General features: G+C 65.1%; 54 protein-coding genes and 1 pseudogene (1 of these 55 cut by a window edge). 33 read left to right on the top strand and 22 right to left on the bottom strand.

Annotated features, from left to right (window positions below):
* The 6 genes from dnaE to GO606_RS01240 all read right to left on the bottom strand — a co-directional run.
* On the bottom strand, window positions 1-226 hold the start of the coding sequence (dnaE, locus tag GO606_RS01265) for a DNA polymerase III subunit alpha (RefSeq protein ID WP_169119105.1). The gene continues 3,269 nt to the left of window position 1, outside the view; only the first 226 of its 3,495 coding nucleotides appear in the window; the start codon lies at window positions 224-226; its stop codon lies beyond the left edge, outside the window.
* Between the two features lie 42 nt (window positions 227-268).
* Window positions 269-670, bottom strand: coding sequence for a hypothetical protein (locus GO606_RS01260; RefSeq protein WP_169119104.1), 402 nt, complete (start codon window positions 668-670; stop codon window positions 269-271).
* On the bottom strand, window positions 667-1,641 hold the full coding sequence (locus GO606_RS01255; protein ID WP_169119103.1) for a quinone oxidoreductase family protein: 975 nt from the start codon (window positions 1,639-1,641) through the stop codon (window positions 667-669). The genes GO606_RS01260 and GO606_RS01255 overlap by 4 nt, the downstream gene beginning before the upstream one ends.
* Before the next feature lie 76 nt (window positions 1,642-1,717).
* Window positions 1,718-2,854 (bottom strand): phospholipase A, encoded by a 1,137-nt coding sequence (locus GO606_RS01250; RefSeq protein WP_169119102.1) that lies wholly within the window; start codon window positions 2,852-2,854, stop codon window positions 1,718-1,720.
* A 35-nt stretch (window positions 2,855-2,889) separates the two neighbouring features.
* Window positions 2,890-3,090 carry a DUF2905 domain-containing protein gene (locus GO606_RS01245; protein WP_169119101.1) on the bottom strand — a complete coding sequence of 67 codons (201 nt, stop codon included), beginning with the start codon at window positions 3,088-3,090 and terminating at the stop codon, window positions 2,890-2,892.
* A 68-nt stretch (window positions 3,091-3,158) separates the two neighbouring features.
* Window positions 3,159-5,462 carry an NADP-dependent malic enzyme gene (locus tag GO606_RS01240; RefSeq protein WP_169119100.1) on the bottom strand — a complete coding sequence of 768 codons (2,304 nt, stop codon included), beginning with the start codon at window positions 5,460-5,462 and terminating at the stop codon, window positions 3,159-3,161.
* Between the two features lie 385 nt (window positions 5,463-5,847).
* Here GO606_RS01240 and GO606_RS01235 point away from each other — a divergent pair, with 385 nt between their 5' ends.
* Window positions 5,848-6,627: a ParA family protein gene (locus GO606_RS01235; RefSeq protein ID WP_169119099.1), complete on the top strand. Its 780-nt coding sequence runs from the start codon at window positions 5,848-5,850 to the stop codon at window positions 6,625-6,627.
* 39 nt (window positions 6,628-6,666) lie between these two features.
* Here GO606_RS01235 and GO606_RS01230 read toward each other — a convergent pair whose 3' ends face one another.
* Window positions 6,667-8,889: a UvrD-helicase domain-containing protein gene (locus tag GO606_RS01230; RefSeq protein WP_169119098.1), complete on the bottom strand. Its 2,223-nt coding sequence runs from the start codon at window positions 8,887-8,889 to the stop codon at window positions 6,667-6,669.
* A 330-nt stretch (window positions 8,890-9,219) separates the two neighbouring features.
* Here GO606_RS01230 and GO606_RS01225 point away from each other — a divergent pair, with 330 nt between their 5' ends.
* The 8 genes from GO606_RS01225 to GO606_RS01190 all read left to right on the top strand — a co-directional run bounded on the left by GO606_RS01225 (window position 9,220) and on the right by GO606_RS01190 (window position 16,829).
* Window positions 9,220-9,546 (top strand): hypothetical protein, encoded by a 327-nt coding sequence (locus tag GO606_RS01225; RefSeq protein WP_169119097.1) that lies wholly within the window; start codon window positions 9,220-9,222, stop codon window positions 9,544-9,546.
* 189 nt (window positions 9,547-9,735) lie between these two features.
* Window positions 9,736-12,357 carry a leucine--tRNA ligase gene (gene leuS / locus GO606_RS01220; protein ID WP_169119096.1) on the top strand — a complete coding sequence of 874 codons (2,622 nt, stop codon included), beginning with the start codon at window positions 9,736-9,738 and terminating at the stop codon, window positions 12,355-12,357.
* A gap of 9 nt (window positions 12,358-12,366) precedes the next feature.
* Window positions 12,367-12,876: an LPS-assembly lipoprotein LptE gene (locus tag GO606_RS01215; RefSeq protein ID WP_169119095.1), complete on the top strand. Its 510-nt coding sequence runs from the start codon at window positions 12,367-12,369 to the stop codon at window positions 12,874-12,876.
* Window positions 12,873-13,880, top strand: coding sequence for a DNA polymerase III subunit delta (holA, locus tag GO606_RS01210; RefSeq protein WP_169119094.1), 1,008 nt, complete (start codon window positions 12,873-12,875; stop codon window positions 13,878-13,880). Before GO606_RS01215 ends, holA begins: the two co-directional genes overlap by 4 nt.
* A gap of 93 nt (window positions 13,881-13,973) precedes the next feature.
* Window positions 13,974-15,251 carry a glutamate-5-semialdehyde dehydrogenase gene (locus GO606_RS01205; RefSeq protein WP_169119093.1) on the top strand — a complete coding sequence of 426 codons (1,278 nt, stop codon included), beginning with the start codon at window positions 13,974-13,976 and terminating at the stop codon, window positions 15,249-15,251.
* 92 nt (window positions 15,252-15,343) lie between these two features.
* Window positions 15,344-15,838, top strand: coding sequence for a methylated-DNA--[protein]-cysteine S-methyltransferase (locus tag GO606_RS01200; protein ID WP_169119092.1), 495 nt, complete (start codon window positions 15,344-15,346; stop codon window positions 15,836-15,838).
* The gene (ybaK, locus tag GO606_RS01195; RefSeq protein WP_169119091.1) at window positions 15,835-16,323 is read left to right on the top strand and encodes a Cys-tRNA(Pro) deacylase; all 489 of its coding nucleotides are present in this window, start codon (window positions 15,835-15,837) and stop codon (window positions 16,321-16,323) included. The genes GO606_RS01200 and ybaK overlap by 4 nt, the downstream gene beginning before the upstream one ends.
* Before the next feature lie 137 nt (window positions 16,324-16,460).
* Window positions 16,461-16,829, top strand: coding sequence for an H-NS histone family protein (locus GO606_RS01190; RefSeq protein ID WP_169119090.1), 369 nt, complete (start codon window positions 16,461-16,463; stop codon window positions 16,827-16,829).
* 42 nt (window positions 16,830-16,871) lie between these two features.
* On the opposite strand, the gene GO606_RS01185 is transcribed toward GO606_RS01190, so the two are convergent.
* Window positions 16,872-17,249: a dihydroneopterin aldolase gene (locus GO606_RS01185; protein WP_011238291.1), complete on the bottom strand. Its 378-nt coding sequence runs from the start codon at window positions 17,247-17,249 to the stop codon at window positions 16,872-16,874.
* Window positions 17,250-17,290: 41 nt separating this feature from the next.
* On the opposite strand from GO606_RS01185, the gene plsY reads away from it, so the two are divergent.
* The gene (gene plsY / locus GO606_RS01180; protein WP_169119089.1) at window positions 17,291-17,884 is read left to right on the top strand and encodes a glycerol-3-phosphate 1-O-acyltransferase PlsY; all 594 of its coding nucleotides are present in this window, start codon (window positions 17,291-17,293) and stop codon (window positions 17,882-17,884) included.
* Window positions 17,885-17,939: 55 nt separating this feature from the next.
* Here the strand turns inward: plsY and tsaD are convergent.
* Window positions 17,940-18,967, bottom strand: a pseudogene (gene tsaD / locus GO606_RS01175) (tRNA (adenosine(37)-N6)-threonylcarbamoyltransferase complex transferase subunit TsaD).
* 146 nt (window positions 18,968-19,113) lie between these two features.
* On the opposite strand from tsaD, the gene rpmB reads away from it, so the two are divergent.
* Both rpmB and rpmG read left to right on the top strand, forming a co-directional pair.
* Window positions 19,114-19,350 (top strand): 50S ribosomal protein L28, encoded by a 237-nt coding sequence (gene rpmB / locus GO606_RS01170; RefSeq protein ID WP_011238351.1) that lies wholly within the window; start codon window positions 19,114-19,116, stop codon window positions 19,348-19,350.
* A 40-nt stretch (window positions 19,351-19,390) separates the two neighbouring features.
* Entirely contained in the window at window positions 19,391-19,558 is a 168-nt protein-coding gene (gene rpmG, locus GO606_RS01165; protein WP_053422469.1) for a 50S ribosomal protein L33, read from the top strand.
* Between the two features lie 137 nt (window positions 19,559-19,695).
* Here the strand turns inward: rpmG and GO606_RS01160 are convergent, their stop codons facing one another.
* Window positions 19,696-19,899 (bottom strand): cold-shock protein, encoded by a 204-nt coding sequence (locus tag GO606_RS01160; RefSeq protein WP_011238349.1) that lies wholly within the window; start codon window positions 19,897-19,899, stop codon window positions 19,696-19,698.
* Between the two features lie 403 nt (window positions 19,900-20,302).
* Between GO606_RS01160 and clpS the strand changes: the two genes are divergently transcribed.
* From clpS to aceA, 4 genes are all read left to right on the top strand, one after another.
* Entirely contained in the window at window positions 20,303-20,611 is a 309-nt protein-coding gene (gene clpS / locus GO606_RS01155; RefSeq protein WP_053422617.1) for an ATP-dependent Clp protease adapter ClpS, read from the top strand.
* A gap of 2 nt (window positions 20,612-20,613) precedes the next feature.
* Entirely contained in the window at window positions 20,614-22,887 is a 2,274-nt protein-coding gene (clpA, locus tag GO606_RS01150) for an ATP-dependent Clp protease ATP-binding subunit ClpA (protein WP_169118997.1), read from the top strand.
* Between the two features lie 126 nt (window positions 22,888-23,013).
* Window positions 23,014-23,493, top strand: a complete 480-nt coding sequence (gene rraA / locus GO606_RS01145; RefSeq protein WP_169118996.1) for a ribonuclease E activity regulator RraA — start codon at window positions 23,014-23,016, stop codon at window positions 23,491-23,493.
* Window positions 23,494-23,862: 369 nt separating this feature from the next.
* The gene (gene aceA, locus GO606_RS01140) at window positions 23,863-25,164 is read left to right on the top strand and encodes an isocitrate lyase (protein ID WP_169118995.1); all 1,302 of its coding nucleotides are present in this window, start codon (window positions 23,863-23,865) and stop codon (window positions 25,162-25,164) included.
* A 186-nt stretch (window positions 25,165-25,350) separates the two neighbouring features.
* Here the strand turns inward: aceA and GO606_RS01135 are convergent, their stop codons facing one another.
* Window positions 25,351-25,887 carry a Spy/CpxP family protein refolding chaperone gene (locus GO606_RS01135; RefSeq protein ID WP_169118994.1) on the bottom strand — a complete coding sequence of 179 codons (537 nt, stop codon included), beginning with the start codon at window positions 25,885-25,887 and terminating at the stop codon, window positions 25,351-25,353.
* 224 nt (window positions 25,888-26,111) lie between these two features.
* On the opposite strand from GO606_RS01135, the gene GO606_RS01130 reads away from it, so the two are divergent.
* Both GO606_RS01130 and GO606_RS01125 read left to right on the top strand, forming a co-directional pair.
* Window positions 26,112-26,870 (top strand): response regulator, encoded by a 759-nt coding sequence (locus GO606_RS01130; RefSeq protein ID WP_169118993.1) that lies wholly within the window; start codon window positions 26,112-26,114, stop codon window positions 26,868-26,870.
* Window positions 26,867-28,213, top strand: coding sequence for a sensor histidine kinase (locus GO606_RS01125; RefSeq protein ID WP_169118992.1), 1,347 nt, complete (start codon window positions 26,867-26,869; stop codon window positions 28,211-28,213). The genes GO606_RS01130 and GO606_RS01125 overlap by 4 nt, the downstream gene beginning before the upstream one ends.
* Window positions 28,214-28,259: 46 nt before the next feature.
* Here GO606_RS01125 and GO606_RS01120 read toward each other — a convergent pair whose 3' ends face one another.
* The 3 genes from GO606_RS01120 to glpK are packed head-to-tail and all read right to left on the bottom strand — an operon-like array spanning window position 28,260 to window position 32,217.
* On the bottom strand, window positions 28,260-29,099 hold the full coding sequence (locus GO606_RS01120; RefSeq protein ID WP_169118991.1) for an EamA family transporter: 840 nt from the start codon (window positions 29,097-29,099) through the stop codon (window positions 28,260-28,262).
* Complete coding sequence (locus GO606_RS01115) at window positions 29,090-30,730, bottom strand: glycerol-3-phosphate dehydrogenase/oxidase (protein WP_169118990.1); 1,641 nt, start codon at window positions 30,728-30,730, stop codon at window positions 29,090-29,092. Before GO606_RS01115 ends, GO606_RS01120 begins: the two co-directional genes overlap by 10 nt.
* On the bottom strand, window positions 30,727-32,217 hold the full coding sequence (glpK, locus tag GO606_RS01110; protein WP_169118989.1) for a glycerol kinase GlpK: 1,491 nt from the start codon (window positions 32,215-32,217) through the stop codon (window positions 30,727-30,729). The genes GO606_RS01115 and glpK overlap by 4 nt, the downstream gene beginning before the upstream one ends.
* Before the next feature lie 159 nt (window positions 32,218-32,376).
* Between glpK and GO606_RS01105 the strand changes: the two genes are divergently transcribed.
* Window positions 32,377-32,739 carry a SpoIIAA family protein gene (locus GO606_RS01105; protein ID WP_169118988.1) on the top strand — a complete coding sequence of 121 codons (363 nt, stop codon included), beginning with the start codon at window positions 32,377-32,379 and terminating at the stop codon, window positions 32,737-32,739.
* On the top strand, window positions 32,736-33,593 hold the full coding sequence (locus GO606_RS01100) for a sulfurtransferase (protein WP_169118987.1): 858 nt from the start codon (window positions 32,736-32,738) through the stop codon (window positions 33,591-33,593). Before GO606_RS01105 ends, GO606_RS01100 begins: the two co-directional genes overlap by 4 nt.
* Window positions 33,594-33,674: 81 nt before the next feature.
* Here GO606_RS01100 and GO606_RS01095 read toward each other — a convergent pair whose 3' ends face one another.
* From GO606_RS01095 to queG, 3 genes are all read right to left on the bottom strand, one after another.
* Window positions 33,675-34,406 carry an SDR family NAD(P)-dependent oxidoreductase gene (locus GO606_RS01095; protein WP_169118986.1) on the bottom strand — a complete coding sequence of 244 codons (732 nt, stop codon included), beginning with the start codon at window positions 34,404-34,406 and terminating at the stop codon, window positions 33,675-33,677.
* Between the two features lie 111 nt (window positions 34,407-34,517).
* Window positions 34,518-35,324, bottom strand: coding sequence for a glutamate racemase (gene murI / locus GO606_RS01090; RefSeq protein ID WP_169118999.1), 807 nt, complete (start codon window positions 35,322-35,324; stop codon window positions 34,518-34,520).
* 95 nt (window positions 35,325-35,419) lie between these two features.
* On the bottom strand, window positions 35,420-36,457 hold the full coding sequence (queG, locus tag GO606_RS01085) for a tRNA epoxyqueuosine(34) reductase QueG (protein WP_211166681.1): 1,038 nt from the start codon (window positions 36,455-36,457) through the stop codon (window positions 35,420-35,422).
* Between the two features lie 36 nt (window positions 36,458-36,493).
* Here queG and tsaE point away from each other — a divergent pair, with 36 nt between their 5' ends.
* Genes tsaE through GO606_RS01040 form a run of 9 tightly spaced genes read left to right on the top strand, consistent with a single transcriptional unit; the run spans window position 36,494 to window position 48,579 of the window.
* Window positions 36,494-37,009 (top strand): tRNA (adenosine(37)-N6)-threonylcarbamoyltransferase complex ATPase subunit type 1 TsaE, encoded by a 516-nt coding sequence (gene tsaE / locus GO606_RS01080; RefSeq protein WP_169118984.1) that lies wholly within the window; start codon window positions 36,494-36,496, stop codon window positions 37,007-37,009.
* Window positions 36,964-38,313 carry an N-acetylmuramoyl-L-alanine amidase gene (locus GO606_RS01075; RefSeq protein ID WP_169118983.1) on the top strand — a complete coding sequence of 450 codons (1,350 nt, stop codon included), beginning with the start codon at window positions 36,964-36,966 and terminating at the stop codon, window positions 38,311-38,313. The genes tsaE and GO606_RS01075 overlap by 46 nt, the downstream gene beginning before the upstream one ends.
* Window positions 38,314-38,373: 60 nt before the next feature.
* Window positions 38,374-39,312 (top strand): bifunctional riboflavin kinase/FAD synthetase, encoded by a 939-nt coding sequence (locus GO606_RS01070; RefSeq protein WP_169118982.1) that lies wholly within the window; start codon window positions 38,374-38,376, stop codon window positions 39,310-39,312.
* A gap of 16 nt (window positions 39,313-39,328) precedes the next feature.
* Window positions 39,329-42,148 (top strand): isoleucine--tRNA ligase, encoded by a 2,820-nt coding sequence (ileS, locus tag GO606_RS01065; RefSeq protein WP_169118981.1) that lies wholly within the window; start codon window positions 39,329-39,331, stop codon window positions 42,146-42,148.
* Window positions 42,141-42,692 (top strand): signal peptidase II, encoded by a 552-nt coding sequence (lspA, locus tag GO606_RS01060; protein WP_169118980.1) that lies wholly within the window; start codon window positions 42,141-42,143, stop codon window positions 42,690-42,692. Before ileS ends, lspA begins: the two co-directional genes overlap by 8 nt.
* Window positions 42,689-43,117, top strand: a complete 429-nt coding sequence (locus tag GO606_RS01055; RefSeq protein WP_169118979.1) for an FKBP-type peptidyl-prolyl cis-trans isomerase — start codon at window positions 42,689-42,691, stop codon at window positions 43,115-43,117. Before lspA ends, GO606_RS01055 begins: the two co-directional genes overlap by 4 nt.
* 49 nt (window positions 43,118-43,166) lie before the next feature.
* The gene (gene ispH, locus GO606_RS01050; RefSeq protein ID WP_169118978.1) at window positions 43,167-44,105 is read left to right on the top strand and encodes a 4-hydroxy-3-methylbut-2-enyl diphosphate reductase; all 939 of its coding nucleotides are present in this window, start codon (window positions 43,167-43,169) and stop codon (window positions 44,103-44,105) included.
* A 57-nt stretch (window positions 44,106-44,162) separates the two neighbouring features.
* A complete protein-coding gene (locus tag GO606_RS01045) occupies window positions 44,163-45,464 on the top strand; it encodes an efflux RND transporter periplasmic adaptor subunit (protein ID WP_246979265.1) in 1,302 nt (433 codons plus the stop codon).
* 10 nt (window positions 45,465-45,474) lie between these two features.
* The gene (locus GO606_RS01040) at window positions 45,475-48,579 is read left to right on the top strand and encodes an efflux RND transporter permease subunit (RefSeq protein ID WP_169118977.1); all 3,105 of its coding nucleotides are present in this window, start codon (window positions 45,475-45,477) and stop codon (window positions 48,577-48,579) included.
* Window positions 48,580-48,661: 82 nt separating this feature from the next.
* On the opposite strand, the gene GO606_RS01035 is transcribed toward GO606_RS01040, so the two are convergent.
* Window positions 48,662-49,762, bottom strand: a complete 1,101-nt coding sequence (locus tag GO606_RS01035; RefSeq protein WP_169118976.1) for an aromatic ring-hydroxylating oxygenase subunit alpha — start codon at window positions 49,760-49,762, stop codon at window positions 48,662-48,664.
* Window positions 49,763-49,892: 130 nt separating this feature from the next.
* On the opposite strand from GO606_RS01035, the gene GO606_RS01030 reads away from it, so the two are divergent.
* Genes GO606_RS01030 through folE2 form a run of 4 tightly spaced genes read left to right on the top strand, consistent with a single transcriptional unit; the run spans window position 49,893 to window position 53,791 of the window.
* On the top strand, window positions 49,893-50,138 hold the full coding sequence (locus tag GO606_RS01030) for an exodeoxyribonuclease VII small subunit (RefSeq protein ID WP_169118975.1): 246 nt from the start codon (window positions 49,893-49,895) through the stop codon (window positions 50,136-50,138).
* On the top strand, window positions 50,135-51,031 hold the full coding sequence (locus tag GO606_RS01025) for a polyprenyl synthetase family protein (RefSeq protein WP_169118974.1): 897 nt from the start codon (window positions 50,135-50,137) through the stop codon (window positions 51,029-51,031). Before GO606_RS01030 ends, GO606_RS01025 begins: the two co-directional genes overlap by 4 nt.
* Window positions 51,032-51,055: 24 nt before the next feature.
* A complete protein-coding gene (gene dxs / locus GO606_RS01020) occupies window positions 51,056-52,918 on the top strand; it encodes a 1-deoxy-D-xylulose-5-phosphate synthase (protein ID WP_169118973.1) in 1,863 nt (620 codons plus the stop codon).
* Between the two features lie 54 nt (window positions 52,919-52,972).
* Window positions 52,973-53,791 carry a GTP cyclohydrolase FolE2 gene (gene folE2 / locus GO606_RS01015; protein WP_169118972.1) on the top strand — a complete coding sequence of 273 codons (819 nt, stop codon included), beginning with the start codon at window positions 52,973-52,975 and terminating at the stop codon, window positions 53,789-53,791.
* A gap of 83 nt (window positions 53,792-53,874) precedes the next feature.
* On the opposite strand, the gene GO606_RS01010 is transcribed toward folE2, so the two are convergent.
* The 4 genes from GO606_RS01010 to GO606_RS00995 all read right to left on the bottom strand — a co-directional run.
* Window positions 53,875-54,324 carry a MaoC family dehydratase gene (locus GO606_RS01010; protein ID WP_169118971.1) on the bottom strand — a complete coding sequence of 150 codons (450 nt, stop codon included), beginning with the start codon at window positions 54,322-54,324 and terminating at the stop codon, window positions 53,875-53,877.
* A gap of 196 nt (window positions 54,325-54,520) precedes the next feature.
* Entirely contained in the window at window positions 54,521-55,099 is a 579-nt protein-coding gene (locus GO606_RS01005) for an IS630 family transposase (protein WP_169118970.1), read from the bottom strand.
* Window positions 55,041-55,745: a winged helix-turn-helix domain-containing protein gene (locus GO606_RS01000; RefSeq protein WP_169118969.1), complete on the bottom strand. Its 705-nt coding sequence runs from the start codon at window positions 55,743-55,745 to the stop codon at window positions 55,041-55,043. The genes GO606_RS01005 and GO606_RS01000 overlap by 59 nt, the downstream gene beginning before the upstream one ends.
* A gap of 234 nt (window positions 55,746-55,979) precedes the next feature.
* The coding region (locus tag GO606_RS00995; RefSeq protein ID WP_246979263.1) for an ATP-binding protein at window positions 55,980-56,170 on the bottom strand (191 nt) is incomplete at its 5' end.

Raw genomic sequence — 56,170 nt, 5'->3', positions numbered from 1 at the left:
TGATCCAGGCGTCGACGCCGACGATCGGCTTCATGCCCTTGCCGCGGGCGCCCTTGTAGAACTTGACCATGCCGAAAAGGTTGGCCAGATCGGAAATGCCGAGGGCCGGCATGGCATCGGCGGCGGCGCGCGCGATCGCCTGGTCGATCTGGACGATGCCGTCGGAGATCGAATATTCGGAGTGCAGCCGCAGATGAATGAAACGGGGGTCGTGTGGAGCAGTCATGGGCGGAATTTTACCCGATGCCCCGCCACCTCACGTGATCGCTCAACGCTGCCGGGCGGCCTCGCGGGCCTGTGCCAGAGACTGCTTGCGCGCGTGGTCGGCCTCGAGAATCGCCTGCTGCTGCCCGGGCGGCAACGGCGCGCCGAGTTCCGCTTCGAGCGCGGAGATGAGTCGCGAAGCCGTCGACGTGATGCGGCGTTCGTCGGGCATCGCCCTGCGCACCTGTGCCGGGGTGGCGCCGGTGATGCGCACGACCTCGCTGACGAAGTGGTCCTCGATGCGCCGGCTGCTCGCCGCCAGGAACGCCGTCGCGGCCGGGCTCATCGCGCTCTGGCCCGCCGGTTGCGCCAGCGCCTGCGGCACGAGCGGCGCGGCCGGAAAGACCAGGATCAGGAACAGCGCCAGCAGGCCTCCCGGCGATGCACCTTCGCGGCGCGCACTCACGGCAGCAGGATCGACGAACCGGTGGTGCGGCGGGCCTCGAGCTCAAGGTGCGCCTGCGAAGCGTCCTTCAGCGCGAAACGCTGGTTGACCTCGATCCGCACCTTGCCCGAGATGACGACATCAAAGAGATCGGCCGCCATCGCGAGCAGATCCGGCCGCCTGGCCGAGTAGGTAAACAGCGTCGGGCGCGTGATAAACAGCGACCCCATCTTCGCGAGCAGGCCGAGATCGAACGGCGGCACCGGCCCCGAAGCGGCACCGAACAGCACCATCATGCCGAGCGGCCGCAGGCAGCCCAGCGACTCCATGAAAGTATCCTTGCCGATCGAGTCATAGACCACCGGCAACCCTTCGCCGCCGGTGATCTCCCTGACCCGCTCGGCGAAGTTCTCGCGCGTGTAGACGATCGGATGGTCACAGCCGTGGGCACGGGCGAGTTCAGCCTTCTCATCCGAACCCACGGTTCCGATGACGGTTGCGCCGAGCGCCTTCGCCCACTGGCACACGATCAGGCCGACCCCGCCCGCGGCGGCGTGGATGAGGATCGTGTCACCCGGTTGCACGCGGTAGGTGCGACGCAGCAGATACTGCGCAGTCAGCCCCTGCAGCAGCATCGCCGCGCCCTGCTCGAACGAGACCGGGTCGGGAAGCTTCACGAGCCGGTCGGCCGGCATGTTGCGCAGGTCCGCATAGGCGCCGAGCGGGCCTCCGGCATAGGCGACACGGTCGTCCGGCGCGAGATCGTCCACCCCCTCGCCGACCGCCTCCACGACCCCGGCCGCCTCGAGACCGATGCCGGACGGCAACGGCGCCGGATACAGCCCGGTGCGATGGTATGTGTCGATGTAGTTGAGCCCGACGGCATGCTGCCGCACGCGCGCCTCGCCCTGCGCGGGCGACGGAACATCGATGGCCTCCCATTGCAGGACCTCGGGGCCGCCGGTTCGATGGAAGCGAATCGCATGGGGCATGCTGGTCTCCTTGTGGGTTCGATGCGGCCCGCGCGGCGCAGGCAAGCGCAGGAGGGCAACCGCCGTCGCCCGCGGTTCAGCGCTGGATCGAGAAGCCGATTCTAAACTGCGTTCCGCGCGACCGGTTGTAATCGAGCAATGTTTCGCCATATCCGTCGAACACCTGGAAATGCAGGTAGGACGCGGTGTCCGACAGGATCGCGCGCGACAGCGGATATGACAGATCGAGCTGCGAACTGCCACCGCGCGTCGAGTGGCGCAGGCGCAGCTGAGCGAGAAAGCCGTCGTCCCGGCCGAAACGCACCCCGAGTTCGCCATAACCGCGATAGCGGTGGATGTCCGGGTTTTCGTCGCGATCGAGGTAACCCCAGATCTTCGGCGTGATGCCGACATAGGATTGCCGCTCGCCGAGGCGATGACGCCAGTCCAGCGACGCGAACAGCGTGTCGAGGCTGCGCGAGTTCTCCCGGTCCCGCCCGTTCGATTCGTGCTCGTAGCCCGTGCGTACGGTAATGCCGTGCTGGCGGTCGGAATCGGACGCGAGTCGCCACTCGTAGAACAGCGACGGCCGGTAGCTCGTGTCGCGGAACGGCTTCGAGTCCGAGCGCAGATCCCACACCGAGGTTTGCGTGTAACCGAAATGCAGGCCGCGCAACGGCGGCAGCAGTTCGGCAACGGGGCCTTCGGGCTCGAAGATGCGGTACTTGAAACTGAGCTGGACACGCGCCGAGCGACCGGCCCCGCCGCCGACGAGGAAATACATCGGCTCGTTGACCGACAGCGCCGGGGCCGGCGGAAGTGTCGCCGCAGGCAGGACCGGCTCCTGCGCAGCCTTGGCCACGTCGGCGCCGGGCGGCGCGGCAGCTTCCTGCGCGATCAGCAGCAGGCGCGACGAACCGCGGTCGGCGAGTTCCACGACCGCGGCTCCCGTGAGCTGCTCCGGCCAGTTCAGCACGTAATCGCGCCGGAACGCGGCGCCCTCGCCGCCGCCTGCGGCCAGCAGTTCCACGGCGACACGCTGTTCGCCGACTTCGATGACGGCTTCGAGACGATCCGGCAGCGGCAACTCGTCGGAAGCGTCGCGGGCGATCGAAATATTCAGCGGTTGCCCGGCGACCACGCGCGTAGCGAAAGCGGCCAGCAGCCATTCGGCCCGGGCCGCGGGTGCGCCAAGAAGCATCGCGGCCACGGCCGCGAGCACGGGAATTCGCATCCGGGGTCTCCTGTAGGGCTGGCCGACGCCAGGCCTCAGCGGCGCAAGATCCAGAGGATAAGGCTGATCACGATCGAGACGATCAGGCCTGTCGTCAGCGGAAAATAGAAGCCGAAGCCTTCCCGTTCGATGTGGAAGTCGCCAGGAAGCCGGCCGAACGGCAGGCGTGCCAACCACGGCCATAACAGGCCCGCGGCAACCAGGATCAAGCCGAGGACGATCAGCAGGCGTTGCATGAAAACCGGGATGACGTTCGTCGCAGCCGCCGGCTCCTCGACGGAACCGGCGGCCGGACAGCCTTACCTTACTCCTGCGCGGCGGCAAACTGCCGCTGCTCGAAAGCGTCGACCACCGACACGGCGGTGATGTTCACAAGCCGGCGCACGGTCGCCGACGGCGTCAGGATATGCACCGGCAGCGCCGCGCCAAGCAGCATCGGACCGACCGACACACCGTCGCCGTTCGCGATCTTCATCAAGTTGAACGAAATGTTCGCCGCGTCGAGGTTCGGCATCACGACGAGGTTGGCTTCGCCGGTGAGCATGGAGTCCGGGTTCGACTTCTTGCGGATATCCGGCGACAGCGCCGAATCGCCGTGCATCTCGCCGTCGCATTCGAGGCCCGGGGCGATGCGGCGGAGGATCTCGGACGCCTCGCGCATCTTGCGCGCGGAAGTCGAACGCGAGCTGCCGAAGTTCGAATGAGACAACAGCGCGACGCGCGGCTCGATGCCGAAACGGCGCAGCTCTTCGGCGGCCATCCGGGCGATTTCAGCGACTTCCTCGGCGCTCGGATTCTCGTTCACGTACGGATCGGTGATCGCGAGCATGCGCTTGGGCAGCAGCAGCAGGCTCATCGCCGCGAACAGCTTCGAGCCCTTCTTCAACCCGATGACGTCCTCGACGGTCTTGAAGTGGTAGTCGTAAGAGCCGAAGGTGCCGCACACCAGCGCGTCGGCGTCGCCGCGACGCAGCACCATGCAGCCGATCAGCGTCGTGTCGCGGCGCATCTTCGCCTTCGCCAGCTCGGGCGTCACGCCGTCGCGGCACATCATGTGGTGGTATTCCTGCCACAGCTCGCGGTAGCGCGGGTCGGACTCGGGATTGATGATGTCGAAGTCGCGCCCGGGCACCAGGTTCAGGCCGATCTTCTGGATACGCATCTCGATCACGCTCGGCCTGCCGATCAGGATCGGCCGCGCGAGTTCCTCGTCGATGACGACGCGGGCGGCATGCAGCACGCGTTCGTCCTCGCCTTCGGCGTACAGCACGCGCTTGAATTCGGCCGGGATCCGCTTCGCCGCGGAGAACACCGGCTTCATGACAATGCCCGACTGATAGACGAAATCCGACAGGCTCGCCGCGTAGGCTGCGAGATCCTCGATCGGCCTCGTCGCGACGCCGGATTCCATCGCCGCCTTGGCGACCGCAGGCGCGATCTTGACGATCAGGCGCGGGTCGAACGGGCTGGGAATGATGTAGTCCGGGCCGAAATGCAGGTCGGCGTTGCCGTAGGCCGCGGCGACGATGTCGCTTTGCTCGGCGCGGGCGAGTTCCGCGATCGCCTTCACGCACGCGAGCTTCATCTCCTCAGTGATCTTCGTCGCGCCGGCATCGAGCGCGCCGCGGAAGATGAACGGGAAGCACAGCACGTTGTTGACCTGGTTCGGATAATCGGACCGCCCGGTGGCGATGATGCAGTCCGGACGCGCTTCCTTCGCCACTTCGGGCAGGATTTCCGGATTCGGGTTCGCGAGCGCGAAGATCAGCGGCTTGTCCGCCATCCGTTTGACCATCTCGGGCTTCAGCACGCCCGCGGTCGACAGGCCGAGGAACACGTCGGCGCCGTCGATGACCTCGCCAAGCGTCGTCGCGTCGGTACTCTGCGCGTAGCGGGCCTTGTTCGGTTCCATGTTCTCGTCACGGCCGACGCGGATCACGCCTTTGGAGTCGCAGACGAACACGTTCTCGCGCTTCACCCCGAGCCCGACCATCAGGTCGAGGCACGCGATCGCCGCGGCGCCCGCGCCCGAGCACACCAGCTTCACTTCGCCGATGTCCTTGCCGACGATCTTGAGACCGTTGATCAGCCCTGCCGACGAAATGATCGCGGTGCCGTGCTGGTCGTCATGAAAGACCGGAATGTTCATCCGCTCGCGCAGTTTCTGCTCGATGTAGAAACACTCGGGCGCCTTGATGTCCTCGAGGTTGACGCCGCCGAGCGTCGGCTCGAGCGACGCGATGATCTCGATGAGCTTGTCCGGGTCCCGTTCGGCGAGTTCGATGTCGAACACGTCGATGTTCGCGAACTTCTTGAACAGGCAGCCCTTGCCTTCCATGACCGGTTTCGACGCGAGCGGACCGATGTTGCCCAGCCCGAGCACCGCGGTGCCATTCGTGACGACGGCGACGAGATTGCCGCGCGATGTCAGTTCGCGCGCCTGTCCCGGGTCCGCGACGATCGCGTCGCACGCCGCGGCCACGCCCGGCGAGTAGGCGAGCGCGAGATCGCGCTGGTTCGTCAGGCTCTTGGTGGGAACAACCGAAATTTTCCCGTGGGTCGGCGAACGATGATAATCCAGTGCCGCGGTGATGAAATCCTGATCCATTGCGCTCCCTCTCGTGCTAAGTGGGTTGTCTTTGTTCATGAATGTGCGGAAAAACTCTGCGCTCGCACCGGCGCCTCGCCAACCAATGAGGAATGTCCGCAGCGATGTGGCTTGTTCTGATCGAATGGCCGGCATTGAACCGGGCATCGCAGCGGATCGGGCGCGGCGGCCCGCATGACGGCGGCTTCATGCGACAGCCGCTGACGCCACCTTTGACGAGGCGAAAGTTTAGCGCAGCCGCCCAGCCTTGGGCAGAGGGATGTCAGGGCAAGCCGGCATGGCGTTGCGCGCCATCTTCTGTGCCTGCGCGGCGTCGGCGCACATCGGCACTGCCCGTGGACATTTTTTGGCACAATCGCGTGGCAGCCCAACCAGGAAAGCCAAGATGCGACGCGTGGTATTCAATCAGAAAGGCGGAGTCGGCAAGTCAACCATTACCTGCAACCTCGCGGCGATCAGCGCCCACCGGGGCAGGCGTACGCTGGTCGTCGACCTCGACCCGCAGGGCAACTCGACCCAATATCTGCTCGGCCGCTCCGGCGGGGAGTTCGACACGACGCTGGCGGATTTCTTCGACCAGACGCTCAACTTCAAGCTGAACCCGAAGAAGACGACCGAGTTCGTCGTCGCGAGCCCTTTCGAAGGGCTCGACGTGATGCCTTCGCACCCGGGACTCGAAGACCTGCAGGGCAAGCTCGAGTCGCGCTACAAGATCTACAAGCTGCGCGATGCGCTCGAGGAGCTGGCCGGCCGCTACGACTGCATCTACATCGACACGCCGCCGGCGCTCAATTTCTACACCCGCTCGGCACTGATCGCCGCGCACGGCTGCCTGATCCCGTTCGACTGCGACGAGTTTTCCCGCCGTGCGCTGTACTCGCTGCTGGAAAACGTGCAGGAAATCCGCAGCGACCACAATCGCGACCTGCAGGTCGAAGGGATCGTCGTCAACCAGTTCCAGGCACGCGCCGCACTGCCGCAGAAAGTCGTGCAGGAACTGATCGACGAAGGCCTGCCGGTGCTGACGCCCTATTTGTCCGCGTCCGTGAAGATCAAGGAATCCCACGAGCAGGCGCGGCCGATGATCCATCTCGACGCGAAGCACAAGCTCGCGCAGGAGTACGTCGCGCTGCACGACTCGCTGGCACGGAAATACGGCGCCTGACGACGGGCGTTGGTGGGCCGGTATCGCGCGCAGCCGAAGTCAGGCGGGATCGAGCTTCGCCACCGCGAGCATCAGCCACTTGACGCCGGCGGCGCCGAAGTTGATCTGGACCCGGGCGTCCGCGCCGCTGCCCTCGGCGGCGACGATCACGCCCTGGCCGAACTTGGCATGGGTGACCAGCTGACCGACCCGCAAGCCGCCCAGATCGCGGCTGCGCGAAACCGGTTGTTCCGGCGCCTTCGCCACCACGCCGCCGCGCGACGGCTGATAGTAGCCGCCGAACCCGCTGCGCACCGCGCTCGTGCGCGGATTCAGCGGTGACAGCCACTTTGTGAGTCCCTCCGGAATTTCCTCGAGAAAGCGCGAACGCAGGTTGTAGCGCGTCTGCCCGTGCAGCATGCGGCTCTGCGCGAACGACAGGTAAAGCCGCTGACGGGCGCGCGTCACCGCGACGTACATCAGCCGGCGCTCCTCCTCCAGCCCTTCCGTCTCGAGGATGCTGTTCTCGTGCGGAAACAGCCCTTCCTCGAGGCCCGAAAGGAAAACCGCGTCGAACTCCAGCCCTTTTGACGAATGCACCGTCATCAACTGCACCGCGTCGCTGCCGGCCTCGGCCTGATGCTCGCCGGCCTCGAGCGACGCGTGCGCGAGAAAGTCGGCGAGCAGCGCGTGCGCCATGTCCTGCGCATCGGCCTGCACGCCTGCTTCGGCCACAAAGTTAGCCGCCGCATTGATCAGTTCGTCGAGGTTTTCGAGCCGCTCCTGGCCTTCCTTCTCGTTGCGGAAATGATTGCGCAAGCCCGAAGCATCGAGCACGTGGTCGACGAGTTCCGGTAGCGGCAGCTTCGCGGTGTCGCGCCGCAGGTCTTCGACCAGGCGCACGAACTGGGCCAGCACCGTGCCCGGCTTCCCCGCCAGATGCGGCACCGCCGCGTACAGGCTGCTGTTCCAGGTGCGCGCTGCGTCCTGCAACGCCTCGATCGACCGGGCGCCGATGCCGCGCGTCGGAAAATTGACGACGCGGCTGAACGCGGTGTCGTCGTCCGGGTTCGCGATCAGGCGCAGGTAGGCGAGCGCATGCTTGATTTCCTGCCGCTCGAAGAAACGCAGGCCACCGTAGACGCGGTAGGAGATGCCGCTGGAAAAGAGCTGGTGTTCCAGGACGCGCGACTGCGCGTTCGAGCGATACAGCAGCGCGATGCCGGAACGGCTCATGCCGTCGCGCACCAGCGACTGGATTTCGTCGACGATCCAGCGCGCCTCGTCGAGGTCACCGCAGGCCTCGAACACGCGGATCGGCTCGCCGGCGCCGCGTTCGGTCCACAGATTCTTGCCGAGACGCCCGGCGTTGTGGCGGATGATCGCGTTCGCGGCGTCGAGGATGTTGCCGTGCGAACGGTAATTCTGCTCGAGGCGAATGACGTTGCCGACGTGAAACTCGCGCTCGAAATCGCGCATGTTGCCGACGTCGGCACCCCGGAAACGATAGATCGACTGGTCGTCGTCGCCGACGCAGAACAGCTTCGCCGCCCCGTCGCGACCGGCGTCGGCAAGCAGCTTCAGCCAGCGGTACTGGAGCTTGTTCGTGTCCTGGAATTCGTCCACCAGAATGTGGCGGAAACGCTGCTGGTAATGCTTGCGGATCGGTTCATTGCGCTCCAGCAGTTCGTAAGTGCGCAGCAGCAGCTCGGCAAAATCCACGACAGACTCGCGCTGGCACTGCGACTCGTACTCGATGTAGAGCTCGACCCGGTGGCGGGTGTAATCGTCCCAGGCTTCGACGGCGTGCGGACGCAGCCCGGCTTCCTTCTGGCCATTGATGAAATGCTGCAGTTCGCGCGGCGGGAATTTCTCGTCGTCGACGTTCAGCGCCTTCAGGAGCCGCTTGATCGCGGCGAGCTGGTCGCCCGAATCGAGGATCTGGAACAGCTGTGGCAGGCCGGCGTCGCGGTGATGCGCGCGCAACAGCCGGTTGCACAGTCCGTGGAACGTACCGATCCACATGCCGCGCGCCGACCGGTTGAAGCTCAGCGGCAGCATCGCCGACAGGCGTGCGAGCAGTTCCTTTGCCGCCTTGTTCGTAAAAGTGACAGCCAGGACACCTTGCGGATCGACCTGCCCGGTCTGCACGAGCCACGCGATGCGCGTCGTCAGGACGCGGGTCTTGCCGGAACCGGCGCCCGCGAGGATCAGCGCGTGTTGCGGCGGCAAGGTAACGGCCTGGAGTTGTTCGGGATTGAGGTTGACGAGCAGGTCGGACATTCGATTTTCTCTTGGGGCACAGTCAATTTTAACCGGGACGCGGGGGAAACTCCGGCATTGCTCGCGATCGGGATCGCGACAACGTAAAAAAGCGGCACTGTTGCATCGGCACAACAACGACGTTGATTTGCCCAGAAGTATCCTCTAACTTGAAATTGTGCAACGCAGCATCCGTTTGCGTTTTATCAAGGAATCACCCACTTGAGCGGCGCAGAATTCGCGAAATTTTTATATGTTGCACCGCATTAACAGCGCCTCGAACGGTGGACTTACGAGGTCTGCCCCGGCGCACCAGCCGACAAGGCCGACAAGCTCACAGGAGAACGAATCATGAAGACACCCAAGCTCTTGCCTTGGCATGCGCGCAAAGCCGGCATCCCGATCGAACGGGCCACCACCCTGTGGCATGAAGCGGTGCGCGAGGCCACCGCGGCGACTGGGTGGGTCGGCAATGCCGAGTACTGGGGCGAGGCGATGAATGCCTTCCTCCGCCTGCTCGAAGAAGAAAAGGAGCACTTCTGCGCGCCGTGCGTCACCCCGTTCGTCCGCAGCCAGAATCGCCTCTGGCGTCTGCCGCTGACCGCGATGGAAGACGTCGTGTCGGCTGTCTCGGCCAGTTGGCAACGTTATTCGGCCCTCGCGCGCAAGGCTGCATAAGCGCTCCGATCCCTGTCCCGGCGGCAGCACCGCGACGCGTCCCGCCCCGGGGTGCCTCACGGAAAGGCTCGAGGCATCCGCGTTCCGAAAGCTTTTCCTGCCGGATTTCCCGCAATCCGGCAGGCAACCCGGGCAGTGCTGGCTTCGCGATATACTTGCGCGTTTTCCACGCACCTACGCCAGCCCCCGATGCAGGACAAATACACTCCCGCCGCAGTCGAAGCCGCCGCCCAGCAACACTGGGAAAGCACCCAGGCATTCAAAGTCGCCGAGGACGCCGGCAAGCCCAAGTATTACTGTCTGAGCATGTTCCCGTACCCGTCGGGGAAGCTGCACATGGGTCACGTGCGCAACTACACGATCGGCGACGTGCTCGCGCGCTACCATCGCATGCGCGGCTTCAACGTGCTGCAGCCGATGGGCTGGGACGCGTTCGGCATGCCGGCCGAAAATGCCGCGATCCAGAACAACGTGCCCCCGGCGAAGTGGACCTACGCCAACATCGACTACATGAAGACGCAGTTGAAGCGTCTCGGTTTCGCCATCGACTGGTCGCGCGAGCTCGCCACCTGCAAGCCGGATTACTACCGCTGGGAGCAGTGGCTGTTCACCCGCCTGTACCACAAGGGGCTGATCTACAAGAAGCTCGGCACGGTGAACTGGGACCCGGTCGACGAGACGGTGCTCGCGAACGAGCAGGTCATCGACGGTCGCGGCTGGCGCAGCGGCGCGCTCATCGAGAAGCGCGAAATTCCGATGTACTACATGAAGATCACCGCCTACGCCGATGAGCTTCTCGAAGCGCTCGACGCCCTGCCGGGCTGGCCGGAGCAGGTCAAGCTGATGCAGAAGAACTGGATCGGCCGCTCCGAAGGCGTGGAGGTGCATTTCCCGTATGAGGTGTCGACGATCGGCTCTTCCGGCGTGCTGAAGGTGTTCACGACCCGCGCTGACACGCTGCTGGGCGCGACCTACGTTGCCGTCGCCGCCGAACACCCGCTGGCGCTCCAGGCCGCGTCGAACGACCCGGAACTCGCAGCCTTCATCGACGAATGCCGGCACGGCGGCGTCGCCGAAGCCGATCTGGCGACGATGGAAAAGAAGGGCATGCCGACCGGCCTGCGCGTCGTGCACCCGCTCACCGGCGAGCATCTGCCGGTGTGGATCGCGAACTACGTGCTGATGGGCTATGGCGAAGGCGCGGTGATGGCGGTGCCGGCGCACGACGAGCGCGATTTCGCGTTCGCGACGAAGTACCGGCTGCCGATCCGGATGGTCGTGAGGTCGACGCGCGACGCGTACACGGACACGGTCGCGCCGTGGCAGGACGCGTATGCCGAGCAGGGCCGGCTGGTCAATTCCGGCAAATACGACGGCCTGCATTTCCAGGATGCTGTCGATACGATCGCCGCCGACCTCGCCGCGAAAGGCCTCGGCGCAAAACGCACGCAGTACCGCCTGCGCGACTGGGGCATCTCGCGCCAGCGCTACTGGGGCTGCCCGATCCCGATGATTCACTGCGCCGTTTGCGGCGACGTGCCGGTGCCGGACGAGCAACTGCCGGTGGTGCTGCCTGAGGACGTCGCCGTGACGGGCCGCGGTTCGCCGCTCGCGAAAATGCCCGAGTTCTACGAATGCGACTGTCCGAAGTGCGGCAAGCCGGCGAAACGCGAAACCGACACGATGGACACGTTCGTCGAATCGTCCTGGTACTTCCTGCGCTACGCTTCGGCGGACAACGGGCAGGCGATGGTCGACGAGCGGGTCAATTACTGGGCGCCGGTCGACCAGTACATCGGCGGCATCGAGCACGCGATCCTGCACCTGTTGTATTCGCGCTTCTTCACGCGGGCGATGCGCGACGAAGGACTCGTGAATGTGTCCGAACCTTTCACGAACCTGCTGACCCAGGGCATGGTCGTCGCCGAAACCTATTACCGCGACGCCGACGGCGGCAAGAAGCAGTGGATCAATCCGGCCGACGTCGAAGTCGAACGTGACGAGAAAGGCCGCATCGTCGCCGCAAAACTCACCGCCGACGGCGCGCCGGTCGTCATCGGCGGCATCGAGAAGATGGCGAAGTCGAAGAACAACGGCGTCGACCCGCAGGCCCTCGTCGATCAGTACGGCGCCGACACGGCGCGCCTGTTCATCATCTTCGCCGCGCCGCCGGACCAGCAGCTCGAATGGTCGGACTCCGGCGTCGAAGGCGCGTACCGCTTCCTGCGCCGCGTGTGGAGCTTCGGGCACGCTTTCGTCAGCGAGTTCCGTCCCCGATTGCCGGCGGAGCGCCAGCTCGACGCTGCCCGGCTGCCGGAAGCGCTCGCCGCAGTGCGTCGCGAGATCCACGCCTGCCTCAGGCAGGCCAACTACGATTTCGGCAAGCACCAGTTCAACACCGTCGTGTCGGCCGCGATGAAGATCCTCAACGCCCTCGAAAAAGCGCCGCGTGATGTCGAGGTCCCCCACGCACAGGTCGCAGAGGAAGGACTCGACATCCTGCTGCGCCTGCTCGCCCCGATCACGCCGCACTTGGCGCACGCGCTGTGGCAGGACTGCGGCTTCGCCGGCGACGTGCTGCACGCCCCCTGGCCCGAGCCTTCCGAAGACGCGCTCAGGCAGGACGAGATCGACCTCGTGCTGCAGGTCAATGGCAAGTTGCGCGGCAGCCTGCGCGTCGCCGCGGGGGCAAGCCATTCCGCCATCGAAGCGCTCGCTCTCGGTTCGGAGGCGGCGCAGAAATTCATGGAAGGCAAGCCGCCGCGCAAAGTCGTCGTCGTGCCCGGCCGCCTCGTCAACATCGTCGTCTGAGCGATGTCGATGAAGCCCTCCCTTACCCGCCGCCGCCTGATCCTGGGGTTCGGCACGCTGGCGGCCGCTACGCTGCTCGGCGGCTGCGGATTCAAGTTGCGCGGCCCGCAGCCGCTCGCGTTTTCCAGCATTTACCTCGGCGTCAGCAGGCAGTCCGACCTCGGCGCAGCGCTGCATCGGCGCATCGTCGCGAACGGCAACACCACGGTCACCGACGACCCGGCGAAAGCCGACGTCAGGCTCGAAATCCTCCGCGATCAGGCCGAGCGTGAAATCCTCACGCTCACCGGAGGCGGCAAGGTGCGCGAGTACCAGCTCCAGCGCGTCATGAGTTTCCGGCTCGTCGGCCGCAACGGCAACGAATGGGTCGCGCCGACGACGATTTCGGCGCGACGCGAATACAACTTCGACGACGCGCAGGTCCTCGCCAAGGAACAGGAAGAAGCCCTGCTGTTCCGCGACATGCAGAACGACCTCGTCGATCAGCTGATGCGCCGCCTGGCGGCCGCGAAGCCGTGAATCTGCGCCCCGAGCAGCTTTCCGCACATCTTGCAAAGCCGCTCGCCCCGCTCTACCTGCTGCACGGCAACGAGCCGCTGCTGGTGCTCGAAGCCGCCGACCTCGTGCGCGCGGCGGCGCGCCGCCAGGGCTTCGACGAGCGTGAAACGCTGGTCGTCGGGCAGGGTTTCCGGTGGGAAAGCCTGAGGGCGGCAGCTGGAAACCTGTCGTTGTTCGGTGGCTCGAAGCTGATCGACCTGCGCATTCCCGGCGGGAAGCCGGGACGCGACGGCGGCGACGCCCTTCAGCGTTATGTGCGCGACCTCGCCAGCGGTATCGTGACGCTGGTGACGCTGCCCGAGATCGACTGGGCGACGCGCAAGACCGCATGGTTCACTGCCTTGACGCAAGCCGGCGTGACGGTGGAGCTCAACGCCCCGGAACGCGAGCGCCTTGGAGAATGGATCGCGGCACGGCTGGCACGGCAAAAGCAGACGGCAAGCCCGGAAGCGCTCGCTTTCATCGCCGACCACGTCGAAGGCAATCTGCTCGCCGCGCACCAGGAAATCCTCAAGCTCGGCCTGCTCCATGCAGGAGGAAACCTCAGCCTCGAGGACGTTCAGGACGCAGTGCTGAACGTCGCCCGCTACGACATTGCCAAGCTGCGCGACGCGCTCGTCGAAGGCGACCCGGTCCGGTGCACGCGCCTCCTGGAAGGCCTGCAGGGCGAAGGCGCGGCACCGCCGCTGGTGCTGTGGGCACTCGCGAACGAAATCAGGATGCTGGCCACGCTGTGCGCCGGAAAAACCGCCGGCCAGCCGCTGGCAGCGCTGTTCAAGGCCGAACGAATCTTCGACGAACGGCGCAAGCACGCGCTAAGCAATGCGCTGGCGCGGGTTCGAATCGGCACGCTTCGCGCGGCGTTGCTGCACGCGGCGAAGATCGACCGCATCATCAAGGGGCTCGCTCCCGGCGATGTGTGGGACGAATTCCTGCAGCTGGCACTGCGGCTCGCACGACGCTGATTGGTCCGGTCGCCTCGCCGCGGGCGTGCAGACTGGCGGGGGCGAACCGATCGATGCTTTAATCCTCTTTTGCACGGCAACATCGAGAATCCGATGGACATCCACGACTACATGCAGACTCTGGGTCGCCAGGCACGCGCCGCCTCGCGCGTGCTTGCGGCCGCTTCCACGGCAGACAAGAACGCCGCGCTCGTCGCAATGGCTGCGGCCATTCGGGAACAGGCCGGGGAACTGCTCGCGGCGAATGCACGCGACCTCGACGAGGCGCGCGCCGCGGGACTCGAACCGGCGCTGATCGATCGCCTCACCCTGACTGCCAAGGGCGTCGAGGCGATGGCCGAAGGGCTCGAACAGGTCGCAGGACTGCCTGACCCGATCGGCGAGATCACCGATGTCAAGCGTCGCCCGTCCGGCATCCAGGTGGGCAAGATGCGCGTGCCGCTCGGGGTCATCGGCATCATCTACGAAGCGCGTCCCAACGTGACCGCCGATGCCGCGGCGCTGTGCCTCAAGTCCGGCAACGCCGCGATCCTGCGCGGCGGCAGGGAGGCGCTGCACTGCAACCAGGCGATCGCGCAGTGCGTCAGGGCAGGACTCGCCGCTGCCGGGTTGCCGGAAACTTCGGTACAGGTCGTCGAGACTACCGACCGCGCCGCGGTGGGCCACCTCATCACGATGCCCGAGTTCGTCGACGTCATCGTTCCGCGCGGCGGCAAAGGCCTGATCGAACGCATCTCGAAGGAAGCGAGGGTGCCGGTCATCAAGCACCTCGACGGCAACTGCCACGTCTATATCGACAACGATGCCGATGTGGCGAAAGTCGTGCCGATCGTCGAAAACGCCAAGACGCAGCGCTACGGCACCTGCAACACCGCGGAATCATTGCTCGTCGCCCGCGAGGTCGCGCCGCGCATGCTGCCGGAAATCGGCCGGATGCTCGCGAAAAAAGGCGTCGAGATGCGCGGTTGCGAGCAATCGCTGGCGATCCTGCGCGAGGCCGGCGTTGCCGCGGACAAGCTGCGGGCGGCGAGCGAGCAGGACTGGTCCGAGGAATACCTCGCCCCCGTCATCGCGGTGAAAGTGGTCGCCGGACTCGATGATGCGATCGCCCACATCAACACCTACAGCTCGGGCCATACCGAAGCGATCGTCACCGAAAACTACACCAGCGCGATGCGCTTCCTGCGCGAGGTGGACTCGTCCTCGGTAATGATCAATGCTTCGACGCGCTTCGCCGACGGCTTCGAATATGGCCTCGGGGCAGAAATCGGCATCTCGACGGACAAGATCCACGCCCGCGGCCCAGTGGGGCTCGATGGGCTGACGAGCCAGAAATGGATCGTCTTCGGCAACGGGGAAGTCCGCCGCTGAAAAGACAAACGGAGCGAGCCGGCATTGACTGTCGGCCTTCGCCGCTGCCGGTCTGCGGACCCTGAATATTCCTCCACGCTGCATCGCTGAACATGAACTCCTGCAAAACAGCTTCGTCCGTTGAGGCTTTCGCTGCAACACTCGCCGTGCCGTTCGGCGCGTTCGGCATCCGGGTTGCGGGAGGCGTCATCCACGAACTCGTCTTCCTGGCACCGGACACCCCGGCGACTCCGCCTGCCTGCACGGTCGCCGAGCGTGCCGCGACCCAGATTTACGCGTGGCTGGAAGACCCCGATCGTCCTTTCGACCTGCCCCTGGCAGCGCGCGGCACAGTGTTCCAGCGGCGAGTATGGGACGCGATCGCGGCGATCCCGCGCGGCGAGACGCGCCGGTACGCACATCTCTCGAATGCCCTCGGCAGCGCCGCGCGAGCGGTCGGCCAGGCTTGCCGGGCAAACCCCTTTCCCCTCGTGATTCCCTGCCATCGCGTCGTGTCTGCGACAGGCATCGGCGGATTTGCCGGCGCATCCGGAGGCTACCTGATTGACGCAAAGCATTGGCTTCTCGCGTTCGAGGCAAACCGGTGAGCAGGACCGAACATCACGCGCCGGAAACGCCGGCCACCCGTTTCCTCAAGCAGCATCACGTGACCTATACGACCCATCTCTACGACTACGAACCTCATGGCGGAACAAAAGTCTCCGCCCGGGAACTGGACGTCGACGAACACGCGATCGTCAAGACGCTCGTTATGGAAGATGAAAGCGGCACGCCGTTGGTCGTATTGATGCACGGCGACCGAAAAGTATCCACGAAGGAACTCGCCCGGCAAGCCGGCCGGAAACGCATCGAGCCATGCGATCCGGAAGTCGCAAATCGCCATTCGGGTTATCTCGTCGGCGGCACTTCTCCTTTCGGCATGCGAAAACGCCTGCCGGTATTCATGGAAAACTCGATCGTCGATCTTCCGCTCATCTATATCAACGGCGGTCGGCGAGGATTCCTGCTCGGGATATCTCCACAGGAAATTCTGCGAGTATTGCAACCCCGGCTCGTCAGCGCCGGAATCTAGGCCGCATTCATCCGCAACGTTTTAATTCTCCGGATTTACTGGCAAAATAATCGGTAATGACCGTGGGTATGCATTTTTGCGTTTCATCCCTGATCCATTGCCGTCATAACTAACGACCCCCGATATCTGGAGAAACCATGGACCTGGCCACTTTGTCGCTGACCGAATTGCGGCGCTTGCAATCAAAGGTAGAAACGGAAATCCGCCGGCGCAGCGATAACACGCGCCGCGAACTGATCAAGAAAATGCAGAAGATGGCAGCGGACGAAGGTCTGTCGCTCAGTGACCTTATCGGAAGCGCCCCGGCGAGCGAAGACAAGCGCAGCCCCGGCAAGCGGAAAGCGAAACCCGCGGCCAAGAAAACCAGCCCCATTCCGGCAAAGTACCGTCACCCGGAAAATCCTGCGATCAGCTGGAGCGGGCGCGGCAGGAAGCCGCACTGGGTGGTGGACTGGCTTGCCCAGGACAAGCCCCTCGTGGAACTCGAGATCGCTGCCGAAAAATAACCCGTCGTGGCGCCTCTTGAACGAGCGCGTCACGACCATTGTTCAGATTGCGGTAGCCGGGAGCGGGATCCCTTCGCGTCCACGCTGGATATACACGCCGACGCGACGCACACCTTTCTTGACGCCGATTTTTGCGATGCGGATCTTGACCCACGGTGCGCCGAATTCGTCGAATAGCAGCTTCACGACGAATTCTCCGAGCGTCTCGATCAGATTGAAATGGCGTTCGGCCAATTCCTTCCGGATTCGTTCGATCACATCCGCGTAGTTGATGGTCCCCGCAATGTCGTCATTTTCTGCAGCGGAATCCGGTACGCCGAAAGTCAGATTCAGCTCAACCGGCTGGGGCGCCGCCTTTTCACGGGGATAGATGCCAACCCAGGCCTGCACCCGCAACTCCTCGATGAAGATGAAATCCATGCTGTTTCCCGATTAGAATTCCGGCAATTCTAGGTGAAAAAATGAATTTCCTCCTGTTATTGCTCGCAGCGTACGTACTCGGCTCGACACCGTTCGCCATCGTATCGAGCCGCCTGTTCGGACTTGCGGATCCCCGCCGCTACGGTTCGGGCAACCCCGGGGCGACCAATGTCCTGCGCAGCGGCAACAAGGCCGCGGCGCTGTTGACCCTGGTCGGCGACTGCGCCAAGGGGTGGCTCGCGGTGTGGGGCGCGGCGAAGCTGGGTTTTTCCCCGGTCGAAGCAGCGCTGGCCGGGTTGGCTGCGTTTCTGGGCCATGTGTTCAGCGTGTTCCTGCGCTTCCGCGGCGGCAAGGGCGTTGCGACCGCGCTGGGCGTACTGACCGGAATCAATGCCTGGGTCGCGCTCAGCGCGCTCCTCGTGTGGCTCGCGGTGGCGATCCTCACCCGCTACTCTTCGGCGGCGGCACTGTCCGCTGCGGTGATCACGCCCATTTCCGGCGCCGTCCTGCTGGGCGCCACTCCGACGGTCGCCGTGCTCGCGCTGATCGCCGGCATTCTGGTCTGGCGCCACGCTCCGAACATACGAAAATTGATGAACGGCTCCGAAAGCAAGATCGGCGCAAGCAAGAGCTGACCCGAGGCGCAGCAGTGCACATCCTGCGCTGGCGCAATCGCCGGCCGCCGCGCGCTCACGCCCGGACGGGTGAATGCAGCTCGGCCAGAGGCCAGCGAGGAAACACCCGCACTGCCGGAGTTTCGCCCCCGCCCTGCCCGGCAGCGGCGCGCAGCGCGCCGGCGAACGCGATCATCGCGCCGTTATCGGTGCACAGTTCGGGTTCCGGGCAATACACCCGCCAGCCCTTGCGCCGCGTCGAGGCATCGAGTCGCTCGCGCAGGTGGCGATTGGCCTCACCCCGCCCGCCACAACGAGGCGAGACAACCCGGTCTGGTCGAGCGCACGCAGCGCCTTCGCGCACAGCACCTCGACCACTGCCGCCTGGAAATCCGCCGCCAGATCGGCCACATCGTCGGCCCGCCAGGTCGGTGCCGACACGACGTTGAGGACCGCGGTCTTGAGTCCGCTGAAGCTGAAATCGAGATCGCCCGAACGCAGCATCGGACGCGGCAGGCGAAAACGGCCCGTTTGCCCACGCTCGGCCAACGCGGCCAGTTGCGGCCCGCCCGGGTAGCCGAGTCCGAGGAGCTTGGCCGTCTTGTCGAACGCCTCTCCGGCCGCATCGTCCACCGACTCTCCGAGCAGGGCATATTCTCCCACCCCCGTCACCTCCATCAACTGGGTATGGCCACCGGACACGAGCAGCGCGACAAACGGAAACGCCGGCGGATCGGCAGCGAGCAACGGGGACAGCAGGTGCCCCTCGAGATGGTGAATGGGCAAAACCGGTACGGCCAGCGCCAGTCCCAGCGACTCGGCGAAGCTCGCGCCGACGAGCAGCGCACCGGCAAGCCCAGGTCCCGCTGTGTAGGCGATCGCGTCGAGTTGCGACAGCTCGCAGCCGGCCGCATCCAGCGTCTGCCTCACCAGCAGCGGCAGGCGGCGGATGTGATCGCGCGACGCCAGTTCCGGGACCACGCCCCCGTATGCGGCATGCAGCGCGATCTGCGTGTGAACGCAATGTCCGAGCAAACCGGCCGCAGTGTCGAAGATCGCCACGCCCGTTTCGTCGCACGAAGTCTCGATTCCCAATACTTTCATCACCCCACCATTTGGACGGCACGCTCGCACAGGGGCCTATTCTAACGGCCCGTCCGGCATGCACTCTATTTTGATTTCTTGCGCCCGCACGGGCTTCTGCGATACCATCCGAGGTTTTCCGAAATCCGAACTCCCTGGAGCATCGTATGGCTCGCGTCTGTCAAGTGACCGGTAAAGCACCGATGGTGGGAAACAACGTTTCCCACGCTAATAACAAAACCAAGCGCCGCTTCCTGCCGAACCTGCAAAACCGCAGGTTCTGGAGCGAATCCGAAAACCGCTGGATCCGCCTGCGCGTTTCCAATGCCGCCTTGCGCACGATCGACAAGAAGGGCATCGACGTAGTCGTCTCCGAACTTCGCGCCCGCGGCGAGAAGGTCTGACGTCTCGCCACGCAACTGAAGCAAACGTACGGAGACTCACATGGCCAAAGGCGCCCGCGAAAAAATCAAGCTGGAGTCGACCGCAGGTACCGGTCACTTCTATACGACATCCAAGAACAAGCGCACCACCCCGAACAAGCTCGAGTTCAGCAAGTACGATCCGGTCGTACGCAAGCACGTGCTGTACAAGGAAATCAAGCTGAAGTGATATGCCCGGCGGGCGATGCCCGCGCAGGGCGTTTCGCTCCCGCAAGCAGCAAGAGGCCGCCGGATCGCTCCGGCGGCCTCTTGCTTTCTGGAACCCGTCCCGCGACAGTGATTCAGCGTGCCGGATTGCCAGGACTATCAGGCCTTCTGGATGTTAGAGGCCTGTTTGCCCTTCGGACCCTGGGTAACTTCGAAGGAAACCTTCTCCCCTTCCTTCAACGTCTTGAACCCGTTCATGTTGATCGCGGAAAAATGCGCGAAGAGATCCTCGCTGCCATCGTCCGGAGTAATGAAGCCGAAGCCCTTCGAGTCATTGAACCACTTGACGGTACCAGTTGCCATGTTGCCGTAATCCTTCAAAATTGCTTAAAACGATGCAGGAAACCACCCCTTTAGTGCATGAATGCGTGGCAAAACGGAGCCGGTAAAGCCAAATCGGACTGCGCAAGCAGTCAAAACGTGCAGAACCACCGCGTTTAGCTTTGCATTTCGCACGATCCTGCTTTTACGCATTTGCGCGAACAGCGTCAAGAGTTTCGTAGGGGAACGGTTTTTTGCATCGCATCAATTCCCGCCCTCCTCGCGCCGCACAACCCCGCCCCCGTGAAATGAAGCTGGCCGGAGCTCCCGGGAGCCGTTCTTGCATCGCAACAGCGCTCGCATCGCTTTTTCACCGTCGCACACACCGTTTTTACTCTCCCGGCGGCATGTTGCACTCTGCCTCGACTTCATTAGAATGAACCGCATGGCCACTCAAAAGCAGGACGAGTTTTTACTCGAGGCGGAGCAAACTCGCACCAAACCGCCGCCACTTTACAAGGTGCTACTGCTCAACGACGATTTCACGCCTATGGATTTCGTCATAGTCGTGCTGCAGAAATTTTTTGGCATGGACCGCGAACGGGCGACACGGGTCATGCTCCAAGTCCACAGAGAAGGCATGGGGGTGTGCGGCGTTTTTCCGAAGGACGTCGCCGCGACCAAGGTCGAACAGGTCGTCGCCTTTGCCCGGCAGCACCAGCATCCGCTGGCGTGCGTGATGGAGGAAAATTGAGAATGATCGCGCAGGAACTTGAAGTCAGTCTGCACATGGCCTTTGTCGAGGCGCGACAGAAGCGGCACGAGTTCATCACTGTTGAACATCTGCTGCTGGCGCTGCTCGACAATCCGTCGGCCGCCGAAGTCTTGCGCGCTTGCGCCGCAAACGTCGATGAACTACGGCGGGAATTGACGACTTTCATCAACGAGCACACCCCGAGGGTCGAAGGCGCGGACGAGATCGATACGCAGCCGACGCTCGGATTCCAGCGCGTCATCCAGCGCGCGATACTGCACGTCCAGTCGTCGGGCAAGAAGGAAGTCACCGGCGCCAATGTCCTGGTCGCCATTTTCGGCGAGAAGGATTCGCACGCTGTGTACTTCCTGCAGCGGCAGAATATTTCGCGACTGGACGTCGTCAACTTCATTTCGCACGGCATTGCGAAGGCGCCCCAGCAAGGTGCGAATGCACCGGGACGCAACGAATCCGAGCAAGGCGAACAGGAGACGGAAACGGCACAACCGGGCGGCGCACTCGAAAATTACACACTGAACCTCAACCAGCAGGCACTGGTCGGCAAGATCGACCCGCTGATCGGACGCGACCGGGAGCTCGAGCGCGTCATCCAGACGCTATGCCGCCGGCGCAAGAACAACCCCTTGCTGGTCGGCGAAGCGGGTGTCGGCAAAACTGCGATTGCGGAAGGCCTGGCGCGGCGGATCATCGAAGGACGGATCCCCGAGATCCTCGAAGGCGCCCAGGTGTACGCGCTCGACATGGGCGCGCTGCTGGCGGGCACGAAGTATCGCGGCGACTTCGAGCAGCGGCTGAAAGCCGTGCTCAAGCAGCTGCGCGAAACCCAGAACGCGATTCTCTTCATCGACGAGATTCATACGCTAATTGGTGCCGGGGCGGCATCGGGGGGCACGCTTGACGCGTCGAACCTGCTCAAGCCGGCGCTGTCGTCCGGGCAACTGAAATGCATCGGTGCAACGACCTATTCGGAGTTCCGCCAGATCTTCGAAAAGGACCACGCGCTGTCACGGCGTTTCCAGAAAGTCGATGTTTCAGAGCCATCGGTAGCGGAAACGGTCGAGATCCTGAAGGGCCTCAAGAGCCGTTTCGAGGAACATCACAACGTCAAGTATTCGGCCGCCGCGCTGTCCTCTGCGGCAGAACTTTCGGCGCGTTACATCAACGATCGTCACCTGCCGGACAAGGCGATCGACGTCATCGATGAAGCCGGCGCGGCCCAGCGGATTCTGCCGAAATCGAAGCAGCGCAAGCTGATCGGCAAGGGCGAAATCGAGGATATCGTCGCGAAGATCGCACGGATACCGCCGCGCAGCGTGTCGAACGACGACAAGACTGCGCTGAGGAATCTCGAGCGCGACCTGAAGAACGTCGTGTTCGGCCAGGAAGCGGCCATCGACGCGCTGGCCAAGGCGATCAAGATGTCGCGCTCCGGCCTGGGCAATCCGGCGAAACCGATCGGCAGCTTCCTGTTCTCCGGTCCGACCGGCGTCGGCAAGACTGAAGTCGCGCGACAACTGGCGTTCACGATGGGCATCGAACTGGTGCGCTTCGACATGTCCGAATACATGGAACGCCACGCGGTCAGCCGCCTGATCGGCGCGCCGCCGGGCTATGTCGGGTTCGACCAGGGCGGGTTGCTCACGGAGGCGATCACGAAGAAGCCGCACTGCGTGCTGCTGCTCGATGAAATCGAGAAAGCGCATCCGGACATCTACAACATTCTGCTGCAGGTGATGGATCACGGCACGCTGACAGACAACAACGGCCGCCAGGCGGACTTCCGCAACGTCATCCTGATCATGACGACGAACGCGGGAGCGGAGTCGATGCAGAAGGCGGTGATCGGGTTTTCGGCCAAGCGTGAAGCGGGCGACGAGATGGCGGATATCAAGCGCATGTTCTCGCCGGAATTCCGCAACCGGCTCGATGCGACGATCTCGTTCAAGGCGCTCGACAACGAAGTCATCCTGCGCGTTGTCGACAAGTTCCTGATGCAGCTCGAGGCGCAGTTGCATGAGAAGAAAGTCGAGGCGCATTTCACCGACGAGCTGAAGGCATGGCTGGCGGGCGAAGGCTTCGATCCGATGATGGGCGCGCGCCCGATGGCTCGCCTGATCCAGGACACGATCCGGTCTGCACTGGCCGACGAGTTGCTGTTCGGCCGGTTGGCGAACGGCGGCAAGGTGACCATCGATCTGGACGCCGACGGGAAGGTCAAGCTGGTCTTCGACCAGATGGAGGCGGCGACGGCCTGAGTTACCGCACTCCGGAAAGGCGGCCTGCGGGCCGCTTTTTTGTTTTTTGCCCCGCAGTACCCCGTGTCGCCCGTGAATGGCGACGTCGCAGTACACTTTCTCCCCCCTCAAAACGAAGGAAGAAGCATGGAATTCCAGACCGCCGATCTGTGTGATGCCCACGAAAACCGCGTGAAAGTCGTCAGCCCGATGTTCCGGAGCTACGGCGGACGCGGTGCCTTTTGCGGCCGGATCACGACGCTCAAGGTGTTCGAGGACAACTCCCTGGTGCGCACCGCCCTCGAAGGGCCGGGCGAAGGCAAAGTGCTCGTCGTCGATGGCGGCGGCTCGATGCGATGCGCGCTCGTCGGCGACCAGTTGGCGCTGCTCGGCGTGAAGAATCAATGGGCCGGAGTCATCGTGTATGGCTGCATCCGCGACTCGAAGGCAATCGGCACGATGGAACTGGGGCTGTTCGCGCTCGGCACCCATCCGCTCAAGAGCATCAAGAAAGGCGCCGGAGATCGTGACATCGCGGTGACGTTCGGCGGGGTGACCTTCACTCCGGGGCATTTCATTTACGCCGACGCGGACGGCGTGGTCGTTTCGGAAACGTCGCTGCTCTGATTCATTCCGCAAGCCGGCGTACGGCTGCGCCGGCTTCAGTTACTACCGACTCTCACCGGCGCTCAACAGCGGTCCGGGCAACGGCATTTTCTGCGGCAATGCAGCAGCAATTCATTTCACAACGCCGTTTGACGTTCCACCATGCAAAATATCGGACTTAAATTCCTGAAAAACAACGCCTAAATAATTTCTTATATCTTATATAAGACCTGTTGCTGCAGAGCGAAAACCTTCCTATACTCCTCCTCACTCGACGCCGCCTCTGCAGCACGACGGCAATCGAACGGGAATGAATCCGCGGGCACATCGCCAGACGCGCGCGAGGAACGTTTCCATGCTCATAAATCGTTAGCCAACAAGGAACCTGCCATGACCCTGACCCGCGAACAGCAAATCGCCGCCATTGAAAAAGACTGGGCCGAAAACCCCCGCTGGAAAGGCATCAAGCGCAATTACACTGCCGCCGATGTCGTCCGCCTGCGCGGTTCCATCCAGCCTGAAAGCACCCTGGCGCGCGTCGGTGCAGAAAAGCTGTGGAACCTTGTGAACAACGAACCGTACGTCAATTGCCTCGGCGCGCTGACTGGCGGCCAGGCGATGCAGCAAGTCAAGGCCGGCATCAAGGCGATCTATCTGTCGGGCTGGCAGGTTGCGGCCGACAACAACTCCTACGCCGCGATGTACCCGGACCAGTCGCTGTATCCGGTGAACTCGGTGCCGACGGTGGTCGAGCGCATCAACAACGCCTTCCAGCGTGCCGACCAGATCCAGTGGTCGAAGAACATCAACAAGGGCGACAAGGGCTACGTCGACTACTTCGCCCCGATCGTTGCCGATGCCGAAGCCGGTTTCGGCGGCGTGCTGAACGCTTTCGAACTGATGAAGGCGATGATCCGCGCCGGCGCCGCGGGCGTGCACTGGGAAGACCAGCTCGCCTCGGTGAAGAAGTGCGGCCACATGGGTGGCAAGGTGCTGGTGCCGACCGCCGAAGCCGTGCAGAAGCTGCTTGCCGCCCGCCTCGCCGCGGACGTCATGGGCGTGCCGACGCTGGTGATCGCCCGTACCGACGCCGAAGCAGCCGACCTGCTGACGAGCGACTACGACGCGAACGACAAGCCGTTCCTGACCGGCGAGCGCACCGCTGAAGGCTTCTACAAGACCGCGAAGGGGCTCGAGCAGGCCATCTCCCGCGCGGTCGCCTACGCCGAATATGCCGACCTGGTGTGGTGCGAAACCGGCACGCCGGATCTGGAATTCGCGCGCAAGTTCGCCGAAGCCGTGCATGCCAAGCACCCGGGCAAGATGCTGGCCTACAACTGCTCGCCGTCGTTCAACTGGAAGAAGAACCTCGACGATGCAACGATCGCCAAGTTCCAGCGCGAACTCGGCGCGATGGGCTACAAGTACCAGTTCATCACGTTGGCCGGTATCCATTCGATGTGGTACAACATGTTCGACCTCGCCCAGGACTACGCGAAGCGCGGCATGTCGGCTTATGTCGAGAAAGTCCAGGAGCCCGAATTCGCCGCGCGCGACCGTGGCTACACCTTCGTCTCGCACCAGCAGGAAGTCGGCACGGGTTACTTCGACGAAGTGACGACGGTGATCCAGGGCGGCGCCTCGAGCGTTACCGCGCTGACCGGTTCGACCGAAGAAGAACAGTTCCACTGATCGTTTCGATTCGGCAGGCCGCCATCAGGCCTGCCCATCGCAGCAAGCCGCGTTCACAAGACGCGGCTTTTTGTTTGGGGAACGGAATCCCTCCCGCCATCCGCTTCGCGCGGGCCGCCTGTGCAAGCGCGGTCCGTCGCAATTCGCTTTCGCCTGTTCGTGGCGGCCGAGGCCGTCAGGACAAGCTCACGATGCGGGAGTCGGCGCCGGGAAACGCTCCATGCGCCCCTGCCGTTGTTGCCCGTCGCGCCGCTGGCGAGGCCCGCCGACATGAAACTGCTCGTCGAAGGTCTTTTTCTGCGGCGCGTCGAGCACGTCATAAAGCTTCGCGGCGGCCGCGTGCATTTCACGCATCGATTCGAGCCGTCTTTCGGCGAACGTCTCCATGCGCTCCATCCGTTCGAGCGCGGTCAGCGGCCGCTCTCCGGCTCGCATCGACTGCATCTGCTCGGCGGCCTTCTCCGCCCTGCTGCGCATCGCGGCGCTGAACGCCTCCCACGTCGGGCGCTGCTCCGGCCGGAGCGCGAGGGCTTCCTGCAGTTTGGCCAGACGCTGGTTCGCGCGCGCACTCATCGCTTCGGGATCCATGCGATGCTTCATGCCGTGCATGCCTCCGTGCATTCCATGCCAGCCACCGCCGCCTCCGGCAATGGCGACGGGGGCGGCGAAACCCACGGTCGCTGCGACAGCGGCGGCAACTGCGGTCTTGATCCAGGTTTTCATGATGGTTCTCCGTGTTGATCTGGAACGCCCTTTGACTCCGGGCGGCGAAACCATTTGAACACCGGGATGTAAGCCGCATTTGTCCGCAGCACGCCCGTTTGCATGAGCATGTCTCGGTGCGGGCCGGGGATACTCTGGGATACAAGATACCCCGGCTCTCCCCTTATGATTCACATCGGGGGTTCATCCGCCCCGCCCTGCTTCGACCGCCGCCAGTCCAGAACATGACCACCTCCCACGACCACATCCTCATCGTCGACGATGACAAAGAAATCCGCGGCCTGCTCGCCGACTACCTCGAAAAGCAGGGGCTGCGCTGCACCACCGCTGCCGACGGACGCGAGATGAAAGCCGCCCTCGAGCGCCACCGCGTCGACCTGATCGTGCTCGACATCATGATGCCGGGTGAGGACGGCCTGACGCTGTGCCGCAACCTGCGTGCCGGCGGCGCCCACGCAAACCTGCCGGTGCTGATACTCACCGCGCGCGGCGAAGACATGGACCGTATCGTCGGGCTGGAGATGGGCGCCGACGATTACCTGGCCAAACCGTTCGTGCCGCGCGAGCTCTACGCCCGCATCCGCGCGATCCTGCGGCGGGCCCGCGCGCTGCCGCCGAACCTCGAAGGCTCGCCCGCCGATCATGCGGGCGAGTTGCACTTTGCCGGATGGCGGCTCGATACCGCGGGCCGGCACCTGATCGACCAGGACGGCACCATCGTCCCGCTGTCGGGGGCCGAGCACCGCATGTTGATGGTGTTCCTCACCCACCCGCAGCGCGTGCTCAGCCGGGATCAGCTGATGGAATTGACGCAGGGCCGCGAAGCCGATGCGTTCGACCGCTCGATCGACCTGCTCGTCAGCCGGCTGCGCCAGCGCCTGCGCGACAACGCGCGCGAGCCCGCAATCATCAAGACGGTGCGCAACGAAGGTTACGTGCTCGCGAGCACGGTCTCCGTCGCCGAGCCGCCTGCCCACTCATGAGATATCCCTGGCCACGCACGCTGTTCGCGCGCCTGATGCTGATCTGGCTGGTTGGCATCGCGCTGGTGCTGGCGGTGAGCCTTGCGCTATTCGTCAGCGAACGGGACCGGCATGGACGCGACGTGCTGTTCGAAGGCGTCGCGCGGGAGATCGCGGCGATCGTCGACGTGCTCGACAGCCTCGCACCCGAACAGCGCGAAGACTGGATCGGGACTCTTGGCCGGCGGCGCCTGCGGCTCACGCTCGACGTTCCGCCGCCCGACGCACAGCCGCTGCCGGCGGGCTCCCCACTGCGAAAAGCACTGCATCAGGCACTGCCCGAGCGCGAGGTGACGGTCCTCGAGCGGCCGCGTGCGAACGACGGCCACCCGCACCGTCCGCAACCGCTCGCCAGCGTACGCCTCGCCGACGGCGCGCCGCTGACGGTCCGCCTGCCGGGAGCCCTGTTCGGGACCCCTCCGCCCCTGCCGCCCGGCAGTCTCGTTGCCGCCCTACTGGCGCTGATCGCCGGCGTCACGCTGCTGTCGTGGCTCGCAGTGCGCATCGCGACGCGGCCACTGTCGCGGCTCGCTGCCGCAGCCGATGCGCTCGGCGCAGATCCGAACAGCCCGCCCATCGACACCGGCGGTCCGGTCGAGGTCGCCCGTGCGGCGCACGCGTTCAACCAGATGCAGCAACGCCTGCAGCAACATGTCGGCGAGCGCACCCGGATCCTGGCTGCGATCTCGCACGACCTGCAGACGCCGATCACCCGCCTGCGGCTGCGCGCCGAGCTCGTCGAGGATGAAGCGGTGCGGGCGAAGATCCAGTCCGATCTCGACGCCATGCAGGCGCTCGCGAAGGAAGGCCTCGACTACGCGCGCAGCCTGGATGTGACCGCCGCCGCCAAGGCGATCGACCTCAACGCGCTGGTCGCGGCGCTGTGCGAGGATGCGGGCGACATGGGCTGGCAGGTGACGCTTGCAGGGCGGGCCGGGATGCCGTGCCACGCGCGCCTGGACGCGCTGCGCCGCGCGCTGTGGAACCTGATCGAAAACGGTGTGAAGTTCGGCAGCCGCGTCGACGTCACGGTCGCCGAAACGCCGGAACATTTCGAGATCCGCGTGCGCGACCACGGCCCGGGCCTGCCGGCAGCAGAACTCGAAAAAGTGTTCGAGCCCTTCTATCGTGCCGAAGCGTCGCGCAGCCGAAACACTGGCGGTACCGGCCTCGGCCTTGCCATCGCGCGTAATCTGTTGCGTGCGCAAGGGGGTGACGTTTCGCTGGCGAACCGGCGCGACGGCGGGCTCGAAGCGCTCGTGACGCTGCCCCACCCGAGCACGCGCAGCAGCGCGGCACGCTGAATGAATCTGAACGAATCCGAGCCGCATCGCCGCGATGGCCGCCCCCTCAACGCCCCCGCAGCACGATCGCAACGCCGCCGAGAATCGCCACCGAGGCCAGTACGAGCCGCATCGTCACGACTTCGCCGAGCAGCAGCACACCGCCGAGCGCGGCGATCACCGGCACGCTGAGCTGCACGGTCGCCGCGCCGGTCGCGCTGAGGCCGCGCAGCGCGGCGTACCAGACGACATAGCCCGAACCGGACGCCAACGCACCCGACAGCACCGCGTACAGCACCCCGGACGACTGGATGTTCACGCTGCCGACCCCGAGGATCGCCAGCCCGATCGCCATCGGCACGGTGCGCAGGAAGTTTCCGGCGGTCGCCGCGAGCGGGTCTCGGGTGCCGCGCCCGCGCAGTGAATAGACGCCCCACGCGATACCGGCGCCAACCATCAGCAGCGCGCCGCCGAGCGGCGGAGCGGACAGGCCCGGCGACAGCAGATGGACGAACCCGCCGAACGCGAGCAGCAGCCCGACCAGTTGCGACATCGTGAGCCGCTCGCCACGCACGAGCCCGGTGAGGATCATCGTCGCCTGCACCGCCGCGAACAGCAGCAGCGCGCCGATACCGGTCGGCAAGGACACGTACGCGAACGAAAAGGCCGCGGCATACGCGAACAACGCGAACGCGGAGCGCCAGTTCCCCGCTCGCGCAGGCGGGATCCCGCGCGCGCCGAGCAGCAGGGCCAATGCCAGCGCGCCCGACAGCAGGCGGATCACGGTGAAGCTCGCCGCGTCGATCGCCTCCTGCTGCAGCGCGAGCCGGCACAGCACCGAGTTCGCAGCGAACGCGAGCATCGCGACCGCTGTCAGCGATAGCGCGCGGACTTTCGTCACGAGCATTCTCCAGCCGGCGCCGGCGCGCCATAGCGGATCGCCAACGCGCGAAAGCGTGCGACTTCGTCCGCGCACCACTGCGCATCGTGTCCGAGTTCCTCGGCAAGCACCGTTGCGACCGCCGGCGCCGCCGCAGCAGCCCGGGCGGCGTCGAGAAACAGCGCGCGATGCCGGCGCGCCAGCACGTCCTCGACGCCGCGCGCGAGCTCAAACCGCGCGGCATGGCGCACCTCGGCCTCGGTCAGCGTCAGGCCGTCCTGCATGCGCCGCGTGGCGCCGGGCAGCAGGTCGACGACGGCCCGATCGCTGCCGTAGCAGTCGCCGGAAAAGCCGGGGGGCGCGCCATGCAGGCGCAGCGCGGCGGTCGCTGCCGGGCGTCGCGGCAGCATCCCGACGGCGCAGGCCTGGTCGATGGTTTCCTCGGCCATCCGCCGGTACGTCGTCCATTTGCCGCCGGTGATCGTCACCAGCCCGCCGGGCGACACTTCGATGCAATGTTCGCGCGACAGCCGGTGCGTCGCCGTCCTCTCGTCCTCACCGACCAGCGGCCGCAGGCCGACGAAGATGCTGTGCACATCGGCCCGTGTCGGCGCCGGCACGAGATAGCGGGCCGCGGTCGCGAGGATGAAATCCACTTCACCGGGCAGCGCGTCAGGCTCCAGCGGAAGGTCGGGGCGAGCTGTATCGGTCGTCCCGATCAGGACCTTGCCTTGCCACGGAATGACGAACAGCACGCGTCCATCCGGCGTCTCCGGCACCAGCAGCGCGGTATCGCCAGAGAGGAAACTCCGGTCGACGACGACGTGCGCGCCCTGGCTCGGGCGCACCAGGGCGCGGGCCGCGGGACGCTCGAAACGGCGCACTGCGTCGGCCCATACACCGGTCGCGTTGATGACGACGCGGGCAGCGATGCGGAAGACCTCATCGCTCTCCGCATCCCGTGCGATGATCCCGCGCACCCGGCCGCCTTCGACGATCAGATCGTCGACCGGCAGGTAGTTGAGCGCCAGGCCACCCAGATCGAACACCGTACGCATCAGCGCGATCGCCAGCCGCGCGTCGTCGAACTGGGCGTCCCAGTAGGCGATCCCGCCCTTCAGCCCGACGGGATTCAGACCCGGCAGCGCCGCGACTGTCGCGGCCGCGTCGAGGATGCGGCTGCGTTCGATGCCGTGAATGCCGGCAAGCAGATCGTAAAACCCGAGCCCCAGCCCGAAGCGCGCTCGGTCGTGCCAGTGATAGGCCGGCACGACGAAACGCAGCGGATGAACGAGGTGAGGCGCATTCGCAAGCAGCCGAGAACGCTCGGCCAGCGCTTCGCGCACCAGCGCGAGGTCGCCCCGGGCAAGATAACGCACGCCCCCGTGGATCAGCTTCGTCGCGCGCGAACTGGTTCCTTTCGCGAAGTCGCATGCTTCGACGAGTAGCGTCGAATAGCCGCGCGCGGCGGCATCGACGGCGCATCCGAGCCCGGTCGCACCGCCGCCGATGACAACCACGTCCCAGCGCTGCGACCGGCACAAACGATCGAGCAGCACGGCGCGGGCAAGTCGGCGCTCCGCCGCAGCGGATTGGCCGTGCGCATGAAAATTGTCCGGCGCCGCACGGACGCCTTCCTCCTCGCCGCCCGCGCTCATGCCGCGGCCCAGCCCCGCGCCCGTTCCACCGCCCGCCGCCAGCGCGCGATGGCCGCCTCGCGCTGGTCCTCCGCCATCACCGGCTCGAAGCGGCGTTCGGCGCGCCAGTGCGACGCGAGCTCCTCGATGCCGGACCACATCCCCACCCCCAACCCGGCAAGATACGCCGCTCCCAGCGCAGTGGTCTCGAGCATCCGCGGACGGACCACCGGAACCCCGAGCAGATCCGCCTGGATCTGCATCAGCAGATCGTTTGCCGCCGCACCGCCATCGACGCGCAGTTCGGCCAGCGGCCCGGCGCCGTCGCGGTCCATCGCGGCGACGAGATCCACCGTCTGCAGCGCGATCGCCTCGAGGGCTGCGCGGGCGATGTGCGCAGCGCCAGTGCCGCGAGTCAGCCCGAGCAGCGTGCCGCGGGCATATGCGTCCCAGTACGGTGCGCCGAGCCCGGTAAACGCCGGCACCAGCACGACGCCATCGCTGTCGGGGACGCTCGCGGCGAGCGCCTCGACGTCCTCGGCGCGCCTGATCAGCCCCAGCCCGTCGCGCAGCCACTGCACGAGCGCGCCACCGACGAAAATGCTGCCTTCGAGCGCGTAGCAGGTCTCCCCCCGCGAGCGCCACCCGATCGTCGTCAGCAGGCGGTTCGTCGACGCTACCGGCGCCGGGCCGGTGTTCATCAGCAGGAAGCAGCCGGTGCCATAGGTATTTTTCGCCATCCCCGGGGCAAAGCACGCCTGGCCGAACGTGGCTGCCTGCTGGTCTCCGCCGATGCCGGCGATCGGTACCGCCGCGCCGAGCACGTCGGCGCGGGTGGTGCCGCACACTCCGCTGCTGTCGACGACGCGCGGCAACAGCGCGGGCGGAATGTCGAGCAGCGCGAGCAGCGTTTCGTCCCACTCGCAGCGGTGAATGTTGAACAGCATCGTCCGCGACGCATTGCCGGCGTCGGTCACGTGCAGTGCACCGCCGCTGAGGTGCCAGAGCAGCCAGCTGTCGACGGTGCCGAACGCCAGTTCGCCCGCCCGTGCCCGGGCGCGCGCGCCGGGGACGTGGTCCAGCAGCCAGGCGAGCTTCGTCGCCGAGAAATAGGCGTCGAGCTCGAGCCCGGTGCTGGCGCGGATCATGTCGGCATGCCCGGCCTCGCGCAGCCGGTCGCATGCCGCCGCGGTGCGCCGATCCTGCCAGACGATCGCCGGCGCAAGCGCCCGGCCCGTCGCACGTTCCCACAGCAGGGTGGTTTCACGCTGATTCGTGATGCCCACCGCAGCCAGCGCAGAAGCGGCAATGCCGGCCCGGGCAAGCGCGGTCCGGGCGCAATCGAATTGGGTCGCGAGAATCTGCGCCGGATCGTGCTCGACCCAGCCGGGCTGCGGGTAGTGCTGCGCGAACGTCTGCTGGGCGGCACTCTTCACCTGCCCGTCGCGGTCCAGCACGAGCGCTCGCGAGCTCGTCGTCCCCTGGTCCAGGGCCAGCAGATAACTCATGACACCTCCGGCAGTGCTCGCAATGACGCAAGACTACCGCGCGCCCGTCCGCGTGACCATCCCGGGCCACGGTCTGCCCGCTGCGGACATCGTGATTGAAGCGCCCATCGGCCGGGACTATAGTAGTCCGCATAATTCAATGGCCCTGCGGAGGCAGCCATGATCACCACCGACCACCAACCCAACCTCGTCTCCGTCACCGTATTCGGCGAATTCACCCTCGCGGACTACAAGGAGTTCGAAGAGATCGTCAATTACAAGGTGCAGTTCGAAGGCCCGGTCAACCTGCTCTTCGACCTGCGTCAGATGGCCGGCTTCACGCTGGACGTCGCGTGGGAAGAAATCAAGTTCTCGCGTCGCCACGCCCGGGATTTCCGCCGCATCGCGGTGCTGACCGAAGACCAGTGGCTGACCTGGAGCGCGTGGATTTCGCAGCTCTTTGTCGATGCCGAAGTGCTTGTCTTTGCCGACGAAACCGACGCGCGCAGCTGGCTGGAGGCGGCCGCGGAGCCCGCGCAGTGAACGCTTCGTACAGCACGCTGATCGGCGCCCGCGAGCTCGCGGAGCACCTCGACGACCCCGACTGGCGCATCGTCGATTGCCGGCATGACCTGGCCGACACCAGCTTCGGACGGGCGGCGTACGAGCGCGGCCACCTGCCGGGGGCGCATTTCCTGCATCTCGACGAGGACCTGTCGGGCCGCATGACCGGTACCAACGGGCGGCACCCCCTCCCCGACCCGGCCGACTTCACCGCCCGGCTCGGGCGCATCGGCATCGGCAACGACACCCAGGTGATCGCCTACGACGACGCCGGCGGCATGTTCGCCGCCCGGCTGTGGTGGATGATGCGCTGGCTCGGCCACCGCCGCGTCGCGGTGCTCGACGGCGGCCTCGTCGCGTGGTGTGCGGCAGGGCAGGCCCTGACGACCAAAACTCCGTCCGTCCGGCCCACGACCTACTCGCTTTCGCTGCAACCCGCCGTCGTCGATGCCGCCTTCGTGCTCGACCACCTTTACACCGGCGACATCATGCTCATCGACGCCCGCAGTCCGGACCGCTTTCGGGGCGAGAACGAAACGCTGGATCCGGTCGGCGGCCACATTCCGGGGGCGAAAAACCGGTTTTTCCGCGACAACCTCGTCGGGGGCGGCTGTTTCAAACAGGCCTCGGTGCTGCGCGAGGAGTTCGGCGCGCTGCTGAAGGGGCGCGACGCGCACCGCGTCGTCCACCAGTGCGGATCGGGCGTCACCGCCTGCCACAATCTGCTGGCGATGGAGTCGGCCGGCCTGTCCGGGTCGCGGCTCTACGCCGGGTCGTGGAGCGAATGGTGCGCCGACCCGTGTCGTCCGATCGCGACCGGCCCCGAAGAATAGGACGCCACAGGCACCGCGCCGGCCGCGGTCGGCTCCGGCCGGCCGCGCCCATTCCCGCAGCACCTGCGACGCGAACGGGCTTCAGAATTTCTCGACCCACGGACGCAGGTCCATTTCCTGCGTCCACGCGCTGCGCGGCTGGCAATGCAGCTGGAAATAGGCTTCCGCGATCGCCGACGGGTCGAGCATGTCGTCGCTCGCCTCTGCGCTGTGCTCGATGCTGGACGGTGGGCGAATGCACCCGTCGATGATCACATGCGCGACGTGGATGCCTTTCGGCTGCAGCTCGCGCGCCATGCTCTGGGCGAGCGCCCGCAGGCCGAACTTCCCGACCGCGAGGTTGTGGAAACCCGCGCTGCCGCGCAGGCTCGCCGTCGCGCCGGTGAAGAGGATCGTGCCGCCGCGGCCGCCGCGCCCGATCCGTTCCAGCATCGAGCGGGCCGCTGCGCGACCGACGAGAAAACCGCCCATGCAGCCGACGCGCCAGCAGCGCTCGAACTCTTCCGCGGTGGTTTCGAGCAGGCCGCGCGGCACGAAGGCGCCGGCGTTGTAGATCACGACATCCGGCTCGCCGAACTCGGCGCGCACCTGGCTGAAGAGGTCCTCGACGGATTTCTCGTTAGCGGCGTCGCACGCATACGCTTTCGCGCCATGCCCGATCGCCGCGCACTCCATCGTCAGCGACTCCAGCCGCGCGACGTCGCGGGCCGCCATCGCGACGTTCATCTCCGCCTTGCTGAAACGCCGTCCGAGCGCGCAGCCCAGTCCCGGCCCGGCCCCCACGACCACCGCAAGTTTCCGCTGCTGCTCCATGTCCGCCTCCTGCGCATCGCGGCGCTCGTCCGGCGCCCCGCGTCTGCCTGAAGCTTAGTTCACGAAAAAAGGCTGCGCAGCGCGGCGGCCGGAAAGCTGTGCCGGCGCTCGCTACCAATCGAGCTTCTCGACCTCGCCGAGCGAACGGCCGAGGAACCGTTCGCCGATCGTCTGGAAGCGCAGCGGCACGTCGGTGACGACGAATCGGTACGTCGCTTCGCCCGGATGCGTGTTCGCGAGGCCGAGCGCATGCAGTTTGGCCGCGGCGAGTTCCGCCGTCGTCAACGCGGAGTCCACGAGCCGCACGCCCGGACCGACGACGTCGCGCAGCAGCGGCTTCAGCAACGGGTAATGCGTACAGCCGAGCACGAGACTGTCGACCTCCTCGGCGAGCACCGGCTTGAGGTATTCCTGCGCCGTCAGCCGCGTGACCGGATGATCGAGCCAGCCCTCCTCGACGAGTGGCACAAACAGCGGACAGGCCTGCGAATAGACGCGCACGCTCGAGTCGAGCGCATGGATGCGACGCGCGTAAGCGTTGCTATTGACCGTTGTCGGCGTGCCGATGACGCCGATGCCGCGGCTGCGCGACTGGGCGACCGCGGCCTGCGCCCCGGCTTCGATGACGTCCAGCACGGGGATGGAGCCCGCCCGCTGGCGCACGGTTTCGGCTGCGACCGCAGCCATCGTGTTGCACGCCACGATCAGCATCTTGACGTCCTGTTGCAGCAGGAAGTCGGTGATCTGTTCGGTAAAGTGGCGGATCGTCGCGACCGACTTGACGCCGTACGGAACGCGCGCGGTGTCGCCGAAGTAGACGATGCGTTCGAGCGGCAGCCGTTCCATCAGCGCGCGCACAACTGTCAGCCCGCCGATGCCGGAATCGAAGACGCCTATTGGTCGCGAAGAATTCACGATGAAGCCCGGGGCGGTTGGAAGCGCGGGATTCTAGCTGCAATCGACGGGCGACAGACCGCGGCCTGCATTGTCGACCCACGAAACCCGCTTCAGCTTCAGGCAGCGTCGTGCCGCTTCAGCGCCCAGGCGACATGCTCGCGCACTAGTTCCGAAGGGTCGTCGGCCCGCGCGCGCAGCGCGGCGACGATGCCGGGCGACGTGGGGGCATTGCCGAGCGCCACGGCGAGATTGCGCGACCAGCGCTCGAAGCCGATGCGGTAGATCGCGCTGCCCGCCATGCGCGTCGAGAAATCGGCCTCGGTCCAGCTGAAGAGTTCCACCAGGCTCGCGCGGTCGAGTCCGTGGCGCGGCGCGAAGTCCGGTTCTGCGGTGAGCTGCGCGAAGCGGTTCCACGGACACACCAGTTGGCAGTCGTCGCAGCCGTAGATGCGGTTGCCGATCAGCGGTCTCAGATCCTCCGGGATCGCCCCTTTCAGCTCGATCGTAAGATACGAGATGCAGCGCCGGGCATCGACCCGGTACGGACCCACGATCGCCCCGGTCGGACACGCGTCGAGGCAGGCACGGCAGGAGCCGCAATGGGGCTTCGCCGGTGCATCGACCGGCAGCGGCAGGTCGGTGAAGATCTCGCCGAGGAAAAAGAACGAACCGGCCGAGCGGTCGAGCGTGAGCGTGTGCTTGCCGCGCCAGCCCAGCCCGGCGCGCGTCGCGAGTTCGACCTCCAACACCGGCGCGGAGTCGACGAAGACCCGGTAGCCGTGCGGCGCCTCGGCGGCGATGCGTTCAGCGAGCTTCTGCAGGCGCGTGCGCATCAGCTTGTGGTAGTCGCGCCCGAGCGCGTAGCGGGACACGTAGGCGCGCGCGGGCTCGTCGAGCGCCGCTTGCGCAGCGGCGGCCTGCGGCCAGTAATTCATGCGTACGCTGATGACACGCAGCGTGCCCGGAACCAGTTCGGCGGGGCGCGCCCGCTTCATGCCGTGGCGCGCCATATAATCCATCTCGCCGTGAAAACCGCTGGCGAGCCATGCCGCCAGGCCCGGCTCGGCGCCGGCAAGATCGATGTCCGCGACGCCGACGGCGGCGAAACCCAGTTCCCTGGCCCATATATTCAGCTGCTCCGCGACGGTCGTCAGCGATTCGTGCGGCGCGGCGTGCCCGGAGGCACCCTGATGATTCGGATTCTTCACCCGGCAGATGATAGCGGCTGCGGATTCATCGCGCAGCTCGATAACGAAACCGATACTGAAGCTGCCGGCGCAGCGCTCGCGCCGGCCCTGCACGCCGGGTTGGTGATTTACCTGCGTGGTGACCTCGGCGCCGGGAAGACGACGCTGGTCCGCGGCGTGCTGCGCGCCCTCGGCCACGACGGAAAAGTAAAAAGTCCGACCTACACCTTGATTGAACCTTATGTTCTTTCTAGATTAAACTTATATCACTTTGATTTTTATCGCTTCGCAGTGCCGGAAGAATATCTGGAAGCAGGGCTCGACGAGTACTTCGGCGGCACCGGCGTGTGCCTCGTGGAATGGCCCGACAAGGCCAGCCCATATCTCGCGCCGGCGGACGTGGAAGTGCGCCTCGCCACCGCCGGCACGGGTCGGCGCATCGAGGTCTCTGCGCTGACGGAGGCAGGACGGACATGTACAAAAAAACTGAATTCGGAACTCAACCTGCCCGCTCCGTGACGCCCGGCACGTCCGGCACGCCGAAACTCGGCCGGCGCGACCTTCTGAAGTTCGCCGGCGGCGCGCTTGTGCTGCTGGTGAGTCCGCTCGCCGCCGCCGCGAGCCTCGTCGCGGTGCGCGTCTGGCCCGCCGACGATTACACGCGCATCACGCTCGAAGGCAGCCGCCAACTGAAGTTCAGCCACCTTCTCGTCAAGGATCCCGACCGCCTCGTCGTCGATCTCGAAGATGTCGAACTCGACAGCGTGCTGCAGACCTTGCCATCCAAGGTACTCGAGTCCGATCCGTATATCCGGCTGATTCGCGCCGGGCAGAATCGCCCCGGGGTGGTGCGGCTGGTCGTCGAACTGAAGAACGAGATCACTCCGCAGATATTCACGCTCCAGCCGGTCGGCGATTACCGCCACCGCCTGGTGCTCGATCTGTATCCCACCGTGCCGGTCGACCCGCTGCTCGCGCTGATCGAAAAATCCTCGCCGCTCGATGCCGCCGCCGGCGATACCGCCGCTGCGGGAAGCGACGACGCGCCGGTGCAGCAGGCCGCCGTGCAGGACAGGGCAAAGCGCCGGAAACGTCCGCCCGCGAACCGGCTGCTCACGGTCGCGCTCGACCCCGGCCACGGCGGCGAGGACCCCGGCGCGGTCGGACGGCGCGGCAGCTTCGAAAAAAACGTCACGCTGTCGATCGCACGCCGGCTGAAGCGGAAGATCGATGCCGAAACGAACATGCGCGCGATGCTGACGCGCGACGGCGACTATTTCGTGCCGCTGCGCCAGCGGGTGACGCGGGCACGACGGGTACAGGCAGACCTCTTCGTGTCGATCCACGCCGACGCTTTCGTCCGCCCCGAAGCACGCGGCAGCTCGGTGTTCGTACTGTCGGAAAGGGGCGCCTCGAGTTCGGCCGCGCGCTGGCTCGCGCAAAAGGAAAACGACGCCGACCTGATCGGCGGCGTGAATCTCGCGAAACAGGAAGGCCATCTCGCGCGAACGCTGCTCGACTTGTCGCAGACGGCGACCATCAACGACAGCCTGAAGCTCGGCAAGGCGGTGCTGAACGAGCTCGGCGACATCAACACGCTGCACAAGGCGCACGTCGAACAGGCTGGATTCGCGGTACTGAAAGCGCCAGACATCCCGTCGATCCTCGTCGAGACGGCGTTCATCAGCAACCCGGAGGAAGAGCGGCGCCTGAACGACGACGCCTATCAGGACAAGATGGCCGAAGCGATCATGCGGGGCCTGCGCCGCTACTTCAAGGACAACCCGCCGCTCGGGCCGACGCGGGTCGCGCAGCTGGACTGACCGGCGGGAACCGCCAGAGCGCTCGCGTTGCCGTTATAATTACCGCTTTTTCGGGCGGCCATGCAGGTTTTTCGCGGGATTCCGGAGCACGCCGCGCAGTCCTCGGTTCTCACCATCGGCAATTTCGACGGGGTGCACCGCGGCCACCAGGCGCTGCTCAAGCTGCTCACCGACAAGGCCCGTTCGCTGGTCCTGCCGGCGGTGGTGCTCACATTCGAGCCCCATCCGCGTGAATACTTCTCCCCGGCCGATGCGCCGGCACGCCTCGCGTCGCTGCGCGAAAAGCTGCTGCTGCTCGCCAGCTGCGGCGTCGACCGCGTCCACGTCTGCCGCTTCGACGCGCGCCTCGCGGCGCTGACCGCGGACCAGTTCATCGACGACATCCTCGTGCGCGGCCTCGGCGTGCGCCACTTGATCATCGGCGACGACTTCCGTTTCGGCGTGAAGCGCCAGGGCGACTTCGCGTTGCTCCAGGCACGCGGCGCCAGCCACCGGTTCGCGGTCGAAGCGATGCCGACGCTGGATGTCGGCGGAGAACGCGCCTCGAGTTCGGCGGTGCGGGAAGCGCTCGCGGAAGGCGATCTCGCCCATGCCGCGCGGCTGCTGGGCCGGCCCTACAGCATCGCCGGGCGTGTCGTGCACGGCGACAAGATCGGCCGCACGCTTGGCTATCCGACCGTCAACATCCAGATGAAACATCGCCGGCCGGCGTTGTCCGGCGTGTTCGCGGTCGCCGTCGAAGGACTCGCCGCGGAACTCGTCGCAGGCGTCGCGAGCATCGGCGTACGGCCGACGATAACCGCGTCGGGGCGTCCGACGCTTGAAGTCCATCTCTTCGACTGGGACCGCGACTGTTACGGCGCCCATCTGCGCATCCATTTCCTGAACAAGCAGCGCGACGAAGCCAAGTTCGAATCGCTCGACGCCCTCATCGCCCAGATTGCCCGGGACGCGGAAAATGCGCGCGCCTGGTTCGCACAACACCCGATTCGCCCCTGAGGCCGAAAACACCATCATGGCTGATTACCGCAAGACCCTGAACATGCCAGACACCCCGTTCCCGATGCGCGGCGATCTCGCGAAGCGCGAACCGGGCTGGGTTGCCGACTGGCAGGCGAAGAAGCTGTACCAGAAGATCCGCAAGGCGGCGGCCGGGCGGCCGAAGTTCGTCCTGCACGACGGCCCGCCGTACGCGAACGGCGACATCCACATCGGCCACGCGGTCAACAAGATCCTCAAGGACATCATCGTCCGCTCGAAGACGCTCGCCGGTTTCGACGCTCCCTACGTGCCGGGCTGGGACTGTCACGGCCTGCCGATCGAGCATCAGATCGAGAAGCAGCACGGCAAGCACCTGCCCGCCGATCGCGCGCGCGAATTGTGCCGCGAGTACGCGGGCGAGCAGATCGAGCGGCAGAAGAAGGACTTCATCCGCCTCGGCGTGCTCGGCGACTGGGACAACCCGTACCGGACGATGAACTTCTCGAATGAAGCGGACGAGATCCGCGCGCTCGGCGATCTGCTCCGCAAAGGCTTCCTGTTCAAGGGACTGAAGCCGGTGAACTGGTGCTTCGACTGCGGTTCGGCGCTCGCCGAAGCCGAAGTCGAGTACCAGGACAAGAAATCGCCGGCGATCGACGTCGGCTTCCCGCTCGACACGGCCGAACGGACCAAGCTCGCGCGTGCCTTCGGCCTCGAGGCGCTGCCCGATCACCCGGTGTATGCGGTGATCTGGACCACGACGCCGTGGACGATTCCCTCCAACCAGGCGCTCAACGTGCATCCCGAGCTGATGTACGAACTGGTCGAAACGCCAAAGGGTCTGCTGATCCTCGCCGCCGAACTGCGCGCATCGGCACTCGAACGCTATTCACTCGAAGGGCGAGTCCTCGCCGCCGCGCGTGGTGTGGCGCTCGACCGCATCCAGTTTCGCCACCCGTTCTATGACCGCCTCTCGCCGGTCTTCCTCGGCGACTACGTCGCGGCCGACGCCGGTACCGGCATCGTGCATAGCGCCCCGGCCTACGGCCTGGACGACTTCCAGTCCTGCATGCGCTACGGCATGCGCAACGACGACATCCTCAACCCGGTGCAGGGCGACGGCGTATTCCACGAAAGCCTGCCGTTCTTCGGCGGCCTGTCGGTATGGGATGCGAATCCAAAAATCGTCGACAAGCTCGCCGAAGTCGGCAGCCTGTTCGCCTCGGGCACGCTGACCCACAGCTACATGCACTGCTGGCGCCACAAGACGCCGGTGATCTATCGCGCGACGACGCAATGGTTCGTGGGCATGGACCGCCTGCCGGGACGCGAAGCGGTCGACCCGGGCAGCCCGACGCTGCGCGAACTGGCACTGAAGGCGGTCGACGAGACGCAGTTCTACCCCGCGTGGGGCAAGGCGCGACTGCATTCGATGATCGCGAACCGGCCCGACTGGTGCGTATCGCGCCAGCGCAACTGGGGCGTCCCGATCCCGCTGTTCCTGCACAAGGAAACCGGCGAACCGCATCCGCGCTCGCTCGAACTGCTCGAGCAGGTCGCGCAGCGCGTCGAACAGCACGGCATCGACGCCTGGTTCAAGCTCGACGCGGCGGAACTGCTCGGCAGCGACGTCGCGCAGTACGACAAGATGCGCGACACGCTCGACGTCTGGTTCGACTCGGGGACGACGCACTGGACGGTACTGCGCGGCTCGCACGCTGCCGACAGCCAGTGGCCGGCGGACCTCTATCTCGAAGGCTCGGACCAGCACCGCGGCTGGTTCCACTCGTCACTCTTGACCGGCTGCGCGATCGACGGGCGTGCCCCGTACGACGCCCTGCTGACGCACGGCTTCGTTGTCGACGGCCAGGGCAAGAAGATGTCGAAGTCGAAAGGCAACGTCGTCGCGCCGCAGGAAGTCTCGGACAAGCTCGGCGCCGAGATCCTGCGCCTGTGGGTCGCCGCCACCGATTATTCGGGCGAGCTCACGATCTCGAAGGAGATCCTCGACCGTGTCGTCGAAGTCTATCGCCGCTTGCGCAACACGCTGCGCTTCCTGCTCGCGAACACTGCCGACTTCGACATCGCGAAGGACGGCGTGCCGGTCGAGGAGTGGCTCGACATCGACCATTACGCGCTCGCGCTGACTCGCCGCCTGCAGGAGCAGGTCACCGGGGATTACGCCCGCTTCGAGTTCCACAAGATCGTGCAGGCGCTGCAGAACTTCGCCGCCGAGGATCTGGGCGCGTTCTACGTCGACATCCTCAAGGACCGCCTGTACACGACGAAGGCCGACTCCCGCGCCCGCCGCGCCGCCCAGACCGCGCTGTGGCACATCACGCAGGCGATCACCCGGATGATGGCCCCGATCCTGAGCTTCACCGCCGATGAAATCTGGCGGGTGACCGGCAATGACGCCGAGGACAGCGTGATGCTGCACACTTGGCACGCATTGCCCGAACTCGCGGCAGGCGATGAAATCCTCGCTCGCTGGGAGCTGATCCGCAGCGCGAGGGCAGACGTGCAGAAAGTGCTCGAAAGCCTGCGCAGCGACGGCAGGATCGGCGCTTCGCTGCAGGCCGAAGTGCGCGTGCGCGCGAGCGGTGCGCGTTTCGACGCGCTCGCGAGTGTCGGCGCGGATCTGCATTTCGTGCTGATCACGTCCCGCGCGGAACTGGTGCGCGTCGAAACCGAAGCCGATGAAGGCGTGGACGCTGCGCCCTCGAGTCACCACAAGTGCGGCCGCTGCTGGCATTTCCGCGAGGACGTCGGTGCCGATGCCGATCACCCCGAGCTGTGCGGACGCTGCGGCACGAACCTCCATGGCGACGGGGAAAGCCGCACGCATGCCTGAGGCCTCCCGGGAACCCGCGCCGGCTGCACGGCAGGCGCTGACGCGACCCTTCGTCGGCTGGCTCGCACTGGCTGCGCTGGTTGTGGCGCTGGACCAGCTCGCGAAATGGCTGGTGCTGTCGCGGCTCGACTTCGGCGAGGTGGTGCCCGTCACGGGCTTCTTCCAGCTCGTCCTGGTCTACAACCCGGGCGCGGCGTTCAGCTTTCTTGCCGACCATTCGGGCTGGCAGCGCTGGTTCTTCATTGCGCTTGCGCTCGTCGTCTGTGGCTGGCTGCTCGCGATGCTGCGCCATCACCAGCGCGAACGTGCGCTGCCGCTGGCGTTCAGCCTCATCATCGGCGGAGCGGTCGGCAATGTCATCGACCGGATCGTGCATGGCGCAGTGGTCGATTTCCTCTACTTCCATATCGGCCGCCACGGCTGGCCGGCCTTCAACGTCGCCGATTCCGCCATCACTGTCGGCGTCGCCCTGATGCTGTGGGCGCAGTTTCGCTCACCTCGCGACGCCTCCCGCGACACATCCACTTCGGAGAACCCCTCGTGACCCAGATCGTCCAACCCGACAGCCTGGTGACGCTGCACTACCGCATCGCCATGGAAAACGGCCAGCCGCTGATCAGCACCTTCGAAGGCACGCCCGCGACGCTGCAGCTGGGCGCCGGAGAGCTGCTTCCCAGCCTCGAGCGCCTGCTCGCCGGCATCGAGGTCGGCAAGCATCACTTGTTCACGCTCGCGCCCGAAGAGGCGTTCGGCCCCCACAATCCCGAGCTGGTCGAGCATGTGAAACGGGAGCACATGCCGGAAGAGGAGATCGAACCGATGACGATCATGGAGTTCGGCGCACCCAACGGTTCCCGCTACTCGGCGCTTGTGCGGGAAATCAACGAAACGTTCGCGGTCGTCGATTTCAACCACCCGCTCGCCGGCAAGACGATTCGCTTCGAAGTGGAAGTGATCGGCGTTCTTTGAGCGCCCGCTGAATGCAAACCTCGGCCCCCAGCCTTCGCAGGAACCAGCCATGAACGACAAGGAAATCCTGCTCGCGAATCCGCGCGGCTTCTGTGCGGGCGTCGAGCGGGCGATCGAGATCGTCGAGCAGGCGCTCGCACGTTTCGGCGCGCCGATCTACGTACGCCATGAAGTCGTGCATAACAAGTTCGTCGTCGACGGACTTCGTGCGAAGGGCGCGATCTTCGTCGAAGAACTTGATGAAGTGCCGACCGGCCAGACCGTGATCTTCAGCGCGCACGGCGTGCCGCAGGCGGTGCGCAGCGAAGCGCAAAGGCGCGGCCTGCGAGTCTTCGATGCGACCTGCCCGCTGGTGACCAAGGTGCATCTGGAAGTCGCCCGCATGCGCGAGCAGGGGCGCGAGATCGTGATGATCGGACACAAGGGTCACCCCGAAGTCGAAGGGACGATGGGTCAGGTCGGCGACGGCATCCACCTCGTCGAGGTCGTCGAGGACGTCGCGAACCTCGAGGTCGCCGACCCGCAGCAGCTCGCATACGTCACGCAGACAACTTTGTCGGTCGATGACGCCGCGACGCTCGTCGCCGCACTCCGGGCGCGTTTCCCGGCGATCGTCGGACCGAAGAAGGACGACATCTGCTACGCGACGCAGAACCGCCAGGACGCGGTGAAGTTCATGGCGCCGCGAGTCGACGTCGTGTTCGTCGTCGGCTCGCGCAACAGTTCGAATTCGAACCGCCTGCGCGAAGTTGCCGAACTGCTCGGCGTGCCGGCGTATCTCGTCGATAACGCCGCAGGCATTGACCCGGCCTGGCTCGAAGACAAGAAACGCGTCGGCGTCACCGCCGGCGCGTCGGCGCCCGAAGTGCTCGTCGATGCCGTCGTGGAGCGTCTGAAGGCCCTGGGCGGACGCTCTGTTCACACACTCGAAGGCGTGCCCGAACGAATCACTTTCCCGCTACCGAAGGAGCTCCAGGCGGACGCCTGAACACCCCCGAACGCCCGCCCCTGCGGCGAACTTGGCTGCGCCTTGCGTGCACACGTCGTGCCCGCAAGTCTGTTGTCTGCAGGCAAAGAATGCTGTTATCCATCGAATGTGCGGCAATCCTTCTCCGCCGTAGATCGTACGCACCAGCGGAATGACCCGCCGTCCGGACAGCCGGTCCGGCGCGGAACCCGTTCCTGCTGCCCGAGGGGGGCTTTTGCCGCGATGAAAATCAAACATTTCGACAGGCTGGCGATCCTGCTGCCAGTTGCCGCACTCGCGATCCTGAGCGCGTGCAGTTCGCCCGATGCTGAAACGCCGCGGGACACATCCACCGCAGCAGCATCTCCTCGCCCTGCGCTTACCGTGCAACCGGTCGCACCCGTAACCGTCACTTGGGCAAAGACGATTGCCGCGACCGGCAATATTGCCGCCTGGCAGGAAACGGTGGTCGGCAGCGAACTCGGCGGCCTGCGCATCGCCAAAGTGCTGGCGAACGTCGGCGACACCGTGAAGAAGGGGCAGGAACTGGTCGTGCTGGCCGACGATGTCGTGCAGGCAGACCTTGCGCAGGCGCGCGCCCAACTGCAGGAAGCACGCGCGATGTACGCCGAAGCCCGCGCGAACGGCGACCGCGCCCGACGCTTCCAGCCCACCGGCATGATGAGCCAGCAACAGGTCACTCAGTATCTGACGGCCGAGCAGACCGCGAAATCGCGCATCGAACTGTCCGCCGCACGCGTGCAGCTTGCCCAATTGCGCGTGCGCCAGACGCGCATCCTGGCCCCCGACGACGCGCTGATTTCGGCGCGCGCGGCGACCGTGGGCACCGTCCCCCAGGCGGGACAGGAACTGCTCCGCCTGATCCTGCGGGGGCGCCTGGAGTGGCGCGCCGAGGTGCCGGCCGATGATATCGGACTTGTCAGACCCGGCGACCTCGCCAGATTGAAGCTGGCCAACGAAGCAAACCTCACGGGCCGGGTACGCAGCATTGCACCGTCAATCGATCCACAGACACGCAACGGCATCGTCTATGTCGACATCAGCAGCGATGGGGCAAAGGCCGGCATGTTCGCGAGCGGCGAAATCGCACCCGCCGCACAATCGGCAACGCCGGTGCTGAGCCTGCCACAGTCCGCCGTCCTTCTTCGAGACGGCTTCTCCTATGTGTTCCGCATCGATCAGAATGGCTTGCTGACGCAGACGCGTGTCGTCCCGGGACGCAGACAGGGCGACCGCGTCGAGATCCTGTCCGGCATAGCAAAGGACGAGCAGTTCGTCGAAAGCGGCATCGGCTTCCTCAGCGACGGCGACCCGGTCGAGGTGACCGGTACCGCACCGGCCGCCTCCGCACAGCATTGAGGGCGCACGCATGAACGTCTCCGCCTGGTCGATCCGCAACCCGGTACCGGGCGTGCTGCTGTTCATCATGCTGAGCCTGCTCGGCGTGTTGTCCTTCGCGCAAATGAAGGTCCAGAACTTCCCCGACATCGATCTCCCGATGGTTGTCCTGACCGCGAGCCTGCCGGGAGCCGCTCCAGCACAACTGGAAACCGAAGTCGCACGCAAAGTCGAAAACTCGATCGCGACGCTCCAGGGCGTCAAGCACATCTACACCCGCATCCAGGATGGCGTCGCCACCATCACGACGGAGTTTCGGCTCGAAAAACCGACGCAGGAAGCCGTCGATGACGTACGCGACGCCTTCTCGCGCGTGCGCTCAGATCTGCCCGGCGATCTGCGCGACCCGGTCATCCAGCGCTTCAACCTGTCCGGCCTGCCCATCGTCACCTACACGGTCGCATCCGACGCCCTCGACGAGGAAGCGCTGTCGTGGTTCGTCGACAACACGGTCGCCAAGGCGCTGCTTTCGGTGCCCGGCGTGGGGCTCGTGTCGCGCGTCGGCGGCGCGACCCGTGAAGTGCGGCTGGAACTCGATCCGGCCCGGCTGCTCGCGCTCAACGTCACGGTCGCCGACATCTCCCGCCAGTTGCGGCGCATCCAGCTCGAATCCTCGGGCGGCCGCGCCGATCTCGGCAGCGGTGAGCAGGCCGTGCGGACGCTGGCGACGGCGCGGAGCGCCGCGCAGCTCGCCGACATGGAAATCGTGCTCAGCGACGGCCGCCACGTCCGTCTGGGCAACCTGGGGCGGCTCGAAGACACCGTCGCCGAGCGGCGCTCCGCCGCGCTGCTCGACGGCAAACCGGTGGTCGGTTTCGAAATCGTGCGCGCACGCGGCGCAGGCGAAATCGAGGTCGCGGAGGGCGTGGCCCGCAGGATAGAGCAACTGGCCAAGGCGCATCCCGAGATCGCCTTCAGGGAGGCATACAACTTCGTCGATCCGGTGCGCGAAGGCTACCATGGCTCGCTGTGGCTGCTGGCCGAAGGTGCCATCCTCGCCGTGATCGTCGTGTGGTTCTTCCTGCGCGACTGGCGCGCGACATTCGTCGCGGCCACCGCGCTCCCGCTGTCCGTGCTGCCTGCGCTGATCGGTATGGAATATCTCGGTTTCTCGATCAACGTCGTCACCCTGCTGTCGCTGTCGCTGGTGATCGGCATCCTCGTCGACGACGCGATCGTCGAGATCGAGAACATCGTGCGCCACCTCGGCATGGGCAAGACGCCGTACCAGGCCGCGATGGAAGCCGCCGACGAGATCGGCCTCGCGGTCATCGCCACCACCTTCGCGCTGGTCGCGGTATTCCTGCCCACCGCCTTCATGAGCGGCATCTCCGGCAAGTTCTTCAAGCAGTTCGGCTGGACGGCGGCGCTGGCGGTGATGGCCTCCCTGCTGGTTGCGCGGATGCTCACGCCGATGATGTCGGCCTACCTGCTGCGATCGGCGACACACCAGGCGCACGAAGGCCGGTTTACGGCGCTCTACCTGCGCTGGGTGGGCTCCTGCTTGCGCCACCGCCGGCTCACGATGCTCGCCGCGACCGGCTTCTTCGTCGGGTCGCTGGCCCTGATTCCGCTACTGCCGACCGCGTTCATGCCGCCCGATGACCTCGCCCAAACACTGGTTTCGATCGAACTGCAGCCGGGAAGCCGCTTTCGCGACACCTACCGCGCCGCCGAGCAGGCGCGCGCGATCCTCGAACGCAATCCGCACGTGAAGCAGGTGTACACCGCCGTCGGCGCAGGCACGGCCGGCGCCGACGCCTTCACGGCGGGCGGCGCACCGGAAGTGCGCAAGGCCTCGCTGACGATCAATCTCACACCACGCAACGAGCGTTCGATCAGCAAGCAAGCGATCGAGGCGCAGCTGCGCGAAGCGATGCGCGCCCTCCCCGGCGTGCGAGTGCGTGTCGGTCTCGGAGCCAGCAGCGAAAAGTACGTCCTCGCACTGACCGGCGACGACGGTGACGTGCTGTCACGCGCCGCGCGTGAAGTCGAACGCGAGTTGCGCACGATTCCGGGCATCGGCAACGTGTCGTCGAGCGCGAGCCTCGTGCGACCGGAAGTCGTGGTGCGACCGAATTTCGCACGCGCCGCCGATCTGGGCGTGACGGCCGCAGCGATTTCCGACTCCCTGCGCATCGCCACGGCAGGCGATTACGACTTCGGACTCGCGAAGCTCAATCTGTCCGAGCGCCAAGTGCCCATCGTCGTGCGCCTTCCCGAGGCGGCACGCGGCGACCTTGAGTTGCTCGCGCGGCTGCCTGTGCCGGGCCGACAGGGAAACGTGATGCTTGGCAATGTCGCGGACATCAGCATCGAAAGCGGTCCGTCGGAAATCGCGCGCTTCGACCGCCGCCGCAACATCAACTTCAATATCGAACTCACGACGCACCCGATCGGCGAAGTCGAGGCCGCCGTGCGCGCGCTGCCGTCCTTGCAGGCACTGCCCGCCGGCGTCACCTGGCAGCCGCTCGGCGATGCCGACGAAATGCGCATCCTGTTCAAGAGTTTCGGCCTCGCCATGCTGACCGGAGTGTTGTGCATCTACATCGTACTGGTGCTGCTGTTCCGTGAATTCACGCAGCCGGTCACGATTCTCGCGGCGCTGCCGCTGGCCATCGGTGGCGCATTCGTCGCGCTGCTCGCCACGGGCAGCAGTTTCTCGATGCCCTCGCTGATCGGTCTGATCATGCTGATGGGGGTGACGAGCAAGAACTCTATCCTGCTCGTCGAGTACGCCATCGTCGCGCGCCGCGACCATGGGTTGTCACGCCGCGACGCGCTCCTCGATGCCTGTCACAAGCGCGCCCGTCCCATCGTCATGACCACCATCGCGATGGGTGCCGGCATGCTGCCGATGGCGCTCGGACTCGGCGTCGATCCCTCGTTCCGCGCGCCGATGGCGATCGCCGTGATCGGCGGTCTGGTGACCTCGACCTTTCTCAGTCTACTGGTGATCCCGGTAGTGTATACGCTGGTCGATGACCTGCTCGGCTGGTGGCGGCGCAAGCGCAAACACGGCGCCCGCCCTGTCGCCGGCGGTACTCAGGGACAATCCACCGGCATGGAAGGCTGACGCCCCGCAGCTTGGCTGCCGGCAACAAGAACCCGGGCGACGCGTACGGCCCGACGGTGCGGTGCGACGAGGGAACAGCGCCTTACAGGTGTTCGCCCATGACGCGCCGGTAGAATTCATGGAAATGCTGCATCCCGTCCTCGAGCGGCGACTGGTACGGCCCGACCTCGTCGAGCCCTTCCTGCAGCAACGCCCAGCGACCCCGGTCCATGCGCTCACCGATGTCGTCGTCCTCGATCGCAGTCTCCATGTAGGCCGCCTGCTCGGCTGCGACGAACTCGCGTTCGAACTCGACGATATCCTCCGGGTAGTAAAACTCGACGACGTTGGTCGTCCTGTTTACGTCGCGCGGGATCAGCGTGCTGACCACCAGCACGTGCGGATACCACTCGACCATCACGTTCGGGTAATACGTCAGCCAGATCGCGCCCTGGGCCGGGCGGCTGTCGCCGTAATAGGCGAGGATCGCCTCATGCCACTTCCGGTATGCGGCCGAACCGGGCTTGGCCAGCGAAGTGATGCCCACGCGCTGCACCGAATACCAGTCGCCAAATTGCCAGGTCAGGTCGTCGCAGGTGACGAAGCGCCCCAATCCGGGATGGTAGGGCACGACGTGGTAATCCTCGAGGTACACCTCGATAAAGGTCTTCCAGCTGTAATTGCATTCGTGAATCTCGACCCGATCGAGCTTGAAGCCGGAAAAGTCGAGTTCCGACGCCACCTCCATCCCCGCCAGGTCGGCATGGGCCGAGCGCGGACCGGCGAACAGCAGCCCGTGCCAGTTTTCCAGCGCATCGCGCTGGAGGCCGAGGCACGGATTCTCGGGAAAATGCGGCGCGCCCAGCAGTCGCCCCTGCTGGTCGTACGTCCAGCGATGGACCGGGCAGACGATTCGTTCGGCAGTACCTGCGCCCTGCAACATGATCGCCTGGCGGTGGCGACAGACGTTCGAAAGGCGATGGATGCCGTCCTGCGTGCGAAACAGTAGCCTGGAGTGGTCCAACCATTCCAGGGAGCGATAGTTTCCGACTTCCGGTACCATCAACTCGTGGCCGACGTACCCCGCCCCGCCCTGGAACAACAGGCGCTTCTCGAGTTCGAAGATTTTTTCGTCGAAGTACATCGAAACCGGCAACTGGGAAACCGCCGGGGCCATTTTGGCCTTGGATGCGAGCTCGGACATCCCCCGAACCTCCGATGTAAATTCCAAGAAATTCGGAAAAAATGAGCGGATGATTCTATTCGAGAAGTTGTTTGACCGCCAGTAGCCCGATCGGTTACTTTTCCCCCTTTTATTTTCACGGCTTCGAGTCATGGCCAAGGCCCCAACTGCGCCAAAATCCTTCGAATCCGCCATTGCCGAACTCGAAGCGATTGTCCAGGAAATGGAAAACGGAGCGATCTCGCTCGAGCAGGCACTGGAACGGTATCAACGCGGCGCGAGCCTGCTGAAACACTGTCAGGAAACCCTGCAAGCTGCCGAACAGCGGGTGCGCCAACTGGAAAACAACGTTCTCGCTCCGTTGAATCCGGCTGAAGACATGAGGGACCAGGAATGAGCCACACGAATTTTTTGGCCTGGATGGAAGCCATCCAGCGACGCTCCGAAACTGCGCTGGAAAACCTCCTGCCCGACGCGGACATCGCTCCGGCGCGGCTTCACGAAGCAATGCGCTATGCCGTACTCGGTGGCGGCAAGCGCATCAGACCGCTGCTCGTCCATGCAGCGGGAGGTCTCGTCGGGGCTGCCCCTGAACGGCTGGACAAAGTTGCCTGTGCCGTCGAGCTGATCCACGCCTATTCGCTGGTCCACGACGACTTGCCCTGCATGGACAATGACGTGCTGCGGCGCGGCAAACCGACCGTGCATGTCGAATACGACGACGCCACCGCGTTGCTGGTGGGGGATTCCCTGCAGGCGCTCGCCTTCCAGTCCCTCTCCGAGCACCCGCTGAACGATGACCCCTCGGAGCAGCTGGCGATGATCGCCCGGCTCGCACGCGCGTCCGGCTCGCGGGGCATGGCCGGCGGGCAGGCGATCGACCTTGCCGCGGTCGGGAAACAGCTTAGCCGTGAAGAACTCGAATACATGCATATCCACAAGACCGGGGCGTTGATCCGGGCCTCGGTACTGCTCGGAGCAGCGTGCGGCACAAAACTCGATTCCGGCCGCCTGGAACGCCTCGATCACTACGGGAAGCTCGTCGGCCTGCTGTTCCAGATCGTCGACGATATCCTCGATACGCAGTCCGACACGGCGACGCTCGGAAAAACAGCCGGCAAGGATGCCGACAACAACAAACCGACTTACGTAACCCTCCTCGGCATGACGGAAGCCCGTGCGCTCGCCGAATCGCTGCTTGCCGACGCCCGTGAAGCCCTCACGCCTTTCGGACCCCAGGCCGCCAGACTCGACGAACTCGCCACTTTCATCGTCCATCGAAGATTCTGAATTCCGATTCCGCCGGACCTGCACATGCCCCCGTACCCCCTGCTTCACCGCATCGACTCACCGTTCGATCTGCGCAAGCTGGACCGTCGCGAACTCCCGGCACTGGCCGCGGAGTTGCGCGCATTTCTGATCGAGTCGGTCTCGAAGACCGGCGGACACCTGTCCTCCAACCTTGGCACCGTTGAGCTGTCGATCGCGCTGCACTACATTTTCGACACGCCGGACGACCGCATCGTGTGGGATGTAGGCCACCAGACCTACGGACACAAGATCCTCACCGGCCGACGCGAGGCAATGAGCAGGCTGCGCCAGTTCGGCGGAATCTCGGGCTTCCCGCGCCGCTCGGAAAGCAGCTACGACACCTTCGGCACCGCGCACTCGTCGACCTCGATCTCCGCTGCGCTGGGAATGGCTGTGGCCGCGCGCGACCGCGGCGAACAACGGCGCTCGATTGCGGTGATCGGCGACGGCGCAATGTCGGCGGGCATGGCCTTCGAAGCCCTGAACAATGCCGGCGACATGCGCGACATCAACCTTCTGGTGATTCTCAACGACAATGAAATGTCGATATCACCTCCGGTCGGCGCGCTGACGAAGATCCTCGCCCGCATGTTTTCGGGCCGGACCTACAATGCCGCGCGCCGTGCCGGCGAAAAGGTGCTCGGCGTATCCCCGCCGATGCTCGACTTCGCCCGCAAGGTCGAAGAGCATGTGAAGGGCCTGATCACCCCGGGAACGCTGTTCGAGGAGTTCGGCTTCCATTATTACGGCCCGATCGATGGGCATGACCTCGACGCCCTGATCCCGACGCTGCAGAACCTGCGCAAGCTCAACGGGCCGCACTTCCTGCACGTCATCACGCGCAAGGGGCAAGGGTACAAGCTCGCCGAAGCAGATCCCGTCCTTTACCACGGGGTATCGACATTCGACCATACAGCGGGCATCCAGACCGCCAAAGGGGGCGCCAAGCTCACGTACACGCAGGTGTTCGGCGACTGGCTATGCGACATCGCCGCGCAGGATGAAAAAGTCATCGGCATCACCCCGGCGATGCGCGAGGGCTCCGGGATGGTGCGGTTCGCGCAGGAATTCCCGGATCGCTACTATGACGTAGGAATCGCCGAGCAGCATGCGTTGACGTTCGCCGCGGGCCTTGCATGCGAAGGCTTCAAGCCCGTCGTGGCGATCTATTCGACCTTCCTGCAACGCGCCTACGACCAGCTCATCCACGACATCGCGCTGCAAAACCTCCCGGTGATGTTTGCGATCGACCGCGCCGGGCTCGTCGGGGCCGACGGCGCGACCCATCACGGGGCCTTCGATCTCTCCTACCTCGCCTGCATTCCCAACCTCGTCGTCATGGCACCCGCCGATGAAAACGAGTGTCGGCAAATGCTCTACACGGCTTATCGCCACAATGGACCCGCCGCCGTGCGGTATCCGCGCGGTAGCGGAATGCAGGTGAGGCCGGAAACCGCGATGTCGGCGCTACCGATCGGCAAGGGCGAGATCCGCCGGAGCGGCCAGCGCATCGCGCTGCTCGTCTTTGGCAGTCTGCTCTTCAATGCACTGCAGGTCGCAGACGAGCTCGACGCGACCGTGGCCAACATGCGTTTCGTCAAACCGCTCGACGTCACACTCATCGAGGAACTGGCCGCCGGCCACGATCTCCTCGTCACCCTCGAAGAAAATTCCGTCATCGGAGGCGCCGGATCGGAGGTGGCGAGAGTCCTGGAAAGCCTGCCAAACCGTCCCCGCCTGCTGCGCCTGGGCTTGCCGGACACCTTCATCGACCACGGAGACCAGGCCCAGCTCCTTGAGCTGGTCGGGCTTGACGCGCCGGGCATTGCGGCTGCGATAAAGCGCAGCTACCCTGACAATAGTTGAGTGTTTTTGTCGGGAATGATAGGATTTGCCATTGGTTTCAATAGAGAACAGCAGATGACTCCCCAACAGGCCCATGCCATTCCCGACGTCCAGAACCTTAACGACAGCCGGAAACTGGCAATCGACAAGGTCGGCATAAAATCCATTCGTCATCCGGTGCGAGTCAGTGACAAGAACGGCGGCGTGCAGCACACGATTGCCGTTTTCAACATGTACGTCGGCCTCCCTCACAATTTCAAGGGGACCCACATGTCGCGCTTCATTGAGATCATCAATGGGAACGAGCGGGAGATTTCGGTCGAGTCCATCGAGCCGATGCTGCGTGAAATGGTCAAGCGCCTTGAAGCCGAGACGGGTCAGATCGAACTCACCTTTCCCTATTTCATCAACAAATCCGCTCCGATCTCCGGAGTGCAGAGCCTCATGGACTATGAGGTCACGTTCACGGCAGAAATACGGGAAGGGGGCGCGTACAGTTTCACGATGAAGACCGTTGTGCCGGTAACAAGCCTGTGCCCGTGCTCGAAAAAAATCTCCCAATACGGCGCTCACAATCAGCGCTCGCATGTCACGGTCACTGCCCAGACGAACAGTTTCCTCTGGATCGAAGAACTCGTGCAGATCGTCGAAAGCCAGGCTTCCTGCCAGCTCTACGGCCTCCTGAAGCGGCCGGACGAGAAATACGTGACTGAGCGCGCATACGACAATCCAAAGTTCGTCGAAGACATGGTCCGGGACGTCGCAGGCCTTCTCAATGCCGAGCCGCGAATCGACTGCTATCGGGTGGAATCCGAAAACTTCGAATCCATCCACAATCACTCGGCGTATGCGCTGATCGAATGCGACAAACGCGCCGGCCTGGGTGCGGGCTGAAGCTGGCGCTCATTCCCGATGTGACGTAATCCTCACCCAACTCACCGACTCCGCCCTCCCTGCTGCCAGCCAAGCAATACCCGTTACGCTCTGGCAGGGAGGTAGATCTCCGCGTGGCCTTCGAGTACCACTTTTCCGGCCACTGTGCAGACAGTATCGAAAAACGCCCGGCGCTTGTGACTCACGAGTTCGCGTACTGTCACACGCGCGACGACTGTGTCGCCGATTTTGACCGGCGCCTTGAAGTTCATCGACTGCCCGAGATAGATGCATCCCGGTCCTGGCAACTTCGTTCCGAACACTGCGGAAATGAAGCTCGCCGACAGCATTCCATGTGCGATTCGTTCGCCAAACATCGTCGACGCCGCAAATTCGCCATCAAGGTGAACGGGATTCGTATCACCCGAAAGGCCGGCAAAAATAGCGATATCCGCCTCCGTCACGGTACGTCCGATCGCCGCTGACATACCTATTTTCAGATCCTCGAAATCATGACCGTAGCACTGCGAAAAGTCGCGGACCGCTTCACTCATCTTGCATCCCGTTTTGGCTGGTTAGTAACATGAAATCCGACGACGACAACCGGCCTAGCCTATTCGCTGTCGAATGAATTTCACTGAGCATATCCGAAATTCCGAAGACATTCTGTACCGGGATCCAATCATGCGGCACCCGTAATGCCAGGTACGCAGAGCGGCCCCCAGGAAATTCGAACTCATACGCATCCCACTAAATTTCCTTCGTAGTTTGCTGCTGCCGAGCGGTTTGTATCCAGGGATAGTCGGTCAATGAGCCCAGGCGCCGAGGGTCTTCTGTCAGGGTCATCCACGCTGAGGCGACAGCGTCCTCGAGGGCCTCGGCATCCGGGTAGATGCGATTGCTCAGATAGCGCTGGCGAAGCTCGCGCCAGACCCGCTCGATGGGATTGAGCTCTGGAGCATAGGCGGGCAGGTGAACGAGGGTCAGGTTGGGCGGGACCGCGAGGCCGGTGCTGTGATGCCAGCCGGCGCCGTCGAGGACCAGGACGACATGGACTTCATCGGGCAGTTGCCGGCCAAGATCGGCCAGCTGCCCGTTCATTGTTTGCGTGTTGGCGGCGGGCATCAGCCAGGCATTGCTTTGACCTGTCTCGGGACAGCAGGCAGCGAACAGGTAGAGAAAGTCGTACTCGGTTTGCCGCGGCGCCCGAGGCCGGCTGCCGGTGTCGGCCCAGATCCGGCTGTTGCTGCCCTGCTGGCCGAAGCGGGCTTCATCTTGAAACCAGAGTTCGATGCGCTGGCCTGGATGGCTCGAGGCGACGGCGGCCAAGGTGTCGGGCAGCTGATTTTTTAAAGGCCGCCTGGGCGGCGGGATCGCTCGCTGGGTGGCTGGGTCGGGGGACCAGGGAGGACTGGCCCAACCGGTGCAACAGGGCGTACACCCCGGACAGCGAATAGTCGAGGCCGAATTCCTCCGCCAGCAGGCAGCGGATGTCTTCCCCTCGCCAGGCAGACAATCCGCTCTCGGGCGGCGGCCCGGCGTGCAGGCGGGCCAGAAAGGCAGCGTATTGCGCCGGCGCCAACCGGGAGCGCGGCCCCGGCCGGGGCCGGTCAGACAATCCTTCGATTCCTTCGGCGTTGTAGCGCTTGATCCACTGCCGGATCTGCACCGCAGTCAGCCCAAACAGCTCATCCGCCTCGTACGCCGAATGCCCCGCCTGAACATAGGCCAGCGCCAGCAGCCGGCAACGCACCCGCGGGTCGGCATAAAGGCGCCGGGCATGATCGGCGTAATGGCGCCACTTGGAGGGGTTTGAAAGTGGCGTTTCGAACGGTGCGCAGGATGGGGTAAAACGCTCATAAGCGCAAGGGCCGAATTGGGCCGAAATATGCGCCGTGGAAGGCCCGGAAAGCGGCGGGCGGACCCGCGAAAGCGGGACGACGCGGGGCCGGCTTTTCGCCTGGAACGGGGTCACGTGGACCGTGGAATAAATGGGCCGGATTCATCGGCCCGTTTATGCCGCGAAAGCCCCTTGACGCCGTGGAGGGTGGCCAATGCTCCGGGGAGGTGCCGGGGATGTTTTCGATCCCCGGCGGCGGCCCCGCGGCGAGCGCGGGGTCTGGGGGCGAGCCCGAGGGGGTTGAGGCAGCGGGATCGCCGCTGAAGGGGTTTGCAGCGCCGAGGATAGTGCTGCAAACGGCCGGCGTCCTTAACGCGCCTTGATCGCCGCCGGTGAGCGCGCCGGCGCCCTGCCCGAGTCCGGCGATGGCTTCGGCGCGCGGTAGCTCTCACCGTCGAGGACGACGCGGTAGGCGCCGTGGCGCAGGCGATCGAGGGTGGCGGCGCCGAGCATGCGGTTGGCGGGGAAGGCATCGCCCCATTCGTCGAAGTCGAGGTTTA

It is taken from the genome of Aromatoleum anaerobium (genome assembly GCF_012910705.2).
Classification (GTDB): domain Bacteria; phylum Pseudomonadota; class Gammaproteobacteria; order Burkholderiales; family Rhodocyclaceae; genus Aromatoleum; species Aromatoleum anaerobium.
Note: the sequence above shows the minus strand (reverse complement) of the source record. Positions and strands in the feature narration are given on the sequence as shown.

What these genes read in the sequence shown, in the direction of transcription:
- GO606_RS01030 (WP_169118975.1), top strand. Translation starts at nt 49,893, where the DNA reads ATGGCCAAGGCCCCAACTGCGCCAAAATCCTTCGAATCCGCCATTGCC.
- GO606_RS01255 (WP_169119103.1), bottom strand. Translation starts at nt 1,641, where the DNA reads ATGCCCCATGCGATTCGCTTCCATCGAACCGGCGGCCCCGAGGTCCTG.
- clpA (WP_169118997.1), top strand. Translation starts at nt 20,614, where the DNA reads ATGATCGCGCAGGAACTTGAAGTCAGTCTGCACATGGCCTTTGTCGAG.
- GO606_RS01205 (WP_169119093.1), top strand. Translation starts at nt 13,974, where the DNA reads ATGGACATCCACGACTACATGCAGACTCTGGGTCGCCAGGCACGCGCC.
- GO606_RS01025 (WP_169118974.1), top strand. Translation starts at nt 50,135, where the DNA reads ATGAGCCACACGAATTTTTTGGCCTGGATGGAAGCCATCCAGCGACGC.
- aceA (WP_169118995.1), top strand. Translation starts at nt 23,863, where the DNA reads ATGACCCTGACCCGCGAACAGCAAATCGCCGCCATTGAAAAAGACTGG.
- plsY (WP_169119089.1), top strand. Translation starts at nt 17,291, where the DNA reads ATGAATTTCCTCCTGTTATTGCTCGCAGCGTACGTACTCGGCTCGACA.
- GO606_RS01190 (WP_169119090.1), top strand. Translation starts at nt 16,461, where the DNA reads ATGGACCTGGCCACTTTGTCGCTGACCGAATTGCGGCGCTTGCAATCA.
- GO606_RS01125 (WP_169118992.1), top strand. Translation starts at nt 26,867, where the DNA reads ATGAGATATCCCTGGCCACGCACGCTGTTCGCGCGCCTGATGCTGATC.
- folE2 (WP_169118972.1), top strand. Translation starts at nt 52,973, where the DNA reads ATGACTCCCCAACAGGCCCATGCCATTCCCGACGTCCAGAACCTTAAC.
- ileS (WP_169118981.1), top strand. Translation starts at nt 39,329, where the DNA reads ATGGCTGATTACCGCAAGACCCTGAACATGCCAGACACCCCGTTCCCG.
- GO606_RS01215 (WP_169119095.1), top strand. Translation starts at nt 12,367, where the DNA reads ATGAAGCCCTCCCTTACCCGCCGCCGCCTGATCCTGGGGTTCGGCACG.
- GO606_RS01200 (WP_169119092.1), top strand. Translation starts at nt 15,344, where the DNA reads ATGAACTCCTGCAAAACAGCTTCGTCCGTTGAGGCTTTCGCTGCAACA.
- rpmG (WP_053422469.1), top strand. Translation starts at nt 19,391, where the DNA reads ATGGCCAAAGGCGCCCGCGAAAAAATCAAGCTGGAGTCGACCGCAGGT.
- GO606_RS01240 (WP_169119100.1), bottom strand. Translation starts at nt 5,462, where the DNA reads ATGGATCAGGATTTCATCACCGCGGCACTGGATTATCATCGTTCGCCG.
- GO606_RS01075 (WP_169118983.1), top strand. Translation starts at nt 36,964, where the DNA reads ATGTACAAAAAAACTGAATTCGGAACTCAACCTGCCCGCTCCGTGACG.
- leuS (WP_169119096.1), top strand. Translation starts at nt 9,736, where the DNA reads ATGCAGGACAAATACACTCCCGCCGCAGTCGAAGCCGCCGCCCAGCAA.
- ispH (WP_169118978.1), top strand. Translation starts at nt 43,167, where the DNA reads ATGAACGACAAGGAAATCCTGCTCGCGAATCCGCGCGGCTTCTGTGCG.
- GO606_RS01115 (WP_169118990.1), bottom strand. Translation starts at nt 30,730, where the DNA reads ATGAGCGCGGGCGGCGAGGAGGAAGGCGTCCGTGCGGCGCCGGACAAT.
- lspA (WP_169118980.1), top strand. Translation starts at nt 42,141, where the DNA reads ATGCCTGAGGCCTCCCGGGAACCCGCGCCGGCTGCACGGCAGGCGCTG.
- clpS (WP_053422617.1), top strand. Translation starts at nt 20,303, where the DNA reads ATGGCCACTCAAAAGCAGGACGAGTTTTTACTCGAGGCGGAGCAAACT.
- GO606_RS01245 (WP_169119101.1), bottom strand. Translation starts at nt 3,090, where the DNA reads ATGCAACGCCTGCTGATCGTCCTCGGCTTGATCCTGGTTGCCGCGGGC.
- dxs (WP_169118973.1), top strand. Translation starts at nt 51,056, where the DNA reads ATGCCCCCGTACCCCCTGCTTCACCGCATCGACTCACCGTTCGATCTG.
- GO606_RS01235 (WP_169119099.1), top strand. Translation starts at nt 5,848, where the DNA reads ATGCGACGCGTGGTATTCAATCAGAAAGGCGGAGTCGGCAAGTCAACC.
- tsaE (WP_169118984.1), top strand. Translation starts at nt 36,494, where the DNA reads ATGATTCGGATTCTTCACCCGGCAGATGATAGCGGCTGCGGATTCATC.
- GO606_RS01230 (WP_169119098.1), bottom strand. Translation starts at nt 8,889, where the DNA reads ATGTCCGACCTGCTCGTCAACCTCAATCCCGAACAACTCCAGGCCGTT.
- GO606_RS01040 (WP_169118977.1), top strand. Translation starts at nt 45,475, where the DNA reads ATGAACGTCTCCGCCTGGTCGATCCGCAACCCGGTACCGGGCGTGCTG.
- GO606_RS01070 (WP_169118982.1), top strand. Translation starts at nt 38,374, where the DNA reads ATGCAGGTTTTTCGCGGGATTCCGGAGCACGCCGCGCAGTCCTCGGTT.
- rraA (WP_169118996.1), top strand. Translation starts at nt 23,014, where the DNA reads ATGGAATTCCAGACCGCCGATCTGTGTGATGCCCACGAAAACCGCGTG.
- GO606_RS01225 (WP_169119097.1), top strand. Translation starts at nt 9,220, where the DNA reads ATGAAGACACCCAAGCTCTTGCCTTGGCATGCGCGCAAAGCCGGCATC.
- GO606_RS01120 (WP_169118991.1), bottom strand. Translation starts at nt 29,099, where the DNA reads ATGCTCGTGACGAAAGTCCGCGCGCTATCGCTGACAGCGGTCGCGATG.
- GO606_RS01010 (WP_169118971.1), bottom strand. Translation starts at nt 54,324, where the DNA reads ATGAGTGAAGCGGTCCGCGACTTTTCGCAGTGCTACGGTCATGATTTC.
- GO606_RS01185 (WP_011238291.1), bottom strand. Translation starts at nt 17,249, where the DNA reads ATGGATTTCATCTTCATCGAGGAGTTGCGGGTGCAGGCCTGGGTTGGC.
- GO606_RS01105 (WP_169118988.1), top strand. Translation starts at nt 32,377, where the DNA reads ATGATCACCACCGACCACCAACCCAACCTCGTCTCCGTCACCGTATTC.
- GO606_RS01135 (WP_169118994.1), bottom strand. Translation starts at nt 25,887, where the DNA reads ATGAAAACCTGGATCAAGACCGCAGTTGCCGCCGCTGTCGCAGCGACC.
- GO606_RS01130 (WP_169118993.1), top strand. Translation starts at nt 26,112, where the DNA reads ATGACCACCTCCCACGACCACATCCTCATCGTCGACGATGACAAAGAA.
- GO606_RS01035 (WP_169118976.1), bottom strand. Translation starts at nt 49,762, where the DNA reads ATGTCCGAGCTCGCATCCAAGGCCAAAATGGCCCCGGCGGTTTCCCAG.
- GO606_RS01095 (WP_169118986.1), bottom strand. Translation starts at nt 34,406, where the DNA reads ATGGAGCAGCAGCGGAAACTTGCGGTGGTCGTGGGGGCCGGGCCGGGA.
- rpmB (WP_011238351.1), top strand. Translation starts at nt 19,114, where the DNA reads ATGGCTCGCGTCTGTCAAGTGACCGGTAAAGCACCGATGGTGGGAAAC.
- GO606_RS01160 (WP_011238349.1), bottom strand. Translation starts at nt 19,899, where the DNA reads ATGGCAACTGGTACCGTCAAGTGGTTCAATGACTCGAAGGGCTTCGGC.
- glpK (WP_169118989.1), bottom strand. Translation starts at nt 32,217, where the DNA reads ATGAGTTATCTGCTGGCCCTGGACCAGGGGACGACGAGCTCGCGAGCG.
- GO606_RS01250 (WP_169119102.1), bottom strand. Translation starts at nt 2,854, where the DNA reads ATGCGAATTCCCGTGCTCGCGGCCGTGGCCGCGATGCTTCTTGGCGCA.